The organism is Microbispora sp. CL1-1 (assembly GCF_012034195.1).
In the GTDB taxonomy this organism is placed as follows: Bacteria; Actinomycetota; Actinomycetes; order Streptosporangiales; family Streptosporangiaceae; genus Microbispora.
In genome coordinates this window covers 55,632-111,668 of the sequence record NZ_JAATEK010000018.1, presented here as the reverse complement: position 1 = coordinate 111,668, position 56,037 = coordinate 55,632, and the positions used below count along the sequence as shown (strand labels likewise).

Genomic DNA, 56,037 nt, shown 5'->3' with positions numbered 1-56,037 from the left:
ATGAGCAGCTCGTCGAGCTCGCTCGCCAGCGCGGCGGCCTCGGTCTCGGCCGCCTTCACCTGCGCGGCCAGTTCCTTCGCACGGTCGAGCAGCGCCTGGCGCTCGTCCCCGGACGCGCGGGACACCGACTTGCCGATGCTCTTCTGCTCGGCGCGCAGCGACTCGAAGGTGTTGAGCGCGGATCGGCGGCGCTCGTCGAGCGACAGCAGGGTCTCCACGACCGAATCGTCCTCGCCGCGGACGCGCTGCGACGCCCGGAGCCGGTCAGGGTCCTCACGAAGGGTACGCAGGTCAATCACGGCTCACAGGCTACCGGAGCCGGTGCGGCTCCCGCCCGTCAAGCGAGCCCGGCGCGGATCTTTGCGAGCCATTCCGCGGCCTCGGCGAAGTCGGCGTCGGCCGTACCCGCCTTGACCTGCGTCACAACCCGGTCGGCCCGCGGATAGCTGCCGAGGAAACGCAGATCGTCGCAGAGCCGGTGGAGACCGGAGACGGCCTCCCCGACCCGGGCGTCGGCGATGTGACCCTCGAAGTCGAAGTGGAAGAAGTAGCGGCCGATGCCGTCGCCGGTGGGGCGCGACTCGATGCGGGTCAGGTTGACCCCGCGCACCGCGAACTCGCTCAGCATCTCCAGCAGCGCGCCCGGGTGGTCGTCGCGCAGGAAGGCCACGAGCGAGGTGCGGTCGGCGCCGGTCGGCGCGGGCAGATGGCCGGGGCGGTTCACCTTGATGAACCGGGTGACGGTGTCGGAGCGGTCGCCGATGTTCGAGGCGATCGCGTCGAGCCCGTAGTACTCCCCGGCGATGGCCGGGCTGATCGCCGCGTCGTACGGAGACCCGGGAGAGGCGACCTCCTGCGCGGCGGCGGCCGTCGACGAGGCCGCGATCACCACGGCGCCGGGCATCTCGCGCTCGATGAACCCACGGCACTGGGTGTGCGCCGCCGGGTGGGTGAGGACCCGCTTGATCTGGGCCAGCTCCGTGCCGGGCCGTACCAGAAGGGAGAACTCGACCGGAAGCAGCCACTCGCCGGTGATGTGGAGCGGCCTCCCCCCGGCCAGCTCGTCGAGGGTCTGCGTGATCGCCCCCTCCACCGAGTTTTCCAGCGGGACCACCGCGCCGTCCGCCTCGCCGTCGCGGGCGGCGTCGAGCGCGGCTCCCACGTTGGCGCAGGGCAGGCGCTCGGCATCCGGCTCCAGGAGTCGCAGGGCCGCCTCACAGAAGGTGCCCTGAGGCCCCAGGTACGCGAGCTTCGACATGTCCTCAAGGGTATCCACAGGTAGGCGTGGCGGAGATGCGAAGACACCCCTGCGGTTACAGGCTTTCGCCCATGAACCCGCCGTACCGCCTGCTCAGGGGGCGTACGGCCCCTCGTCCGGCCCCACCTCCGGCCCGGCCGCTCAGCGCGGGAGGCGTTACAGTCCGGCTGCTCAGCGCGGGAGGCACCGGGTCCCCTGGGCAAGCGCGGGGGTCCCCGGCCACTCAGCGCGGGAGGGTTACGGCCCGGCGCTCAGCGCGGGAGGCGTTACAGTCCGGCTGCTCAGCGCGGGAGGCGTTGCGGCTCGGCCTCCGGCCCGATGCCGAGCCGGGCGGCCCGCACGGCGTGCTCCTCCTCCGGCGACAGCGGCTGCAGCCCCTTCCCCCCGCGTACGGCACGGGCGTACGTGCGGGTCTCGGTGCGTCCGTTAATGGACGTCAGCACGACGCCGTCGCCGAAGCCGTTGATGAGCGCGAGCGAGAACGACAGCCTGCCGGTCATCTCGTCGAGCGCGTCATAGCGATAGAGCGCCACGTCGCGGATGGCCCTGCTGTCCACCGGGCCGTCGGCGGCCCGCCGGTCGAGGGCGTCCAGGCACACCCCCACGGAACGGCGGGCGGTGCGCAGCGCGATCAGGCCGACGGCCACGCCGGTCACTCCCGCCAGCACAGCCACTATCTCCACAACGGTAACCAGCACGGCACCGAGCGTAATGTTTTGGTCAACTCGCCGCAGCGGGAACGGCGACAGCGGCCCGCCGCCGGGGCAGCCACGAGCCGAGGAGCCAGACCAGGCCGATCGCGCCGAGCCCGAAGGCGTTCTGCACGATCTTGCCCACGACCGGGCTGAGCACGGGGATCTCCAGCGCCTTGAGCGTCACCCCCCACCACGGGATGGGCAGCACGTAGTAGAGCCACACGCCCGCCGCGACCAGCAGCCTGACCCGGTCGCGCCCCGACCCGGCGAGGGCCGCGAGCACGACCACGACCCAGGCGATGTGGTGGATCCAGGCCACCGGCGAGAGCAGCACCGCCATCAGCCCGGTGAGCGCCACCGCCGTCATCATGTCGCCGTCCAGGTGTGCCCGGCGGGCGCGGCGGAAGCCGTACCAGCCGATCACGGCGACGGCGGCGAGCCAGATCACGGTGGTCAGCCGGCCGGGCAGGTAGAGCCGCAGCAGCATGCCGCGCAGCGACTGGTTGGTGGTGGCGGCGTTCGCGCCCAGACGCTCGGAGTCGAGCAGCGCCCCGAACCAGAAGTCCCGGGCGTCGTCGAACATCACCAGGAACGGCAGCAGCGTGAGCAGGGCCGCCGTGAACACCGCCATGCACAGGGCCCGGCGCTGCGCTGTGCTTCCGTGGCGCTGCCTTGTGTCCCCCTGCCGGGCGGGGAAGGCGGTGATCGCCAGATAGACGAGGAACACCCCGGGGGTGAGCTTCACCGCCGTGGCGAGGCCGATCAGCATGCCGCGCGGCCACCACGGTCTGCGCGCCACGCAGTCGAGCAGGCACAACGCCATGAGGAACAGGTCCACCTGACCGAACCTGAACTGGTCCCTGATCGGCATGAGATAGGTGCACGCGGCGGACAGCACCGCGAACACCAGCGGCGCGGCCAGGGGCCCGCGCAGGCGGCCCAAGAAAGAGCCGCCCAGGAAAGAGCCGCTCAGAAAAGAGCCGCCCAGGAAAGAGTCACGCAGGAAGGAGCCGCTCACGCCGCCCGGGGCGGCGTCGCGTACGCCGTCCAGGAAGGCGCGGAAGGCGTGCCGGACCGTCACGGCGAGCACGGTGACGAGAGCGATCGTCCACACCCACTGCGCGACCGGCCACGACATCATGGCGAGCGGCACCGCCAGCATCGCGGCCACCGGCGGATAGGTGAACGGCAGCAGTTGGGGAGCCGGCGTGATCACGTCATAGACGGGCAGGCCCTGCAGCAGTGCCCAGCCACCCGTACGGTAGACGTCCAGGTCCACCAGACGCTGGTCCTCGGGATTGGTCAGCCAGTAGGCGATGAGCGGCGACGCCGCGGCGGCCAGTGCCACCAGGGCGAGCGCCCACGCCCACGCGGGCCGCCGGGCCCCGGCTATCCGGCCAGTCGTCATGACCAGGCAGGCTACCGTGGACCGTGTCCGCACCGTTATCGATCATGAGGGAGCGCGGAACAGTGCGTGGCAGGCCCGCGAGGCTCCTCGCGTCGATCCTGGTGCTCGTCGTGGCGGCCCTCGTCCTGCCCGTCGCCCCCGCGTCGGCCGTACGGCAGGCCGTCCCGGTGACGGGCCGGGTGGTGGTGATCGGGGTGCCCGGCCTGCGCTGGGACGATCTCGACGCGCGGCGGACCCCCGCGCTGTGGGGGCTGGCCGCCCGCGGCTCCAGCGCGTCGCTGTCCACGAGGGCGGTCCCTCCCGAGGGGCTGCCGGTCACCTGCCCGGCCGCCGGCTGGCTGACGGTCTCCGCGGGCCAGCGGGCGGGGACTCCCGGCCCCGGCTGCGCGCCCCTTCCCGAGCCCGTCACCACCGCCGACGGCGGCGCGACGATCCCGGGCTGGTCCGAGCTGGTCGCCGTGCAGCAGGCCGGGCCCTTCAAGGCCAGGCTCGGGCTGCTCGCCGACACCGTGACCACCGCCGGGGGAAAGATCGCGGCCATCGGCCCGGGGGCCGCCCTGGCCGCCGCCGACCGTTCCGGCAGGGTCGCGACGTACGCCGCCTCCCCGGCCGCGCTGCCCGACCTCACACCGTACGCCCTCGTGGTCGCCGAGGCGGGGGAGATCACCAAGGCCTGGGCCGACGACTCGCGTGGCCAGGCCCGGCGGGAGGCCGTGAGCGCGGCCGACAGGACCGTCGCCGAGGTGCTCGCCAAGGTGCCCGCCGGTTCGACCGTGCTCGTGGCGGGGCTGTCCGATTCCGGGTCGATCGCCCACCTGCACGTCGCCATCGCCTCCGGCGGGCCGTACGGGCACGGGTCGCTGACCGCCGCCTCGACCCGCCAGCAGGCGCTCGTCACGATCACCGACGTCACGACGACGGTCACCCACCTGCTCGGCCTCCCCACGCCCGAGGGCGCGGTCGGCCGGGCGTGGTCCGGGGACGGCGGCGCGCCCTCGGTGACCGAGCTCGCCGACGCCGACCTGGCGAGCCAGGTGCTCAGGGAGGTCAGGGAGCCGTTCTTCATCACGCTGGTCGCCGCGCAACTGCTCTTCTACGGCCTGGCCGCGCTCGTGATCAGGCGTTATCGGCGCATGCCGACGACCACGCGGGTCGTCGCGACGGTCAGCGGCGCACTTCCGGTGTCGATCTTCCTGGCGCAGCTCGTGCCGTGGTGGGGCTTCGCCCACCCGATGCCCGCCCTGCTCGGCACGATCCTCGGCTTCGCCGTCCTGGTGGCCGGGCTCGCGTACGCCGGGCCGTGGCGCCGCCACGTGCTGGGGCCGCCCGCCGTGGTCGCCGGGGTCAGCTCGCTCGCGCTGCTCGCCGACGTGGTGACGGGCTCGCGGCTGCAGGTGAACGCGGTGGCCGGCTACGAACCCGTGACCGGCGGCAGGTTCTACGGCTTCGGCAACATGGCCTTCGCCGTCTATTCGACCGGCACGATCCTGCTCCTGGCCGCCGTCGCCTGCGCCCTGCGCCGCCGGCCGAGGCTCGCCGTGGCCGTCTGCGTGGCGTACGGCCTGCTCGCGATCGCCGGGGACGGCTGGCCGACGTGGGGCGCGGACTTCGGCGGGGTGCCGTCGTTCGTCCTGGGCGTGGCGGTGTGCATGCTGATGGTCACGGGCAGGCGGGTGTCGGTCGTCCGGCTCGGGCTGATCGCCGTCGCGGGCGTCGTGCTCATCGCGCTGATCGCGGTGGCCGACTATCTGCGCCCCGCCGACCGGCGCACCCACCTCGGGGCGTTCGTCCAGCAGATCATCGGTGGCGAGGGCGGCTCGGTGGTCGGACGCAAGCTCGGGGCGATGCTCCACACGCTGGGCAACCTCCCGCTGACGCTGCTGTCGCTGGTCGCGGTGGCGTTCCTGTTCCTCGTGCTGGCCCTGCCGTCCCGGTGGGGCGCGCCCGCGCTCAGCCTGGCCTACGAGCGGGCGCCGCAGTTGCGGGCCGGGCTGTTCGGCGCGCTGACCGCGGCGTTCGCCGGGTTCCTGATCAACGACTCGGGGATCGCGATCCCGGCGATGGCCCTGACGGTCGCGGTGCCGCTGGCGCTCGCGGCGTCCGTGCACGCGCTGCAGACCGCGCCGCCCACCACAGCAGCGCGATCGTCAGCGCCAGCAGGAGCGACGGCGCCACCCAGCCCCTGACCACGTCGACGAGCCACCGCAGGTCGCTCGGCTGGTCCGCCTGGCGCGCGGGCAGGTAGGCCAGCGAGAGCACGGCGAGCCGGGCGACCAGGAACGCCTCCAGGCCCGGCCAGGCGACCAGGGCCAGCAGTGCGAAGCCCAGCCCGTCATACCAGGGCAGCGCGTACGGCGTGGCGAACAGCCAGGCCACGGCGACGGCCAGGGCCACCACCGGTCCCTCACGGCCGGCGGCGGGACGGCCGCGCAGCAGGAGGACGACCAGCACGGCCAGCAGGAGCAGCGAACCGGCCTGGATCCACGCCCGATAGGCCCCCGGCCCGAACAGCCCCTGGAGCGCCCTCTGGGCCAGCTTCCACGGCGTGGCGAGCGAGACCGACTTGCTGGCGTTCAGCAACTGGTCGAGCGAGTGCGGCCCGGCCAGCAGATAGGCCACGAGCACGGTCAGCGCCGCCAGCCCGGCGACCAGGGCGAGCCGCCGGGGGCTCCGGCGCAGCTCCCACGCCGTGCCCAGCGCCACCACGCCCACGGTGGCCTTGACCGCGACGCCGAGGCCGAGCAGCACGCCCCGGCGGGCGACCAGGCCCGCCACGACGAACGCGATCGCCACGGTGTCGAGGTGCATCCCGGCCACCAGCTCGTAGACGAGCAGCGGGTTGGCCGTCCACAGCAGGGCCGCGCGGCGCTGCCGTACGGGGTCGCCCGCGGTGGCCCGGTGGAGCAGCAGACCGGTGGCGACGAAGGCGGCGGCGTTGACCAGGGCCATCACGAAGACCGTCAGCCGGACCGAGTCGCCCCCGACATGGCTCGCGAGCGCTTGCACGGCCGTGGCGACCGGGCCGTACAGGCTGGGGGTGTTCCGCCACTCCTCCACCCTGCCGATGACCGGATCGGCGGGCAGGTCGGCGGGCACGGTCGCGTACGGGTCGTAACCGAGGGCCGCCATCCGGCCGTACGCCGCGTAGTTGAGGTGGTCGGCCGACCCGGAGGGCGGCAGGAAAGCGAGGACCGCGGCGGCGACGCACCCGGCGACGAGCAGCGTGCGCGCCCGAGGCGATCCGCCGGGGTACGCGAGGCCGAGGGCCAGGCCGGCCGTGCCGAGGACGAGCGCGGCGGCGGCCAGCGCGACGACGAGATGACCGCCGGGGGCGAGATCGAGCGAGTAGGGGGGCTGCCACGACGGTCCGGGCAGCCTGGGGACCATCGCCGACGGCCCGAGGACGCCGATCGTGATCGTGAGGACGATCGACAGGCCGCCGGCGGCCGGGGCCAGCCGGGCGGCGATCCCTGCGCGCCCCCGCGAATCCACCCGAGAATTCCACCACACCGCCCCGGCGACGCGTACGGGCTCGCCTCGGCCGCCGGGCGCGGGACACCCACCCCGAGCTCGGCCGATAGCGGGCCTGGTGGCGGGGCCCAGCAGCAGAGGCTCGGCGGAGTCAGGGCCCGGCAGCAGAGCCCGGCGCGCCGCGCGACGGCAACCGCCCGGCAAAGGCACTCAGCGGCGGCGCCCAGCGGCATGGCCCACCAGCAGGGGCCGACAGCCGCGCTCAGTGGCGGGGCTCTGCGGCGAGCTCGGTGGCAGGGCTCAGCGGCGGGGCGGGCGGAGGGCGGAGCGCGCCTGGTCCACGGCGGGCTCGCGGGCGGCGAGGGCCAGGCCGACGTCGCGAAGCTGCTTGGCCCTGTGCAGTTGGGAGCGCCAGTCGGTGCCGGTCGCGCGGTGCGACATCTCGACCTCGGCCTCGACCACCCGGAAGCCCTTCCTGAGCAGGTCGACGGTCATGCCGGTCTCGACGCCGAAGCCGTGCGCGAGCGGCCGGGCCGCCTCGAAGGCCGCCCGGGTGAGACACCGCTGCCCGTTGAGCGGCTGGGTGGCCTCCCAGCCGGTGAGCCTCTTGATCCCGTCACGGGCCACCCGTACGACGATGCCGTGCCCGCCGAGCTTGACCCTGGTCGCGAACTTCGCGATGGTCATGTCGGCCTCACCGGCCCGCACCGGCTCGATCAGGGGGAGGGCGGCCGCGGCCGTCTCGCCCAGGTCGGCGTCGAGGAACAACAGGTGCCGGGGCTGGTCCTCGTCCAGGAGGCGTACGGCCTCGGCGCCGCTCTCCATCGCCGCCGCCTTGCCCCGGTTGCGGCTGTGCCGTACGACCCGGGCGCCCGCCGCCCTGGCCACCCGGCCGGTCTCGTCGGACGAGCCGTCGTCGACCACGACCACGAGATCCACGCCGGGCAGCTTCAGGGCGGCGGTCACGGTGACGCCGATCCGGTCGGCCTCGTCCTTCGCCGGGATCACCACCGCGGTGTCCGGCTCGGGCACTGCCATCTCCCCCATGCGCCTAGCCCTGATGCTCGGCCGTGAGCAGATCGGCGGGCACCGTGTCGTGCACGGTGAACACCGAGTCCAGGCCGGTGACCTGGAGAATCTTGCGTACCGCCGGTCTCGGCGCCGCCACCTCCAGCGTGCCGCCCCGCTCGCGCAGCCGTTTGAGCGCCGACAGCAGCACGTTCATGCCCGTGGAGTCGCAGAACTCGACTCCGGACATGTCGATGACCACCCGGTCGGGCCCGGTCTCCAGCAGGCGGGTGAACTCCGCCTGCAGCCGGGGCGCGGTATATAGGTCGATTTCGCCGAAGACGGCCATGACGGCCTGACCGGCGTGGGATTGCGTCGCGACTTTGAGCTCCACGAGGCGCACACTAGCGTCGTACCGGCCTCGGGTCACGCTCCATCGGGTTCATCGAAGAGTCGTCCGCCCTTTGTCCCCGATTCCGGCCCCATGTAAACGCCGAGTGCGCGAAGCTTGACGCTATGCGACACCGGCGTCGCCGGATGGAGGGCCCGGAACCTCCGCGTCTTGGTCGTCACTTCGCAAAGGAGGGCGGGCGCCGAGCACAGCGGGCCCGAGAGCAGATGAACAGTGAGATTCCCGAGGATCCACAGCGGCGCGTGCTGCGCGAGCATCTGGAGACCATCCAGGTGCGCACGGAGAAGGCCTCGTCGTGGCGCGACGCGGCCGAGCCGCTGCGCGGCCTGGTCAACCGCGAGGGGTACGTCCCGGTCAGCGCCCGGCTGGCCGCGGAGGACCTCGACTTCCTCGCCGAAGCGCGCGAGGAGCTGCTGAGCTTCTCCGAGCTCGGCCTCCGGCTGCTCGATCTGCACCAGCCCAGAGACGCGGGCGGCATCTCCAGCGACCCGGCCAATCCGATCCTGCGATGCCGGAGCTGCATGTGGCGCTGGCCATGCCCCACATTCCGGGCCATGGCGGAGGCGTTCACCCCGCGCCAGCGGGAGGCCGCGCCCGACATCCCCTCCTGGCGCGGCCAGCTGGAGCACCAGACCGAGGTGTGACCTGGACGGCGCGGCGCCGGACCTCGCCGTGCCGCGCCCGCGTGAACCGAGCCGCGGCGCGCCGTACCGCGCGCTTCCGAGCTGTGCTGCGCGGCTCCGAGCGGTGCCGCGCCGTCCCGAGCTGCGCTTTCGCGCGCGGAACCGGCGACGCCAAGAGTCACCGAAGTGGTCATTAAGTATTCGCCATGGAGGCGTTCCTACCGTCCTCTGCGTAAGGGCCGGCGCCCCGAGACGGGCGCCGGCCGACACAGGAGAGGACCGCGGTGCCCGGGTGTCGAAGGGCTCGCCGGGTCCCGGATGGGAAGATCGTCATGAAGCTGGTCTACAAGATCCTGGCCTCGCTCGTCGCAGCCGAGGTCGCAGTGCAGGCGATGATGGTCGTGCTCGGCGACGCCGGGCTGTTCAAGTACGTCGAGCAGGGCGGGGTCATCGACAAGGCGAGCGCGGAGAGCGGCGGCATCGAGTTCCCCGAGTTCTTCGCCTTCATGGTCCACGGCATGAACGGGATGATGGTCATCCCCGCGATCGCGCTGTTCCTGCTGGTCGGCTCGTTCTTCACGAAGGTCCCCGGAGCGGTCAGGGGAGCCGCCCTCGTGGTCGTGCTCGTCGCGGTCCAGATCACCCTGGGCCTCCTCGGTCACCAGATCCCCGCCCTGGGCGCCCTGCACGGTCTGAACGCGCTGCTGCTGTTCAGCGCGGCCGTCCACGCCGCACTCCGCGGACGCCGGGCGGCGGCGGACGCGACCACCCGGCCCCACGCCCGTGTCGAGACCGTCGTCTGACGGACATCGCACATGGAAGGCAACCGTCGTCGCGGCGCCCGCCTCCGGCTCGCCCTGGCGGGCGCCGCGGCCATCTCCCTGCTCGGCCCACTGGCCTGGATGTGGCAGGACAGCCTGATGCCCGGCGCGTACTCCGTCATGGACATGGGGTACGCGGACTACGGCGGCGCGCTCACGCACATGGCCGCGGACGCCTCCGCAGAGCACGCCGCGCACGCAGAACAGCACACGCACGCGGAGCACACCGCGCACGCAGAACAGCACACGCACGGAGAGCACACCGCGCACGGGGAACATGACGACCAGAGCGCCCATGGGAAGGACGGCGGCCACCCGGAGCACTCGGCGTCGGCGCGCACCCTGACGTCGCTGACGGCCGACCCGGACCGCCCCGCCGACGTCGCCATCACCCTGGTCGCGCGCAAGCAGCGGTTCCGGCTCGCCACCGGCCGCTCCGTGGACGGCTACACGCTGAACGGCACCTCGCCCGGCCCGGTCATCCACGCGACCCTCAGGCAGTTGGTGCAGGTCCGTCTGGTCAACGAGTCGGTGCCGGACGGCATCACGCTGCACTGGCACGGCGTCGACGTGCCCAACGCGGCGGACGGGGTCGCCGGCGTCACCCAGGACGCGGTCGGCGTGGGCCGGTCCTTCACCTACCGGTTCGTCGCCGACCAGGCCGGCACGTTCTGGTATCACTCCCACCAGGTGTCCCACGAGCAGGTGCGCCGCGGCCTGCTCGGCGCCCTCGTGGTGACCCCTGCGGCACGCCCGGCGGCGGGCACGGCCGACGTCGTGGCGTTGCTGCACCTCTACGACGGGGCCCGCACGATCAACGGACAGGAAGGGGACGTCCACGCCGAGGCACGTCCCGGCGAACGGGTGCGCGTACGGGTGATCAACACGGAGAACGGCCAGACGCCCGTATGGGTCGGCGGCGCCCCGTTCCGGCTCGTCGCCGTCGACGGGACGGACCTGCACGAGCCCGCTCCCGTACGGGACACCGCCGTGATGGTCACGGCGGGCGGCCGGGCCGACATCGAGGTGACCATGCCCGAGGACGGCTCGCCGGTGCGGGTGCACATCGGCGGCCCGGCGGGCGTCGTGCTCGGTTCGCGGTCGTACGACCTGCCCGCCGTCCCCCGGCCCGCGACCTCGCTCGACCTGCTCTCGTACGGCACGCGGGCGCCGCTCGGGTTCGACCCGGACCGGCCCGACCGGCGGTTCGGCTACGAGATCGGGCGCCGCCCGGGCTTCCTGGACGGACGCCCCGGCATCTGGTGGACGATCAACGGCCACATGTTCCCCGATGTGCCGATGTTCGTCGTCGCGGAGGGCGACGTGGTACGCGTACGCATCGTCAACGACAGCGGTGAGCCCCACCCTATGCACCTGCACGGCCACCACGCCGTGGTGCTCGCCCGCGACGGCGTGCGCGCGACGGGCAGCCCGTGGTGGGTGGACTCGCTCGAAGTCGGCTCCGGCGAGTCGTACGACATCGCCTTCGTCGCCGACAACCCGGGCATCTGGATGGACCACTGCCACAACCTGCCGCACGCCACGGAGGGTCTCGTCGCCCACCTCATGTACGAGGGGATCACCACGCCCTTCACCATGGGCGGGACTGCCGGAAACGAGCCGGAGTGACTCCCGGCCGGTGCGGGGGCCCGGCCGATGCGAGCACCCCGCTCAAGCGGGCTCCTGCCGACGCGGGGCACGGCTGAAGCGAATCTGCTCGCAACCGAGCCCGGTTCGCGACTCAGGCGGAGAGGCGCCAGGCCGGCCGGTGTCGAACCGACGCCGGGGGCGGGGCGGGGCGTCCAGGCTCAAGCGCCGACGTGCGCCAGGCCGCCAGGGCATAGGCGTCGGCGTGCGCCAGGCCGCCAGGGCATAGGCGTCGGCGTGCGCCAGGCCGTCAGGCCGTCAGGCCGTCAGGCCGTCAGGCCAGGGGCAGTGTGATCGTGAAGACGCAGCCGGGCCCCTCGTTGACCACGCCGATCTCGCCGTTGTGGGCGTCCACGATGCCGCGCGCGATGGCGAGGCCGAGCCCGGCGCCGCCGTCGGGACCGGGCGTCCGAGCCGCCTCGCCCCGGAACGCCACGTCGAAGACCCTGGGGAGGTCCGCCTCCGGGATGCCGCCGCAACCGTCCAGCACGGACAGGCGGGCGGTCGTCCCCTCCGCGACCGCCCGCACGTCGACCGTCCCCCCGGCGGGCGTGTGGCGGATGGCGTTCACCACGAGGTTGCGTACGGCCCGGCCGAGCTGCCCGGCGTCCGCGTACACCGGGAGGCGCGGGTCCGCCTCGCCGGTCAGGTGTACGCCCTGCGCGCGGGCCAGCGGTTCGACGGCGGCGAGGGTGTCCGCGACGAGGTCGCCGAGCCCCGTGCGGGTGAGCCTGGGTTGCAGCGTGCCCGCGTGGATGCGCGACAGCTCGAACAGGTCCTCCACCATGCCGGCGAGCCGGTCGACCTCCACCCTGATCTGGACGTGGTAGCGCTTGACGGTCTCGGGGTCGTCGGCCACCCCGTCCTCCAGGGCCTCCACCATCGCTCGCATGCCCGCGAGGGGAGTGCGCAGGTCGTGGCTCACCCACGCGACCAGCTCGCGCCGCGCGCTCTCCAGCGCCCGCTCGCGTTCGTGCCCCAGCCGCAGCCGCTCGTACGCCTGCTCAAGCGCGGTGCTGATCTTCTGCAGCTCGGCGGGGAGCGGCGCGGGCGGCGGGGTGAACAGGCCGGAGGGCGGCACGCTCTCCAGCGCGTCGACGAGGCTCCTGCTGGCGCGCACCACTGTGCGGGCGTTCACCAGCGCGACGCCGAGGCCCACCAGGCCGCCGATGGCGACGACGCTGAGCACGATGTCCTTCGGCCCCCCGTCGATGATCATGGCGAGGGTGATGGCGACCACCCCGGCCAGCGTCGCGGCGACCGTCACGGCCGCGACGACCGCGAGCATCACGCCGATGGAGTGGCGGCGCAGCACCCGCAGCAGCGCCAGGCCGAGGGCCGCGATGACGAGGCCGAGCCCGGCGGCGACCGCGACGATCTGGACGATCACGGCAGGGGCTCGTATCGATAGCCGACGCCCCAGACAGTGACGATCCTGCGCGGATCGGTGGGATCGTCCTCGATCTTCTCCCGGAGCCTGCGCACGTGCACCGTCACCGTGGAGGAGTCGCCGAACGACCAGCCCCAGACCTGGTCGAGCAGGGCCGTACGGCTGAACGCCTGACGGGGGTTGCGCAGCAGATAGACGAGCAGGTCGAACTCCCGGGCGGTCAGCGTGATCTCCTTTCCGCCCAGGCGCACCTCGTGGGCGCCGACGTCCACCACGAGGTCGCCGTCGCGCAGCACGCCGGTGCCCGTCGGCACCAGGGCTCCGCGGGCCCGCCGCAGCACGGACTGCACTCGAAGGGCCAGCTCGCGCGGGCTGAACGGCTTGGCCACGTAGTCGTCGGCGCCGGTCTCCAGGCCGACCACCCGGTCCATCTCCTCGCCGAGCGCGGTCAGCATGATCACCGGGACGGGCCACCGCTCGCGCAGCTTGCGGCAGACCTGCAGGCCGTCGAGCTTGGGCAGCATCAGGTCGAGCACCATCAGGTCGGGCGGGTCTGCCAGGGCCCGCCGCAGCGCCTCGGCTCCGTCGCCCACGCACTCGACCTCGTGCCCGTCCCGCTCCAAATAACGGGCCACTACCTCGGCGACGGTGGGGTCGTCGTCCACCACGAGGACACGGGCGGGATTCTGAGGGCTCTTCGGGGCAGGCACGTCATAAACGGTACGTCCGCCGGGCCACCGTGGCCGAGCCACGTCACCGTCTCGTAAGAACCGGCCGCCCGTCACGCCGCAACCCGGCCGACGCCTCGTACGGACCTGCCGCCCGTCTCCCGAGAGCCGGCTGCGCGAGCGCTCGCGCGGTTCGCCGCCGGACCCCGCCGAAAGCCCGGTCGAACGCGATGATTCACGTGAAACCTTACGGATCATGGGGATGCGAACCGATTCTGGATCAAGCTCGCGGTTGTCGGTGGCACCGCGTACCTTGAAGCCATGGCCCGTACCATACTGACCGTACTGGGGATCCTCCTGGCCCTGTGGCTGGTGTTCGGATTCGTGATCCCCGCGCTGTTCGCGACGCTGAAGTTCCTGCTCATCATCGGGATCATCGCCCTCGTCGCCGTCGTCGTGGTCACCGTCGTCGGGAAGCTGTCCCGCTGACGTGAACGCTCTCCAGGCCGTCATCGAATCACTCGTCTGGCTGCTGGCCGGGTCGGTCGCCGGGTCTTCGGGCCCCGGCGCGCTGACCGCGGCCGGCCTGGCCGGCGTGGCCGTTCTGGTGTTCGCCTGGATGCTCTCCCGGCTGACCGGCGTCCCCGTTCTGTCTCAGGGGCCGGGCAGGCCGTCGTACAACGGTGAGACGGCGATGGTCAGGCTGCGCGATCCCGGCACGCCTGGCCGTCCTCGTCCCCGCGCACCATCAGGAAGCCCAGCGCTCGCCTGACCGGTCTTCTCCGGTCACGAGCGCTTTCGTCATGCCCTCATTCATCGGCAGAAGGCCCCAGACGAAAGGCTTCCCATGTTCGACTTCGTGCTCGACCCCGCCTACCGGCTCATCGAGGCGCTCAGCCACGTCACCGGCGGCGGGCTCGCGATCGTTCTCGTCACCCTCGCCGTACGGCTCTCGCTGCTGCCGCTGAGCATCCGCGTCGCCCGTGCCCAGCGGATCAGGATGCGGCTCGCTCCCCAGGTGGACAAGCTCCGCAAGCGGTGGAAGAACGACCCGCAGCGGCTCCTGCGTGAGGTGAACGCCATATACGCCAAGGAGGGCGTCGGCCAGTTCACCGGTTATCTTCCGGGGTTCGCGCAGTCGCCGTTCTTCATGGTGACCTATCGGCTGTTCACGGCCGCCGTGATCGCGGGACATCCGAACCTGCTGCTGGCGCAGAGCGTGCTCGGCGTGCCGCTGGGGGAGCACCTCGCGGCCGCGGTCGCCGGGGCGGGCCTGGTCAGCCCACCGGTCGCGGTGTTCGCCGGGCTGCTCGCGCTGCTCGTGGTCGTGGCCGTGATCGCCGCCCGCAGGGTCGAGCCCACGGCTCCGATGCGACGCCTTCAGCTCCTCGCGCCGTTCTGGACCGTGGCCGTGGCGGCCTTCCTCCCGCTCGCGGCAGGCGTCTACCTGCTCGTGAGCAGCGCCTGGACGACGGCCGAGCGGGCCGTGCTCTATCCGCGCACGGCATAAAGCCGGGGAACACGGGGTCACGCCGGGGAGCTGGAATGCTCACGGCGTGACCCGTGACGACGCATACATGCCCGGGACGGCCGGGGACGCCGGCGGGGACGGCCTGCGGACGGGATCGCGGCATAACGACGGGAGCCCAGCACAATGCCGGGAGGCACACCGCGTCGGCAGGTGCGCAGTGCAGCGGCCACGGCAGGCAGTAGTGGGCGAGAGGCGCGGCGTAGCCGACCGGGGCCCGTCGTGGCGACGGGGGCAAGCCGTAGCGGGGGGCGGCGACGGGGGCAAGTCGGTAACCGGGGGTGACGGAGGGCGTGGTGGGCGGGGGTGTTTCAGACGACTTCGCGCAGTACGGGGGTTTCGGACATCTCGTGATGTCCGTTTCGGGCGGGCCATGAGGCGGGGACGACGGCCCAGACGGTGGTCGCCTCCTCGTCGTGCCTGACCCCCCAGCGCTCGGCCAGGTATTCGACGATGCCGAGTCCACGGCCGCCGAGGGACGACAGGGTCGGGCGGCCCGCACGGGGTTCCGTACACGCGCCTCCGTCGCTCACGGCCACCTCGACCTGGGTGTCCGAGCAGAGCCACGCCACTTTGAGCTGCCCGGACGGGAGAGGGTGGGCATGGCGCAGCGCGTTGCTCAGCAGTTCGCTCATGATCAGAACGACGTCGTCGACGGCCGAGGCGAGCAACCCCGCGTTCGAAAGATCGGCGCTGAGGCGCTGACGTGCGACGGCGACGCTCGACGGTGCGTACGGCAGCATCACGACGCTCGACGCACTCACCTCCCCGTTCCCCCCGTTTCTGCTGCACAAGCCAGTACGACCGAAATGCCCCGCTAACTCGGCCGGGAAACCGTGCCCCGGATCACAGCTTGTGCACATTGGACAATAGTTCAGTGCTTAAGTGGTGACGCCACGCTCCGATCTGTCTTATCAGGATGAAGATCCTGCGGAGTTCAACACCAGGCGCATCCGGGTTCCCCCACCCGATCGGGGCAGCGCGGCGACGTCTCCCCCCTGGGCGCGGGCGAGGTTGCGCACGATGTAGAGCCCGAGCCCGACCCCGCCGAACCTGCGCCGGTTGCCGCTGTCGGCCTGGACGAACCGCTCGAAGATCCGCTCCCGGTCGCCCTCCGCGATGCCCACTCCCTCGTCGTCCACCACCAGCACGACCCGGTCGTCCTCCGGCCACGCCTCGACCCGGATCAGGCCGCCGTCGGGGGAGTACTTGAACGCGTTCTCCAGCAACTGGGCGAGGAGGATGTCGGTGGCCAGAGCGTCCCCGTACACCAGGGGGAGATCGGGCGGGATGTCCACCTCCAGCCGGTGGCGGTCGGACAGGACCGGCAGTCCGAGCGTCGCCGCGCGCACCCGGGCGGCCAGATCGAAGGGCTCGACCCTGACCTTCAGCTCCTCCGCGCCGGCCCGCGCGCCGAGCAGCAGGTGGTCCATGAGCTGGCCGAGCGAGCGGGCCCGCTCGGCGATCGTGTGGACCGCCGACCGCCGTTCCTCGTCGGACAGGTGGTCCCACCGGGAGTCGAGCGTGCTGGCGAAGCCGTGCACGATCGTGATCGGCGTACGCAGCTCGTGGCTGGTGGTGGCGAGGAACAGGTCCTTGGCCTCCTCCAGCTCCTTGGCCCGGGTCACGTCACGGAAGTCGACGACGGTCTCGCCCGTCTCCCGGATCTCCGCGCACAGCACGTCGAGCCAGCGGCCGGACGGGAGCTGGAAGGTGAGCTTCTCCCCCGGCGCCGGCAGCGGGAAGGGCGGCGGCCCTCCGATGACCTGGTCCGCCGAGTGGCCGGTCAGCTCGGCCGCCGCGGGGTTCCACCGTACGACCGCGCCCGCGCCGTCCAGCACCGCGATGCCGTCGGCGCTGGCGTCGAAGACGGCCCGCTCGTGGGCGCGCTGCCGCACCGCCTCCTGGTACGCCATGGCGTTGGCGACCGCGATCCCGGCGTGCCCGGCGAGGAGTTCGAGAAGTTCGAGCTCCAGATGGCTCGCCTTGCGCCGGGCGAACAACGCGTAGAGCGCTCCATAAGGACGCCCGCCCACGGCGGCGATGCCGACGGCGATCGTGTGCAGGCCGGGCAGCCGCGCCCAGATCAGGTCCTGGAAGCCCTCGGGTCCGGTCTCCAGCAGCACGGTCTTGCCGGTGCGCAGCAGCTTGGCGACCAGGCTGGTGTGCAGCCCCGCGGTGGCCCCGCGCAGCGTCTCCGGCAACTGGTGGACGCCGACCAGGCGCAGCCGCTCCCCTTCGATGGACACGAAACCACCGGCGTCGGCGCCGGTCAGCTCGGTCAGGCTCGCGGCGATGCGGTCGAGCACGACGGGCAGGTCGAGCTCGGCGTTGATGTCGCCGACCACGTCGGTCAGCCGTCGCACCAGGCGGGCGCGGCGCACCATCCTGCCGTGCGCGGCGTCGTCGTCCTCGGCGGCGTGGTAGACGCTCACGTAGCCGAGCAGGGCGCCGGCCGGCGAGCTCAAGGCGCTCGTGTCCACCCGCAGATCGAGCAGCCGTCCGTCGCGGTGGAGGCGCTTGGTGGTCAGCGACACGCGACCGCCCGCGCGTACGCGTTCGAGCACGGCGTTGTGCTCGGCCATCAGCTCGTCGGGCACGATCGGGGCACGCCTGCCCAGCAGATCGGACGCGGGCCAGCCGAACAGCCGCTCGGCCGCCGCGTTCCAGCTCAGCACGGCCAGGTCGCGGTCGAGCGCGACGATCGCGTCGGGGGAGCCGGCCAGGACCGCACGCGCGAGGCCCTCCTCGGCGTCTCCGAGGATCACGTCGCCGAAAGCCGTATCGCCGAGAGCCGCGCCGCCCGACGCCACATCGCGCGACGCCGCGCCGCCCGACATCGCATCGCCCAACGCCACGCCGCCCAACGCCACGTCGCGCGACGCCGGGTCGCCGAGGGCCGCCTCTCCCGGCGTCGCGTCTTCCAGGATCGCGACGTCCGCAGCCACGGTGTCCGGGTCCGCGGCGCCCGCGTTCACCGGGTCCGGGACCGCGGGGGCGAGATCCGCCGCCCGGCCGTCCACGCTGCTGTCACCCACGTCCCCATCGTGCCTTCTTTCACCTTTTGATCTTGGCCTTTTCCGTCACCTCGCGACCGCTCCGATACGCTGCCAGCACGCAGAGAAGAGAAAGTGGGGCGCCCATGTCCACCGAGGACCTCGAGGCCCTGCTCCGCGTGACCTCGCCGGGCTACGTCGGCGTGGCCCCGCCCGAGGTCGCCTTCGGCACCATGGACGCGCCGGTGGGCCGTCTGGTCCTCGCGGTGACCGCCCGTGGCGTGCTGGCCTGCACCTACGAGGACGAGCACGAGGTCTTCGCCCGGGTCTCCCGCGCCGTCGGCTCGTTCATCGGGCCCGACCCGCGCCGCATCGATCCCCTGCGCAGAGAGCTGGACGCCTACTTCACGGGCAGGCTGCGCACCTTCTCCCTGTCCGTGGACCTGCGCCTGGTCACCGGCTTCAGCCGTACGGTGATCCAGCTCATGCCGGCCGTGCCGTACGGCAGCGTCACCACCTACCAGGAGATCGCCGAGCGGATCGGGCGGCCGCAGGCGCCCCGCGCGGTGGCCAACGCCCTGGCGGGCAACCCCGTCTGCGTGCTCCTGCCGTGCCACCGGGCGGTGGAGGGCCCCGGCTCGCTCGGCGGGTACGCCGGCGGCCCGGCGGCCAAGGAACACCTGCTCCGCCTGGAGGGCGCTCTCTAGGCCGAGCCGGGGACGGCCCGGGGTCAGGTGCGCCCGGCGGTCCAGACGGTGCGCTCGGTGCGTACGACGAGGTCATCGCGGTGCAGGACGCTGTGCGCGCTGGTGACGTCCAGGAGTTCGCCGAGGGCGGCGAGGTTCTCGGGGACGAGCGCGGGCACGGCGGCGACGCGGATGCGTCGCAGGCTGAGGTGGGCGTGGCGGCCGATGGCCCCGCTGCTATCACCCGCGATGCCTGCGACGCCTGCGGTGATGGCCACCGTCCACGGACCACGGCCTCGCAAACCTCTCCACGACGACGGGTGTGCGAAATTTTTCCGACGCGCCGTTGGTATGTTACCAACGGCGCGTCGGCAAATCGGGGCGCTCGTCGTCCTTGAATCCCTGCTTCTTAGGAGTGTCATGTTCCTGGCCTGGCGCGAGCTGGTCTTCGCCCGCGCACGCTTCGGCCTGATGGGCGGAGTCGTCGCCCTCATCGCGATCCTCGTCGTGCTGCTGTCAGGCCTGTCCTCCGGGCTCGTCAATGACGGCGTCTCCGGGCTCAAACGGTTGCCCGTCACCGCGTTCGCCTTCGCCGAGGGCACCAAGACCGACTCCGCCTTCTCCCGCAGCACCGTCAACGTGAACCTGGCCGAGCTGTGGAAGAGCCGCGACGACGTCGGCGACGCCGCGCCGTTCGGCACCATGCTGGTCAACGCCAAGGCCACGACCTCCGCCGGCGCGCAGGTGCCGGTCGACCTGGCCCTGTTCGGCGTCGATCCCGGCTCCTTCCTCGCACCCGCCGTCTCCGACGGCGCCGGACTCGGCGACCCCGACGGGATCGTGGTCAGCGAGACCGTCCTGGACGAGGGCGTGGCCATCGGCGACACCGTCGTCATCGACCGCCTGGGCACCCGGCTCAAGGTCGTCGGCACCACGGGCGACCAGCGCACCTTCGGGCACGTCGACGTGGCGTACCTGCCGCTGCGCACCTGGCAGCAGGTGCACGCCGGCGCCGGGCCGGGGGACGAGGTGCGCGACGGGGCGTACGAGGAGGCGACGGCCATCGCCCTGCGCGCCCGGGACGGAGACCGGATCGACCTGCCCGGCGGCGACGCCGCGGCGGGCACCACGAGCATGACGCTCGACGCGTCCTTCAGCGCTTCCCCCGGCTACTCCGCCGAGACCTCCACGCTCACGCTGATCCAGGTCTTCCTGTACGCCATCTCCGCGCTCGTCGTCGGGACGTTCTTCACTGTCTGGACGATCCAGCGCAAGCACGAACTCGCCGTCATACGCGCCATGGGCGCCTCGACCGGCTACCTCATGCGGGACACGCTGATCCAGGCGACCGTCATCCTGACCGTGTCCACCGCCGTGGGCTTCCTGCTGGGGGTGGGCGGCGGCAGCCTGCTCACCACGACCCCCATGCCGTTCCTGCTGGAGGTGGGGCCGCTCGTCCTCGCCGCCCTGCTCCTCATCGGCCTCGGCCTCGCCGGCGCCGTGGCGGCCGTGGGCCGCATCGTCCGCGTCGACCCGCTCGCCGCCCTGGGAGGGCAAAGATGACCACCAGTTCCACGTCCCCACGCCCGGACTCGCTCCGGTCCGGCACCCAGGAACGCGGCGGCCTGCTGATGGAGGGCGTCACCCTGACCCTCGGCGACGGCGACGCCACAGTCACCGCGCTCGACGACGTACACCTTGAGGTGGCGGCCGGCGAGTTCGTCGCCATCGTCGGGCCGTCCGGCTCCGGCAAGTCGAGCCTGCTCGCCGTCGCCGGCGCGCTCACCACACCGGACACCGGCCGGGTCCTGCTCGACGGCGTCGACATCACCCGGGCGAGCGCCCGCGAGAAGGCGCGGCACCGCCGCGAACGGATCGGGTTCGTCTTCCAGTCCGGCAACCTCATCCCGGCCCTCACCACGCTCGACCAGCTCCGCTTCGCGCTCGACGTGGCGGGCGTACGCCCGGCTGACGGTCACGACCCGCGAGAGCTGCTCGGCCGGGTGGGCATGAGGCACCGCGCCAAGCACCGCCCCCACCAGTTGTCCGGCGGCGAACGGCAGCGCGTGGGCATCGCCCGGGCACTCGTCACCCGTCCGGCCGTGCTGCTGGTGGACGAGCCGACGGCCGCGCTCGACCGCGCCCGCAGCGACGACATCGTCACGCTGCTCGCGCACGAGACGCACGAGTCCGGGGTCGCGACGATCATGGTCACCCACGATCACGATGTGCTCGGCCACTGCGATCGCGTCCTGTCGATGGTGGATGGGAGACTGTCGGAATAGGGCCGACCATGGCGGAGGGGAGCAGGTGCCACGCATTCGGGCGTCCACCGTCGCCGAGCATCGGGCCGCCCAGCACCGCGCGCTGCTCGACGCCGCCAGGGAGATCCTCGCGGAGACGGGCCGGCCGCCGACGCTGACCCGGGTCGCGGAGCGCGCCGGGCTGGCCCGGCCCAGTCTCTACCAGTACTTCCGGTCCTCCGAGGACCTGCTCAACGCGCTGGTGGAGGACGTCTTCCCCCGCTGGTCGGCCGAAGTCGCGGCGGCGATGGACGCCGCCGCGACCCCCGCCGACCGTGTGCTCGCCTACGTGCTGGCCAACTTCGAGCTGATCGGCGAGGGTGAGCACGCGCTGGCCACCGTCCTCGCGGAGGTCGCGCCGGGCGACACGGTCGCCGAGCAGAGCCGTGCCATGCACCGGCAGCTCCTGGAGCCGCTCGTGGAGGCGCTGCGCGATCTCGGCGTCTCCGCGGTGCCCGAGACCGCGGAGATGATCAATGCCATCGTGTTCGCCGGGTCCCGGTTGATCGAGTCCGGTACGGATGCGCAGATTGTCGGGGAGTCCGCACGGGCCCTGCTGGAGCCGTTCGTACGCACTGCGGACAGGAGCGGCCACCCGTCCTGAACCACCGGACCACGCCCTCGGACGACTCTCGCGGACGCCGATGAGGCTGTGCGCTCAGCGGCGAGACCGCAGGCGGCGGCCCGGGAGAGACAGCACGACGGTCGCCAGCCCGGCGACGAGGAACGCGGCGAGCGCGGCGTTCATCCAGGGCTGGTGGACGAACCCGATGGCGTCGCGGACCCTGGTCCAGATCCCGTCCCACCAGGCGACGGTCGGGGTGGAGGTCACGATCCAGTACGCCGCGAACCCGAGCACCCACGGCACGACCATGAGCCAGCGCGAGGGGGCGTCCTCGGCCGTGTTCCACCGGCCCCTGCCGCCGAGCAGGAAGTAGTCCACCACGAGCACGGAGAACATCGGCACGAACACCGCGCCGATCACGCTCAGGAACGCGCCGTAGGAGTTCACGTCGGCGAACAGCGCGATCAGCGTGGTGAGCACCCCGATCACGACCGAGATCACCCGGCGGTCCCAGCGCGGCGCGAGGTTCTGGATCGACACCGTCGTCGAGTAGACGTTCGCGAACGACTGGTCGGCCTCGCGCAGCACCAGGATGCCGAAGAACACGACTCCGAGAGGAGCGGCCACGAACGGGTCCCACACCTTGTCGCCGTCGTTGCCGACCAGGGCGAGCGCGGCGATGCCGAGGGCCAGGCAGGCCACCTGGGCGATCGTGTATCCGGCGACCACGCCGGTGAACGCCGCGCCGCTCGACCGCGAGTGCCTGGCGTAGTCGGCGGCCATCGGCACCCACGACACCGACAGCGCGATGACGTAGTCGACGGCGGGGGCGAAGGCGTCCCAGGAGCCACCCCCCACGGACGGCCCCTGCCGGAACAGGGCGATCGACAGCCAGATCATCGCGATCACCACGCCGGCGGTGACGTAGCGCCGCAGCAGCCGCAGCGCGCCGAGCGGCCGGATCGTCAGCGCGATCGTCAGCACGCCCGCCGCCACCGCCCACACCGCGTACGGCACCGCCGTGCCGAACAGCGCCTGCGCGCCGTTGGCGATGACCCACAGCTCGAAGGCGCCCCAGCCGAGCATCTGGATGATGTTCAGCACGGTCGGGATGTACGACAGCCGGGCCCCGAACAGACCCCGCAGCAGCACCATGGCGGGCCGCCCGGTGTGTACGCCGGGGATCGCGGCCAGGCCGACCATCGCCGTGCCGAGCAGGCTGCCGACGACGGCGGCGAGCACCGCCGCGGTGAACGTGAGCGGCTTGCCGCCCAGCGGGTCGAGCAGGAACAACGCCCCCGAGAAGCCGAGAAGGCTGACCCCGAGGTTGGCCCAGAACGCGCCCTGGTCGAGCAGCCCCAGGGTCCTCGGAGCCTCCTCGTCCAGAGTGAGGGGAACCTCCGCGTGCGCGTCGTCGACGACGGCAGAAGTCATCACACGCTCCCTACGCCGGCATTATCCGGACAGGTTCATGCGGTCGGCGGCACGAGTTCGATCCGCCCTCTCAGCCCGGTTTCGCCCGAGCTCCCGCGAGTTATTGATGATGTCTTGGGGATTATGACACTTATTTGACCGTTTTCCTACGCCACCCCCGCCCGTACGCGGTCGACGCCCGCGTCCGTGCACAAGCCACGCCCGCGCTCCCCACGCGACCGCCGCCGCCGTACGCGAGCGATACGCCCCGTGTCCACGCGACCGCAGCGCACCGTGTCCAAGCGACCGCCGCGCACCGTGTCCAAGCGACCGCCGCCCCGTCCGTACGCGATCGCCGCCCAGTCCCCAGACGACCGCCGTTTCCGTCGCTACGCGACGTAGGGCGTCTCTCCCGTCTCGCTCACCATGGGACGCCCGACCGCGGCCCAGGACCGCATGCCGCCGTCCACGTTCACGGCGTCGCGGCCGATGTGGTTGAGCCACATCGCGGCGTGCGCCGACCGGCCGCCGACTCGGCAGACCACGTACACCGGCCGGTCGTGCGGCACCTCATCCACCCGCGCCTGCAGCTCGCCGAGCGGGATGTGGACGGCGCCGGGCGCGTGGCCCGCCACCCACTCGTCTTTTTCGCGGACGTCCAGCAGGTACGCGTCCTCGGGCAGTGCCTCGGGGGCGATTTCCGGCAAAGTCATGCGCCCATTCTGACGGCACACCACCGATGCCCGGGCCCGTGCGGCGAGCTGTGACCCACGGTGATCCGCGGGCGCTACTTGAGCAGGCGCGACAACCGGCGGTCGGCCAGCGGCTTGCCGCCGGTCTGGCAGGTCGGGCAATACTGCAGCGACGAGTCGGCGAACGACACCTCCCTGATCGTGTCGCCGCACACCTCGCACGCCTCGCCCGTGCGGCCGTGCACGCGCAGGCCCGACTTCTTCTCCGACTTGAGGTCCTTGGCCGCCAGCCCCCTGGCCCGCCCGACGGCGTCGCGCAACGTGCTCACGATCGCGTCGTGCAGGTCGGCGACCTGGCCGTCGGTCAGCGTTCCGGCGATCTTGAAGGGGGACATCTTCGCGACGTGCAGCACCTCGTCGGAGTAGGCGTTGCCGATGCCCGCGATCACCTTCTGGTCGCGCAGCAGGCCCTTGATCTGCGTACGGCTGCCGCTCACGATCGTCTTGAGCAGGTCGGGCGTGAAGTCCTCCGACAGCGGGTCGGGTCCGAGGCCGGCGATGCCGGGAACGTCCTGGGGATCGCGCACCACGTAGACGGCCAGGCGTTTCTGTGTGCCCGCCTCGGTCAGCTCGAACCCGGGGGCGCGGCCGTCCTCGCCTGGTGACAGCCGCACCCGGACGGCGAGCGGGCCCTTGCCCGGCCGCACCGGTTTGGCGCCGGTGAGGTCGTCACGCCAGCGCAGCCAGCCGCCGCGGGCCAGATGGGTGACGAAGTGCAGGCCGTCGCAGTCGACGTCGAGGAACTTGCCGTGCCGCGCCACGCCGGTGACGAGCAGCCCGGCGAGCGCGGTGACAGGGGGATCGACGGTCTTGAGCGCCTGGAAGGCGGTCACGTCGACCCCGATGACGGCACGGCCGACGGAGTGCTCGCGGAGGAACTCGGCGAGCGCCTCGACCTCGGGCAGCTCCGGCATGCCCTCACACTAACCCCGCCCCTCAGGGCACGTCCCAGAACGCGAGCTCGTGCTCCATCCCGCGGACGAACAGCTCCCGGGCGCGCGCCGGGTCAGGCGCCGCCTCGTCGATCATCGTCCCGATGCGCGCGGCCAGGGCCGCGAACCCGGGATCGGCGTAGGTGTCCACCCAGGCGCGGTAGCGCGGCTCGGCCGGCGGGTCGGCGGCCAGGATCTTGCCGAGCGTCGAGTAGCCCCACATGCAGGGATAGAGGGCCGCCAGCCCCTCGCCGTAGTTCGCCGCCGACTCCAGCAGGAACGACGTGTACGCCGCGCAGGCCGGCCCCTTCACCGCGCCGTCGAGGTCGGCGCCGAACCCGGCCGCCAGCGACCGGTGCAGGTCGAGCTCGTCGTGCCAGGTCGCGTACGCCAGGTCGACCAGGTCGCCGAGGTGGGCGTCCGGAGCCTGCCAGGCCAGCCGCGAGAACACCCGGACGTAGTCGAGCAGGAACAGGTAGTCCTGCTCCAGCCATGACCGGAAAACCGTCTCGGGCAGGTCGCCCGCCGCGATGCCGCGTACGGTCGGGTGCGCGAGCTGGGCGTCCAGCATCGGCCGCCCGATGGCGTGCAGGTCAGCAGAGATTCCCATAAGGGCTCATTGTGACCTTAATCCGGAGCTAGGCTCGACTCCGTGACACTGACGATCGCCGAGGAAGTGGTGTTGCTGGCCTACCGGGAGGACACCGGGAAGCCGATCATCGGCTCGGTGGAGCTCGACTGCGCCCTGGCCGGGGCCCTGCTCGCGGAGCTGGCCGTACGCCGCCGGGTGGACCTCGACGGCACGAAGGTCGTGCCCGTCGATCCCACCCCGATGGGCGATGACGAGCTGGACGCCGCGCTCACCCGCATCGCCGAGGAGCGCCGTCCGCACAAGGCCGACTGGTGGGTGGGCAAGCTCCGCGCCGACAGGCTGCGCAAGCGGCTGCTGACCCGCCTGGCCGCCCGGGGCGTGCTGAGCGAGCAGGCGGGCAGGATCTTGGGGATCTTCCCCACCACGCGCTATCCCGAGCTCGACCCGAGCCACGAGCAGGGCGTACGAGATCGCGTCGAGAGCGTGCTGGCCGGCGCCGAGCCGGACGAGCGGACGGCGGTCCTGATCGCGGTCGTCCACGCGGCCAAGCTCGACCGCAAGGCCTTCCCCGGCGCGCCGAAGGGCCGGGTCAAGGAGATCGCCGAGGGCCAGTGGACCGCCGAGGCCGTCCGCAAGACGATCGCCTCGATCCACGCCGCCGTGATCGCGGCCACGACCGCCGCGACGGCCGCCGCCACCGCCTCCGGGAGCTGACCCCCTCGGCCTCCTGACCTCCTGATGCCGGCCCCTGCCGCTCTCGCCGCTCGCGCGAGCGGGGTCCGCTACCGGATTCGCCCGCAGTGCTCCGGCCTTCGGGCCGGGGGTGAAGCGGACCCTCCCGTGTAGCGGGGCAGGGAAAGCTGGAGCGCTCCCGGGCGATCCAGCGTCTGCCCGGCTCAGACCGGGCGGTTCTGCCGCTCGATGTACTGCCGCAGGACACTGACCGGCGTGCCGCCTGCCGATCCGGCGAAGTAGGAACCCGACCACAGCTTGTTCGCCCGATAGTAGTGACGGGCCAGTTCGGGGAACTCCTGTCGCAGCCGCCGAAAGGACACCCCCTTTTTCAGTGAATTGACCAGGCGGGACAGCGCGGCCTTCGGCGGGAAGTTCACCAGCAGGTGGACGTGGGTGGGCTCGCCGTTAGACCCGGCCGGCTCGCACTCGGCGTCCGCGCACACCATCTCCCTGGCGCAACGTCCTCGCCGCCGGACGGGCGGAGAGGCTAAACGCCTGCGGAGGGACCGTAAGACCCGCCGCCCAGCGGAGGGCAGGACCCGGTGAAACAGGAAGCCACAGAGGTGCCGCATGACGCGGCACGGGCTGAATCCCCGGCCTTCAGGCCGGGGAGCGCGTCAATTGGTGATGACGTCCTTGGGCACCTGCTTGTCGGCGGCGAGCGCCTCGAACAGGCGCAGCGCCTTCTGGGTGTCCCACTTGACCACCGCCTGGCCGCCGATCGTCGGCAGCGAGCCGATCGGCACGGCGGTGGCGAGCGGCCCCTCGCGCATGGCCAGGCCGACCGACAGCAGGTCGAACAGGCCGGTGCCGGGGTCGACGGCCACCGAGTCGGCCGCGCTCAGCGCCAGCGGGATCGAGGTGAACGGGTTGATCAGCGTGCCCGGGCTCGCGGCCTTCTGGACGACGGCCGAGAAGAACTGACGCTGCCGCTGGGTGCGCTCGAAGTCCGGGATGGCGCCGGTGGCCCGGGTGCGGACATAGCCGAGCGCGGTGCCGCCGTCCATGTCCTGGCAGCCCTTCTTCAGGTTGATCCCGGCCTTGGGGTCCTTGATGTCCTGCTTCACGCAGATGTTGACCCCGCCGACCGCGTCCACGATGCCGACGAAACCGCCGAAGCCGATCTCCATGTAGTGGTCGATCCGGATGCCGGTCACCCGCTCGACCGTCTTGGTCAGCAGCTTCGGCCCGCCGAAGGCGTACGCCGCGTTCAGCTTGGTGCTGCCGTGCCCCTCGATCGGGACGTACGAGTCGCGGGGCAGGCTGACCAGGGTCGGCCGGCCGCTCTCGGGGATGTGCAGCAGCATCATCGTGTCGGTGCGCTTGCCGACCGCCTTTCCGGTGGCCAGTTTCTTGCGCTGCGCGGCCGTCAGGCCCGCCCGGCTGTCGGATCCGACCAGCAGCCAGTCCTGGCCCGGCGTCTCTGCGGGCCGTCCGTCGTAGTCGGTCAGCGACTCGACCGGCTTCAGCCGGGAGCCGATCCAGAAATATCCGGCGACGGCGGCGACGAGCAGGAGCACGACCACGATGACGATGACCCGCAGGACGATCCTGCCGGTCCGGCGCGGCCCGCGTCCGCCGCCGCGTACGGAACCGTCGCGGCCCGTCGGACCGCCGCCACCGCCGTGCGGCGAGCCCACCTGGTCCGCGGCCTCGTGCCTGCTCCCGCCGAGCGGACGGACCGGACTGCTGCCGGAGCGCGGCTTGCCGTACACCTTGGACCGCACGCGGGGGACCGTGTCCTCCCTGCCGGAGCCGGAGCCCGCCGATGCGGCCGGCTGAGGACGGCCGGGAGAGGGCTGCGCTGCCGGCTGGGCCGCCGGCTGGGCCGCGGGTGGTCCGGCCGGACGCCGGTACGCACGGGTCGCCTCGTTCTCGTCGGCCACGTGAACCCCCAGCCCTCAACATGCTTGCGACTGCTTTGTCGGCATCGGCGGAAGTCTTTGCCGATGCGCCCCCATCTTCACGGTACCCAGACGGCTTCTAAGCAGTCGGTAAAGGCTGCCGGGAAACACAGGAGAGATTCCAGCCGTTACGGTGGTATACCACTACACGAAAGGATCGTCGTGTCCGTTCCGGACCCCTGGAGTACCTGCCCGTGCACAGGCACGGGATCTCATGATCGCATGGCGAGCGCCCGATGAGCGCCGCTTTGGGCCTCCTGGCCGTTCTCCTTCTGACCCTGGCCACCGGATTCTTCGTGGCGCAGGAGTTCGCATTCGTCGCCGCGGACCGCGGCACTCTCCGTGAGCAGGCGTCGGCCGGTGACGCCGCGGCGCGCCGGGCGCTCGACATCACCGGACGCCTGTCGTTCATGCTCTCCGGCGCACAGCTCGGGATCACCGTCACCACCCTGCTGGTGGGCTTCATCGCCCAGCCGGCGATCGCCGACCTGCTACGCGGCCCCCTGGAGGCCGCCGGGCTGCCCGGCTCGGCCGTTCCGGGTGTGGCGGTGGCCCTCGGGGTCGCGATCGCCACGGTCGTGCAGATGATCCTCGGCGAGCTGGCCCCCAAGAACCTCGGCATCGCGCGGCCCAACGACGTCGCGAAGTTCCTCTCCCGCCCGACGCACGTCTATCTCGTGGTCGCCGGGCCGCTGATCCGCCTGTTCGACGCCGCCGCCACCCGGCTCGTGCGCCTGTTCGGCATCGAGCCCGTCGAGGAGCTCGAACACGGCGCGACCCCCGAGGAGCTGTCGCGCATCGTGACCGAGTCGGCCGCGGCCGGCGAACTGCCGCCCCGGCTCGCCGACATGCTGGAGCGGGCGCTGGAGTTCGGCGACCGCACCGCCGAGGACGTCATGGTCCCCCGTCCGCGTGTGGTCTCGCTGCGCGCCGAGTGGCCGATCGGCGAGTTCCTCGACGCCCTGCGCACCCACGGCCACTCCCGCTATCCGGTGCTGGGCACCGACGCCGACGACGTCGTCGGGGTGGCCGGGCTGCCCGAATATCTGAAGGCGGGCTGTCCCTCCGACGGGCTCGTCGGCGGCATCACCCACGCGCCGCTGCTCGTCCCCGCGACGCTGCCGCTGCCCGAGCTGCTGCGGCGGATGACCTCCTCGGGTGAGACGTTCACCTGCGTGATCGACGAGTACGGCGGCCTGGCCGGCGTCGTGACGCTGGAGGACCTGGCCGAGGAGCTCGTCGGCGAGCTGGTGGACGAGAACGACCCCGAACCCCTCGGCGTCGTACGGCAGGGCGAGGGCGTCTGGGACGTGCCGGGCACCCTCCGCCTCGACGAGGTCGAGCGCGCCACCCACATCCGGCTGCCCGAGAGCGAGGACTACGAGACCGTGGCCGGGCTCGTCCTCGCGCTCCTCGGCCGGATGGCCGAGCCGGGCGACCGGGTCGTCTCCCCGCTCGTCCCCGAGCCCCATCTCTTCGACGACGAGGGCGACGAGGCCGAGCGGGCCGTGCTCACGGTCCTGAGCGTGCGCCGCCGCGTCCCCGAGTGGGTGCGGGTGTCGACGGAGACGTCGGCGGACGCGCAGGCCCAGGAGTCCGCGGACGCGGATGCGGACGCCGGTGAGCCGCCCGGCCGGGAGAAGACCCGCGCTGCGGCCCGCGGCTCGGGCGGCGTCGACTACGCCACCGAGCTGTTCTCCGCGCTGTTCCAGGGCAGGCCCGCATGAGCGCTCTCACCGGTGTTCTGCTCGGCGTCGTCCTGCTCGCCGTCAACGGGTTCTTCGTCGCGGCCGAGTTCGCCCTGGTCTCCGCCCGCCGCCACCGGCTGGAGGAGATCGCCGTCAGCGGCGGCCGGATGGCCAAAATCACGGCCCGCGCCGCGGTCAGGGGCGGGCGCGAGCTGTCGCTCATGCTCGCCGGGGCTCAGCTCGGCATCACGCTGGCCTCCCTGGGCCTCGGCATGGTCGCCGAGCCCGCCATCGAGCACCTCCTGGAGCCCGTCCTCACGCTGCTGCCCGAGTCGCTGCGCACCCCCGTGGCGTACGTCGTGGCGCTCGCCCTGGTGACGTTCCTCCACATGGTCGTCGGCGAGATGGCGCCCAAGTCGCTGGCGCTCACGCACCCCGAGCGCGCCGCGATGGGGCTGGCGCTGCCGTTCCGCGGCTTCGCCTGGGTCGTCCGCCCGATCCTGGCCCTGCTGAACGCGATGACCAACGGCATCCTGCGGCTGGCCGGCGTGCGGCCCCGCGACGAGCTGGCCACCACCCGCACCCCCCGCCAGCTCGCCATGCTGGTCGCGGAGTCGGGCCGGATGGGCATGCTCGACCGCGACGAGCACGACCTGCTCATCCGCGCGCTGCGGGTCCACTCCCAGCCGGTCGAGCGGCTGATGGTGCCCGTCGGCGAGGCGCTCTCAGTGCCCGAGAACGCCGATGACGTGCTCGTCCGCTGTACGGCCGCGCGCGGGGGCGGCCTGCGCATGCTGGTCGTCACCCCCGACGACGTGGTCGGCGTGCTCCACGTGCGCGACGCTGTCCTCCAGCCGGGGCGCAGGGCCGGCGAGCTGGCGATCCCCGTCCCCCGCATGGCGAAGGACACCACGATCTCCGACGCCGTGACCCTGCTGCAGGAGGCCCGCGCGCAGCTCGGGCTCGTCACCGACGCCGAGGGCACGCCCGTCGGTGTGATCGATCTCACCACTCTGGTCGGCGAGCTGCTCGCCGCCTGATTCGTGATTCGGCGCGGCGCGCCCACTCGTGTGAGCGGGCGCGCCGGGCCGGGACGGCACGCCCGTCGCGTGCTCGTCGGTGTCGGGCCGCTCGCGCACCAGGCGCAGCCCGGCCAGGTCGTCGGTTCGGCACGGCGCGGCCCGCTTCGTTGCGGCACGACCCGCTCTTGTGCGGCTCGGTCCCGCTTGTGGCGGCACGGGCGCTTTTGTGGCGGCACGGCCCTGCCCCCGCGCCCGCGACGTCGCCCGGCATCTCCCACCGCGAGACGTCCGCGCCCACGAACTGGGACAGAAGGTAAAGGTCGCTCCCTGCAAGCGCGGGGAAAGTGGTTTGAAAGCCGGTCTCCTGAGAATGTGCAGTGCGCGACGGAGGGGCCCCGATCTTCGGGGCCCTCGCCGCGACATCGCCAGGAGGGCCCGCGCCGTACGGGCCGGGACGGGAGGCCGGACGTGGACGCTTCGCTCGCGATCAGGCGAGGTGGCCCGTCCGCCCCGGGATCGCGGGGGGTGATCCCCTCCGGCGGTGCAAAGAAAAAGCCCCGCCGGGCGGAAGATTCTCCTCCTGCCGAGCGAGGTTGCTCACGTGTCCGAAGGTCCCAGGGAGCCGCCCGTCGGAGTGACATTCAGAAGAAGCCCCGCTGGGCTGCTGACACCCGAGGTGGCCCGTCTGGCCGGGGGTTCCAGGGGGTTGTCCCCCTGGGCGGCACAAAGAGAAAGCCTCGCGGGAAGGAAGCTTCGCTTCCGACCAGACGAGGCTGCTTTCTCGTGGGCAAGGGGGGAGTTGAACCCCCACGTCCTCTCGGACACACGGACCTGAACCGTGCGCGTCTGCCATTCCGCCACTTGCCCTTGCGGTTGGCCCCCATCTCTGGGTGCCTGGAAAGGTTAGCACGTATCCGCCCGTGCTTACGAACCCGGATACGATCCTTCTAAACGACGATGCGAAGGAGCTCAGTGCAGCACCGGAGCGATCGCGACCGTAGTGGCATTGGAAGGGAGGGATCCGGTGGGAGTCCTTCAGCGCTTCGAGCGCCGGCTCGAAGGGTTGGTTGAAGGGGCCTTCGCGCGGGCGTTCAAGTCTGATCTCCAGCCGGTCGAGGTTGCCAGCGCCGTGCAGAGGGAGATGGACGAGCGCGCCGCGATCGTCGCTCAGGGTCGCACGCTCGTGCCGAACGACTTCGTGGTGGAGCTGTCGACGACCGACAGCGAACGGCTGGAGGTGTACGCCGACAGCATCAGCCACGAGCTCGCCACTCTCGCCCGTGAGTACGCCAAGGAACAGGGCTACTCGTTCGTCGGGCCGGTGCGGGTGCGTTTCGAGACCGCAGACGACCTCGCCGTCGGGCTCTTCCGCATCCGTTCGGGTGTGATCAGGGGCGCGACGGTGGAGCAGGACGAGATCCGTCAGCCCCCGAGCGACCTGCCCGCCAGCCGTCCCAGCGCGTTCCAGGGCCGCCCCCGGCTGCTCGTCTCCACCCAGGACGACCCCCAGGGCCAGCGGTCGTACGAACTGACCACACCGGTCACTTTGCTGGGCCGCGGGACCGATTGTGATCTTCGGCTGGTGGATCCGGGCGTATCACGGCATCATGCCGAGCTAAGAGTGGAAGGACCACAGGTCGTGCTCGTGGACCTGGGGTCGACCAACGGCACCTTCGTCAACGGCCAGCCGGTCCGCAGGATCGAGATGCAGGACGGGACGAGGGTGACGCTCGGCCGCACGACACTGGTGTTCAGGCGCGATTAGAGGTAGACAAACGGTCCATGTCCGAGCTAACGCTGCTGCTGATCCGGCTCGCCTTCCTGGCGGTGCTGTGGTTCTTCGTGATCGCCGCGGTCGGCGTCATCCGGACAGACCTGTTCGGTCCGCGTACGGCTCCCGCGCCCGCACGCAAACCGGTCAAGCAACCCCGATCGGTTTCCAAGCCCAAAAAGGGCGAACCCCGCCAGCTGATCGTCACCGGTGGCCCCCTGCAAGGGACCATCATCAACCTCACGGAGACGCCAATCACCATCGGCCGGGCGAACGACGCCACGCTGGTTCTCAGCGACGACTACGCTTCGAGCCGGCACGCCCGGCTCTTTCCTCAGGACGGCCAGTGGATCGTGGAGGATCTCGGCTCCACGAACGGCACGTACCTCGAACGCTCGAAAGTGACCCGCCCGACCCCGGTGCCCCTCGGAGTTCCGATCCGCATCGGCAAGACCGTCATCGAATTGCGCAAATGACCATCGCACTCCGCTACGCCGCTCGCTCGGACGTCGGGCTCCTCCGTGAAGGCAACGAGGACTCGGCGTACGCCAGCGGCCGCCTGCTGGCCGTCGCAGACGGCATGGGCGGGCATGCTCACGGCGAGGTGGCCAGTTCGGTCGCCATCGCCGCACTGTCGTCCCTCGACCGGGACGCCTTCGGCAGTGATCTGCTCAGCGCCATCGAGGCGGCGGTCCGGGACGCCAACCACCAGTTGCACGCGATGGTGGCCCGGGACCCCAGCCTCAAGGGCATGGGCACCACGCTCACCGCGATGCTCTGGAGCGGCTCGCGCTTCGCCCTGGTCCATGTGGGCGACTCCCGGGCGTACCTGCTCAGGAACGGCGAGCTGTACCAGATCACGCACGACCACACGCTGGTGCAGTCGCTGGTGGACGATGGGCGGATCACCCAGGAGGAGGCCGCCAACCATCCCCAGCGTTCGATACTGCTGCGCGCGCTGGACGGCAGCGGCGAGGTCGATCCCGACCTGCAGGACCGGGAGGCCCAGGTGGGCGACCGTTACCTGCTGTGCTCGGACGGTCTCTCCACCGTGGTCAGCGCCGAGACCCTGCACCACACCCTGAGCACGATCGACGATCCCGAGGATGTCGTCCGGCAGCTCATCGACCTCGCCAACCGGGGCGGCGGGCCGGACAACATCACCTGTGTGGTCGCCGACGTGATCGAGGTGGACGACGTGCAGCCGCCCGCGGGAACGGCGGCGGTCGTCGGCGCGGCCGGCTCCGGCCGGATCCGCTCGGCGCCGCCCGACACCCCCGCGGGCCGGGCCACGACCGTGACCGCGCCCCAACCCGTGATCATCGACGACGACCTGGACGACGAACCCGCGCGTGAGGCCCAGGCCTCCGCGCGGCGTTCGCGCAAGGGCCGATCGGGCCCGAAGGTGGCCGTCGGGGTGCTGGTCGTCGCCGCCGCGCTCGGGGCCGGGGGCTATTTCGGCTACCAGTGGACCCAGAGCCAGTTCTACATAGGCGCCAAGGGGGACGAGCTCGTCGTGTTCCAGGGCGTCGACGCGGAGGTCGGGCCGGTGTCCTTCAAGAAGGTCGCCTACACCGACCACGTACGCGTCTCGTCGCTGCCTGCGGTGCAACAGGACCAGGTCCGCAGCGGCATCCCGGTCGACGACCTGCAGGCAGGGATATCCAAGATCAAGAGCTTCGGCGACTCGGCGGCCCCCAAGGCGGACGCCGAGTCGACGCCGACCCCCACGAGGTCCAGTAAGTGACTGCTGTCGAAGCCACGCCCGTACCGATGACCGCGAAGAGGCGCGGCGCCCAGCTGGGCATGCTCGCCTTCGCCGTGCTGATCGTGATGGGCGCGTACGCCAGCGTCGGGCTCGGGATCAACGGCAAGGTCCCGTCCGGCATGCTCGGCTACGGCCTCGGCCTCGGCGGTCTGATGCTCGCGGCCTACCTGGTGCTGGCCAAGTGGGCACCCTGGGCCGATCCCCTTCTGCTTCCCCTCGTGACGCTGGTGAACGGCATCGGTCTGGTGATGATCTACCGGATCGAGCTGGCCGGGGAGCATCTCGCCTCGGCGGCGAACCAGCTCATGTGGACGGCGCTCGGCGTGGTGATGTTCTCCGCGACACTGATCGCGTTGAGGGACCACCGCGTCTTGCAGCGCTTCACCTACACCGCCGGCTTCGCCGGCATCGCGCTGCTGGTGCTGCCGATGCTGCCCTTCATCGGCAGGGAGATCAACGGCGCGCGCATCTGGGTCGGCATCGGCCCCTTCAGCATCCAGCCCGCCGAGTTCGCCAAGCTGGCCCTGGTCGTCTTCTTCGCGGGATATCTGGTCGCCAAGCGCGACGTGCTGGCTCTGGCGGGCCGCCGCCTGCTGTTCATCGACCTGCCCCGCGCCCGCGACCTCGGTCCCGTCCTCATCACCTGGGGAATCAGCCTCGGCGTCCTGGTGATGCAGAAGGACCTCGGCAGCTCGCTGCTGCTGTTCGGCGCGTTCGTCGCGATGCTCTACGTCGCGACCCAGCGCACCTCGTGGGTGCTCATCGGCATCCTGCTGTTCGTCGGCGGCGCCTTCCTCGCCGGGCAGATCTTCAGTCACGTCGAGGCCCGCTTCAACATCTGGCTGCACGCCGAGGACCCCGCGCTGTACGACGCGGGCGGCGGCAGTTTCCAGCTCATGCAGGGCATGTTCGCCATGGGCTCGGGCGGCATCCTCGGCACCGGCCTCGGGCAGGGGTACCCGTACAAGGTCCCGCTGTCGTTCTCCGACTTCATCTTCACGGCGACGGGCGAGGAACTCGGTCTCACCGGCCTGATGGCCATCCTCATGGTTTACGCGCTCATCGTCGAGCGGGGGCTGCGCACCGCGCTGGCCGCCCGCGACCCGTTCACCAAGCTGCTCGCGGGCGGCCTGTCGTTCATCCTCGCCTGGCAGATCTTCATCATCGTCGGCGGCGTGACCCGGCTGATCCCGCTGACCGGTCTCGTGACGCCGTTCATGTCCGCCGGAGGCTCGGCGCTGCTGGCCAACTGGATGCTCATCGCCCTGCTCGTACGGATGTCCGACGCGGCCCGCCGGCCGCCGCCGCAGGCGATCCAGGACGAGGGACTGACCCAGGTGATGCAGCGATGAACAGCCCGCTCAAGCGTGTCGCCGTGGCCTGCCTGCTCATGTTCGGCCTGCTCATGGCCAACGTGACCTACTTGGGCTCGGTGAAGGCCGAGGGCCTGCGCAACGACTCGCGCAACGTGCGCATGTTGTTCAACCGCTACAACATCGACCGGGGCTGGATCACGGCCGACAACGGCAAGACGACGCTGGCCAAGACGGTGGACACCGGCGACAAGCAGTTCCGGTTCGAGCGGGAGTATCCGCTCGGCAAGCCGTTCACGCACGTGGTCGGCTGGTTCGCGCCGGAGAGCGCCTCGGGCATCGAGGCCGCCATGAACCGCTACCTCGACGGCAGCCACCCCGACCTGGTGGTCCGCCGGGCCATCGACCTGGTCAGCGGCAAGCCGGCCAAGGGCGCGAGCGTCGACCTCACCCTGAACACCAAGGCCCAGGAGGTCGCGTACAAGGACCTGGCCGGCACCGGCAAGCGCGGCGCGGTCGTCGCGCTCGAACCGAAGACCGGCAAGATCCTGGCGATGGTGTCGGTGCCGTCGTACGACCCGAACCCGCTGGCCAAGGCGAACAAGGACACCGTCAACAAGGCCTACAACAAGCTGAACAAGGACGACAACAAGCCGCTGCTCAACCGGGCCATCAACCTGACGTTCGCCCCGGGGTCCACGTTCAAGACGGTCACCTCGGCGGCCTACCTCAGCGAGGACACCTCGCGCGACGAGAACACGCAGGTCGACGCGCCCGACGCGCTGCCGCTGCCGGGCACGAACATCTCGCTGCCCAACTATCACGGCGAGTCGTGCGGCGGCCGGGCGACGCTGGTGCAGGCGCTCACCATCTCCTGCAACACGCCGTTCGCGATCATGGGCATGGACGTCGGCTACGACAAGCTCAAGGAGCAGGCCGAGAAGTTCGGGGTCGGCCAGCCGCTGAAGATCCCCATGGAGGTCGCGCCCAGCGACATCGGCCCCGACGAGGGCAAGGCGGCTCTCGCCAAGACCGCGATCGGCCAGCAGAGCAACCAGATGACCCCGCTGCAGATGGCGATGGTCGCGGCCGGCATCGCCAACCAGGGCACGGTCATGAAGCCGTACCTGGTCAACAAGATCATGGGGCCGGACGGCGCGGAGATCGACGGGACCGACCCCGAGGAGCTGGACGAGGCCGTCACGCCCGAGGTGGCCGGCGAGCTGACCAAGATGATGATCAGCGTCGTGGAGCACGGCACCGGCGGCGCGGCCAGGATCCCCGGCATCACCGTGGCGGGCAAGACCGGCACGGCGGAGACCCTGCCGGGCAAGCCGTCGCACGCGTGGTTCATCTCCTTCGCCCCGGTGGGTGACGACCCGAAGGTCGCCGTGGCGGTCTTCGTGGAGTCGGGCAGCGCAGGCAACGACGCGACCGGCGGCGCGGTGGCCGCGCCGATCGCGCACGACGTCATGCAGGCGGTGCTCGGGCGGTGACCGACACATGACCGACACCGTGCTCGGTGGCCGATATCGGCTGATCTCCCCCATCGCCGCGGGCGGCATGGGCGAGGTCTGGCGGGCCGAGGACGAGCTGCTCGGCCGGGAGGTGGCGATCAAGCTGCTCGGCCGCCACGTCGCGGGCGACGCCACCTTCCGCGACCGGTTCCGCTCCGAGGCCAGGATCACCGCCGGCCTGACCGATCCGGGCATCGCCCAGGTCTTCGACTACGGCGAGAGCGACGGCCTGGCCTACCTCGTGATGGAGCTGGTGCGGGGCGAGCCGCTGTCGGCCATCCTCGCCCGCAACGGCGCGCTCGGCCCCGACGTCACGCTCGACGTCGTCGAGCAGACCGCCCGGGGCCTGTACGCGGCCCACCGGGCCGGTGTGATCCACCGCGACGTCAAGCCGGGCAACCTGCTCGTCACCGGGACCGGCCAGGTCAAGATCACCGACTTCGGCATCGCCCGTGCGCTGGAGGCCGCGCCGCTGACCGCGACCGGCACCATCCTCGGCACCGCCCAGTATGTGAGCCCGGAGCAGGCGTCCGGCACCACGCTCACCCCGGCGAGCGACATCTATTCGCTCGGGGTGGTGGCCTACGAGTGCCTCGCGGGCCGGCCGCCGTTCACGGCGGAGACCGCGGTGGCGCTCGCGCTGCGGCACCTCAACGACACGCCTCCGCCGCTGCCAGGAACGGTGCCCGCTCCGGTGGCGGCTCTCGTGACGGCCATGCTCGCCAAGGACCCCGCCACGCGGCCGGAGACGGGGCCGGTGCTCCTCGACAGGGTGCGGACGCTGCGCGACGCCCTCGCGGGCACGGGCCCCTCGACGGCGGCCCTCGGCTCGCTGACCGACCCCCAGGGCTTCCCGGCGGCGGGCGGCGCGGGCCGTACGACGCCTCCGGCCACGCCCGGCCTGACGGCGCCCCTGGGCGAGCCCGAGGGCGCCGGCACACCGCGTCCTGGAGCCACGGGCTCGCGTCCGGGCTCCGCCGCTCCGCGTTCCGGCTCCACCGCGCCGCTGGGCCCGGTCACGCCCGTGACGCGGAGGGCGCCCGCGGGCGCCCCCGCCGCCCGTACGCGACGCCCCGGCGGCCCCGAGGGAACCATGGGACCCACGGGACCCGTGGGCGGACGGCGCCGCCGGACGACCCTGCTTCTCGTGACGGCGGGCTGCGCCGCCGCGGTCGGCATCGGCGTTCTGGCCTTCACCGCGGCCCACACCGGCGAACCGCCGCAGGACCCCGGTCAGACGGTCGCGCCGCCCGCCTCACCGGCCCCCTCGCCGTCGCCGAAGCCGTCGTCGGCACGTTCGTACAGGTCAGAGATTCCACGGTCGCAAACGCCGACCACTCCGGCGGCGTCGGACGAGCCGAGCGCCGTTCCGTCGGCTACCGTAAGCACGTCGGCATCAACCCAGACGCCCACACCGGCTTCGTCCCCGACCTCGACCTCGACCCCTACTCCGACGTCCACCCCGGCCACGGAACCCAGTGAGACTCCGCCCCCTACGGAGGCCCCACCCGACACGAACCCTCCGGATGAGGGGGAGTGATGAGCACAGGGGTCGATGATGGAGACCGGTGGCACCCCACGATGAACGGCAAGGGACAGTGCAGGAAATGACTCAGCCACGACTTCTCGGCGGACGCTACGAGCTGGATGGCGTCGTGGGGCGTGGCGGCATGGCCGAGGTGTATCGCGCCCGGGACATCCGGCTGGACCGTGTCGTCGCCATCAAGACGCTCCGCTCCGATCTCGCCAGGGACCACACGTTCCAGGCGCGCTTCCGGCGTGAGGCGCAGTCGGCCGCCTCGCTCAACCACCCGTCGATCATCGCCGTGTACGACACCGGCGAGGACATGATGGACGGCACGCCGGTGCCGTACATCGTGATGGAGTTCGTGGACGGGCGGACGCTGCGCGACCTGCTGCGCGCGGACCGGCGGCTGCTGCCCGAGCGGGCCATGGAGCTGGTGGACGGCATCCTGCGGGCGCTCGACTACAGCCACCGGGGCGGCATCGTCCACCGGGACATCAAGCCGGCCAACATCATGTTGACGGTCAACGGCGAGGTCAAGGTCATGGACTTCGGCATCGCCCGGGCGATGGCCGACTCCGCCGCCACGATGACCCAGACCGCGCAGGTGATCGGCACCGCGCAGTACCTGTCCCCCGAGCAGGCCCGCGGCGAGCGCGTGGACGCCCGCAGCGACATCTACTCGACCGGCTGTGTGCTGTACGAGCTGCTCACCGGCCAGCCGCCCTTCACCGGGGACTCCCCCGTGGCGATCGCCTACCAGCACGTGCGGGAGGACCCCATCCCGCCGTCGCGGATCGACCCCGAGATCCCGCAGTGGGCCGACGCGATCGTGCTCAAGGCGATGGCCAAGGACCCGGTCCAGCGCTACCAGAGCGCCGCGGAGATGCGCGGCGACATCCAGCGGGCGCTGTCGGGCATGCCGGTCGACCCGCAGACGATGGCGATGGCCACCCAGCAGTACAACGGGTATGGCGGGGCCGACCGCACGCGGACGATGACCACGGCCGGCGGCGCGCCCATGACGCAGAGCACCCGCGCCATCCCCGACTACGAGTACGCCCGCGAGGAGCGCGGCGGCGGCCGATACGACGGACGGCGGCGCAGCGGCGGCGGCAACACCGCGCTGAAGACCGCCCTGTGGATCCTCATCCCGCTGGTGGTGATCGGCGCCATGATCGGCGTCGGCTACGCCTTCCTCGGGTCCGGCGGCTCCTCCGCCGCCGACCAGGTCCAGGTGCCGTCGGTGACGAACCAGACGAAGGCGGCGGCCAAGCAGGCGTTGGAGGCGGCCGGGTTCAAGGTCGCGTTCGGGCCGGAGGAGTTCAACGGCGACGTGCCCAAGGGCGCCGTCGTGAGCACCGACCCCGCCGGAGGTGAGCAGGCCGACCGCGGGGCCACGGTCACCGTCATCGTGTCCAAGGGCGAGGAGAAGGTCACCGTCCCGGACGACCTGATCGGCAAGTCGCCCGAGGAGGCCAGGGCCGAGCTGGAGGCGCTGGAGCTGAAGGTCAGCATCGTGCCGAAGGCCTCCGCCAAGGAGCAGGGCAAGGTCTTCGACAGCAACCCCAAGCCGGGCGAGAAGGTCGCGAAGGGCGCCCTGGTGCGGCTGTACGTGCCTCTGGAGATGACCGAGGTCCCGAGCGTCGTCGGCTACACGCTCGAGGACGCGACGCAGATGCTGAAGAGCGCCGGCTTCAAGGTCAAGACGTCGCCGCAACCGAGCGACGTGGTGGCCAAGGGCAACGTGATCGACCAGTCGCCGCAGGCGGGGGCCAAGGCTAACCCCAACACCACGATCACGCTGACGGTCTCCACCGGCCCGTCGCAGGAGCAGCCGCCGACCAACGACCAGCCCAACAGCGACCCGCCGTCGGACGACACCGGCGACGGCGGCGACACCGGGGACGGCGGCGGCGACCCCAACGACCCCAACAACGGGGACGGCGGCGGCGTCCAGATCGGCCCGCCCGGCGACGGCGGCGACAACCCGTTCGGCAACTAGCACGAGACGAGCGGACGGCGGTCACTGCGAGGCGGTGGCCGCCGTCGGCGTTTCGGCCAATGTGGCCCGGAAAGCGGCCCGGTGAGCGGCTGCCCGGCGTCGCTCAGCGGCCGGGGTCTTCCGCAGGACCATCGTTTCGGCGAGCGGCCCGGATCAGGCGCCGGCTCGGCGACCGGGGACCTTTCGCACGGGGATCAACGGCCCTGCGAGCGGCCTGGATGGGGCGTCGGCGTGGACGGGACCGCGGCCTCCCGGCGAGCGCGACCTCCCGGCGTCTCCGGTCACCTGGCCGACCTCTGCCGACGCCTGCCGACCCCTGCAGACCCTTGCCGGCCGTGGGAGAGGTGCCGGACACGAGGAAGGGCTTCCGCCACTCGGGGGCAATGGCGGAAGCCCTCACTCTTCTAGTCGTAACGAGAGCGGAAAGCGTTACACAATCTGCGCGAGCCAATTTTCGAGCAACCGATGACCATGCTCGGACACCACCGACTCGGGGTGGAACTGCACGCCCTCGATGGGGGCGTCGCGGTGGCGCAGGCCCATGATGACGCCGTCCGGGGTGGTGGCCGTCACCTCCAGCGTGTCCGGCACGGTGCCGGGGACCACGGCGAGCGAGTGGTAGCGCGTCATCGTGACCGGCGACGGCAGCTCCCGGAACACGCCCCGCCCGTCGTGGGAGATCAGGCTGGTGCGGCCGTGCATGAGCTCGGGCGCGCGGTCCACCGAGGCGCCGTACGCCACGGCGATGGCCTGATGACCGAGGCAGACCCCGAGCAGCGGCAGGCCGCGCCCGGCGCAGTGCCGTACGAGGGGCACGGACACCCCGGCGGCCTCCGGCGTGCCGGGTCCCGGCGACACGAGCACGGCGTCGAAGGCGTCGGCGTCGCCCACGGTGACGTGGTCGCGCGGCCGTACGTCGCAGTCCGCGCCCAGGCCGCGCAGGTACTGCACGATCGTGTGCACGAAGCTGTCGTGATTGTCGACCACGAGCACCCGGATCGGGCTCATAGCTGTCTCCCGCTTCGCCGGGGTGGCTGGGTGTGCCAAGCGGAAATCGGACTTTCAGCGTACGGCAATCCCGCATGGGGGATCGCCCGGCGGGGCCCGCGCCGACTATCCTTGCTCGGGACTTCACCGCCACAGCGATTACGCTATTGACACCAGCCCGCACGACCGCGCGGGTACCCACCAGGAGAAGCTCCCGTGCCCAAGTCGAAGACCCGCAAGAAGGCCGTATACACGCCGCCGCAGAAGGCGCAGACGGTGAAGGTCAGCCCCCGCTGGCTCGCCCCCGTCATGGTGGCCTGCTGGATCATCGGTATCGCCTGGATCGCGATCTACTACATCGCGCCGAGCGTTCCCGGTATCTCCGCTCTGGCGAACTGGAACCTGCTGATCGGTTTCGGACTCATCATCGTCGGCGTCGTACTGTCGACGAAGTGGCGTTAGGCCGCTTTCTTAAAATTCTTTCCACAGCCTTTATCCACAGCCTGTGGGCAGCAGAATGAGCGGCCCTCTGACGGGTTTGCGCCGGGCTCGGGCCGGGCGGTGAATTGCCCGGCCCGGCGCGGGAATCGTCAGCTCCGGCCGAGCATCTCGGCGGTGAGGATGTTCCCGCCGAGGCCCCAGCCGCCGTCAGGCACCTCTTCGAGCAGGACCAGGGTGGTCGCCCGGTGTTCTCGGACCGGAATGCGGCGGCGAGGTACGGCGGAGGACTGCGGCCGGGGTCAGACGATGCCGCCGTTCGCGCGCACGACCTGCCCGTTGACCCAGTGCCCCGCGGGGCTCGCCAGGAAGGCGACGACCTCCGCGATGTCCTCGGGGGTGCCGAGCCGTTCGAGCGGGGGCTGCTTGGCCATCCGCTCGATCGTGGCTTCGTCCTTGCCCTCGAAGAACAGCTCGGTGGCGGTCGGGCCGGGCGCCACCGCGTTGACCGTGATCTGCCGCCCTCGCAGCTCACGGGCGAGCACTAATGTCATCGCCTCGACAGCGCCCTTGCTGGCGACGTACGCCCCGTAGGCAGGCAGTTGCAGGCCGACGACGGACGTGGACATCGTGATGATCGTGCCGCCGTCGCGCACGCGGCGCGCCGCCTCCCGCGCGATGACGAAGGTGCCGCGGATGTTGGTGCGGTGCAGGGCGTCCAGATCGTCGAGATCGAGGTCGGCGATCGGGGACAGGGTCAGACGCCCCGCCGAGTTGACGACGACGTCGATCCCGCCGAACTCCTTCTCCGCCGCGTCGAACATCGCCGCGACCGCGTTCTCGTCCGCGACGTCGGCCTGGGCGGCGATCGCCCGGCCGCCGGCCGACGTGACGGCGTCGACCACCTCGGCCGCGGCCGAGGCCGCTCCCTGGTATCCCACGACGACGGCGAAGTCGCGCGCCGCCAGCGTCGTCGCGATCGCCCGGCCGATGCCGCGGGAGCCGCCGGTGACGACGGCCACGCGCTGAGCACTCATTGGAGACCCCCCCTTGGCTTCCAATATCATTGATAGGAGGTAGCCATATCGGCGTTACGAAGGCGACGTTAGCACGACCGCAATATCGGCGCTAGTAAAATTTCGTATCATCGATTACATGACAGGCGCGGACACCCTACATGCGGCGATGATCGAGGCCGCCGAGAAGCAACTGGCGACGTCCCCGGACAGCGACATCGCCACGCGGGCGGTCTGCGAGGCGGTCGGCGTGACCCAGCCCGTGCTCTACCGGCTGTTCGGCGACAAGCGAGGGCTCCTCGACGCCGTCGCCGACCACGGATACGAGCGCTACGCCGCGATCAAGGCCGCGCAGGAGCAGACGGCCGACCCGGTCGACGACCTCCGGGCCGGCTGGGACGGTCACATGGCGTTCGCACGGGAGAACCCCGCCCTCTATCGGCTCATGTTCACGCCCCGGCCATGGTCCCGGTCCACGGCTCGCGACCGGGTGTTCGAGCTGCTGGAGGCGACGCTCGTGCGGTGCGCGGCGATCGGCGCGCTGCGGGTGGATCCACCGGTCGCCGCCCGGCTGATCATGTCCGCGTGCGTCGGGACCGCCCTCGACCACCTCGCGAATCCGGAGCTCTTCGACGACCCCGCGCTGTCTCACCGCATGCGCGACGCCGTGTTCGCGCATGTGCTCACCGAGACGACCACGCGGGAGGACGCCGATCCCCTCCGCGAGGCCGCGCTGCGCCTGCGCGCGCAGCTCGACCTCGCCGGCACCGACGCCCTTGAGCCGGCCGAAACCGCCCTGCTGCGGCGCTGGCTCGACCGCATCACGCGGCCCGGCGCGGGAAGCGTCAGGTGAACGCGCCCTGCAGCAGCCCGTACGGCGGGAGCGTGGTGACGGTCAGGACCAGCGCCACCAGCACCGCGGCGGCGACCCCGGCCTGCACGAGGGTGCGGTTGCGCTGTGGCGCGTAGGCGAAGCCGGCGGCGATGATCGTGCCGGTCACGAGCCCGCCGAGATGGCCCTGCCAGCTGACGCCCGGCACGACGAACGTGATGACCACGTTGATGCCGATCAGCCACAGGACGCCGCGGGCGTCGTAGCCGAGCCTGCGGGCGACGACGAACAACGCGCCGAACAGGCCGTAGATGGCGCCGGAGGCGCCGACGGCCGACGTGCCGAACAGATAGATGGCGACCGAGCCGCCCAGCGCCGACAGCAGGTAGAGCGCCGCGAACCGGCCCGAGCCGAGCCTGCGCTCCAGCTCCGGGCCCAGCGCGTAGAGCGCCCACATGTTGAACAGGATGTGCCAGAACGACGGCGGCGGGGAGTGCAGGAAGGCGCTGGTGATCAGCCGCCACCACTCGCCCATGTGGACCCCGAGCGACCACATCGCGAACCGCTGGATGACCTCGTCCGGGCGCACGACCTCGGCCGCGTACGCGAGCACGTTGAGGATCAGCAGGGTCCACGTGACGCGGGGCGCGGCCACGGCGGCGCCGCCGAACGTCGCCTGGGCCTGCCGCACCTCGCGGTTGCCCTCGCGGACGCACTCGGGGCACTGGTGACCGACCGCCGCGTCGTGCATGCAGTCGGGGCAGATCGGGCGCTCGCAGCGCTGACAGCGGACGTAGGTCTCGCGGTCGGGGTGCCGATAGCAGGTGGGCACGGCTTGCGCCCCCGGCTGCGGGGGCGGCGGAGGCAGGGAGGTCATGGGGTCCTTCCTTGGCGGGTCCCTTGGTGGGGGCGCATCCACCAGCCAGCCTATAAGCCGGAGACGCCCCGGCCGCGTGTTCGCGGGGGCCGGGGCGTCTCCAGAGCGCCGGACGGAGCGGCGTCAGGACCGCTCGATGGTGACCTCTTCGAGGACCACGTCGTTCACGGGCCTGTCGTTGCGGCCGGTGGGGGTCTTGGCGATCGCGTCGACCACCTCGGTGCCCTCGATCACCTCACCGAAGATCGTGTGGCCCTGGTTGAGGTGCGGCTGCGGGCTCACCGTGATGAAGAACTGGGAGCCGTTGGTGCCCTTGCCGAACCGCTTGCCCGCGTTCGCCATGGCGAGCAGGTAGGGCCGGTTGAACTGGTTCTCCGGGTGGATCTCGTCGTCGAAGCTGTAGCCGGGGCCGCCGACGCCCTGCCCGAGCGGGTCGCCGCCCTGGATCATGAAGCCGTTGATGACACGGTGGAAGATCGTGCCGTCGTAGAGCTTGGTGTTGGTCTGCTTCTCACCGGTCTCCGGGTGGGTCCACTCCCGGGTGCCCTCGGCGAGCTCGACGAAGTTGCGCACGGTCTTCGGCGCCTTGTTGGGGAAAAGCTGGACGCGGATCGTGCCGTGGTTCGTGCGCAGATTCGCGATGAGGTTGTCAGCCACGAGGGCCGCCCCCTTTGGTTGCTCGTGTTAGTTGTCCGGTGAACAGGGTATCGAGCATGCCTTCAAGCACCGTTCGTGATTGAGCCACAACCATCCGGGAAGGGGTCGTTCCGGGGCCCCGTCGATTGGGGAGGTTGATCGTGTCCCTGACAATGAACAGAAGGCGTCGCGCCGAGGTGGTCATCCCACAGACGTGGCTGACCAGGATGAAAGACCAGGCGATGAAGGCCAGTGGGCGGATGAGTCCGGTGGCGGAGAGCGCACGCGATCTCGCGTCGCACCGGCTCGAGGACGCCAGGGTCTGGGCGGCGCCGAAGCTCGACCAGGCGGCGCAGTCGGTCGAGGAGCAGATCGCTCCGATCGTGAGCGCGTTCCTGGCCGAGTTGGCCCGCAGGATCGACGTGACCAGCACCAGGAAGCCCCGCCGGCGCTGGCCCGTCGTCGCGCTGCTCGGCGGCGTCGCCATCGGCGCGGTCGGTGTGGCGATGTATCGGAACAACGCCCAGCGCTGGACCGAGACCATGCGGGAGAGCATGCGGCACACCGGCTCCGACGCCAGCAAGTGGGTCGGAGACAAGGCCGAGGACGCCGGTGAGAAGGCCGACAAGGCCGCCGACGAGATCTCGGGAAAAATGCCTTAGCACGTCCCTCACAGCCACCCGGCACGGCCGGCGTTCCCCCAACGCCGGCCGTGCTGTGTCTCCCGCGTCGCTCATCGGGGCGCTGTGATCCGCCGGGGTCGCGCCGAGGGCGCGTGATGAACGCCTCCCTCGTCGCGCCTGGTCGGCGTGTTCGTTCGCCTCGCTTTGCTCGGCTGCCCGGGACGCCCTCAGGCCGGGTCTTCCCTCGTCGCGTGTCTAGGGGGCCGGGGCCTCCAGGCGGTGCAGTACGGCGGGGAGGCGGTCCTCGTAGACCACGGTGAGCCGCCGGGTCGCCCGGGTGATGGCGACATAGAGGTCCTGGCCGCCCTGCGGCGACTGACGCAGGATGCCCTCGGGGTCCACGACCACCACGGCGTCGAACTCCAGGCCCTTCGAGCCGCGTACGGTGAGGACGGCCACGGGGCTGTCCAGGGGATCGACCGCCTCGGGGAACAGCGCGGCGACCTCCGCGTGCCGGGCGTCCGGCGCGACGACGCCGACCCGCCCCTCCCCGATCTCGCGCAGCTCCGACTCCACCAGCAGCCGCAGGTCGGTGCCGTCCGCGGGCACGGCGCGGGGGCGGGCGCCGCCGGACCTGACCGACTCGGGCGGCTCCTCCCCGGGCGCGACGGCCCGCAGCACGTCGGCGGCGACCTCCATGATCTCGGCCGGTGTCCGGTAGTTGACCAGCAGGCGCTCCTCCCGCCAGCGTCCCTTCACGTACGGGTCGAGCATCTCGCCCCACGACCGCGCGCCCGCCGCCGAGCCGGTCTGGGCGATGTCGCCGACGACCGTCAGGGAGCGGGCCGGGACCCGCCGCATCACCGTCCGCCAGGCCATCGCCGACAGCTCCTGCGCCTCGTCCACGATCACGTGCCCGTACGCCCAGGTGCGGTCGCGGCCGGCCCGGTCGGCCGTCGTCACGTACGGCCCGTCGTCGCGGTTGCGGCCGGCCAGCAGGGCCGCGTCGAGCACCGGATCGACGTCGGTGATCGTCAGGACCTCCCGCGCGTACAGTTCCTCCTCGCGGCGCTCGTCCTCCGCGCGGCGACGCCGGGCCCCCGCCCCGTAGTCGTACGCGCCGAGCAGCTCGGCGGCCTCGTCGAGCAGGGGGACGTCGCCGACCGTCCACGGCGCCTCGCGGGGCCGCAGCAGGAGCGCCAGCTCCTCCTCCGTGAGGTGGGGCACGGCCGCCGCGCGCAGCCGTTCCTCGTCCGACAGGAGCTCGCGGACGAGCCGCTCGGGAGTGATCTCCGTCCACAGGGCGTCGAGCGCGTCGCGCACCGACCGGTGCTCCCACAGGGTGGTGGCGGCATACTCCAGGTCGCCGTCCTCAAGCGGCCGGTCGAGCCGCTCCGCCTCGTCCCACGCGAGCGCCCGCAGCATCTCGTCCACGAACGTCCAGCGGGCGATGTTGTGCTGCCGCCGCAGGCCGCGGGCGCGGTCGCGGGCCCGCAGGCACGTGGCGTGGTCGACCCGCAGCGTCATCTCCTCGACCACGACCTCCACGCCGCCGCGCACCGACGTGCGGACGGGGATCTTCACCTCCAGGTCGCCCTCGGGCACCCGCTCGCGGTCGCGGACCGCCCCCTCGATCACCTCGGCCATGCGCGGGTCGCCCTTGACGACCGCGACGGCCGGCTCGTCCTCGGCGGTGGCCCGCACCCCGGGGTGGAGCCCGCCCATGCTCGTCAGCACCACCTGCGTCTCGCCCAGCGCGGGCAGCACCTGGCTGATGTAGCGGGAGAACGTCGCGTTGGGGCCGATGACGAGCACGCCGCGCCGTTCCAGCGTGTCGCGGTAGGTGTAGAGCAGGTACGCCGCCCGGTGCAGCGCGGCGACGGTCTTGCCCGTGCCCGGCCCGCCCTGCACGACGAGCGCCCCCGCCAGGCCCGAGCGGATCACCCGGTCCTGCTCGCGCTGGATGGTGGCGACGACCTCGCCCATGCGTCCGGTGCGGCCACGGCGCAGCGCCGCGAGCAGCGCGGCCTCGCCGACGAGCGTACGGCGGTCTCCGTCGGCCATCCGGTCGAGGTCGAAGACCTCGTCGTCGATGCCCACGACCTCGCGATATCGGGTGTGCAGGTGGCGGCGGCGTACGAGCGGGCCCGGGTCGCCGGGGGTGGCGACGTAGAAGGGGCGGGCGGCGGGGGCCCGCCAGTCGACGAGCACGGACGTGTGATCGTCGTCGCGCAGCCCGATGCGGCCGACGTAGAGGGTCTCGCCCTCGGCGTCGTCGACGCGCCCGAAGCACAGGCCGCGTTCGACGGCCGACAGTTGCGCGAGGCGGCGGGCATGTTCGGCCGCCGCCGCCTCCCGTTCCACGACGGCCTGCCGGGTGCCCGTGCCGCCCCGGGCCAGGACTTCCCGCATGCCGCGCTCGGCCCGTTCCCGGGCGACGTCGAGGCGGCCGTACAGCATGGAGACGTAGGACTGTTCGATCCGCAGGGCCTCGGCGCGAGCGGACTTGGATTGACGGTCACCCATTCCTGTGATAAACTCCTAGTGAGAGCGTCTGACTTTCAGATGATCGGGAATCTCTCACTATACGGCACTCGCGCTTCTGTGGCGTGTTCATGCCTGCGTCCGCTCCGGTAGGAGTGGACTTTTTGTTTTTCACGGGACTTTTGTGGCTGAAGTGAGTGAAGTCGCGTCTTTCCTGGGTAACCGGGAAGCGGCGCGATCGGCGGGACGCATTGCCACATTCCATCCGAATCCGCATCGCGCCATGGTCAACCGTCGCGCGGCGCGGGACGTCTTTGGAAACAAGGAGGCCCGGATGGACGTCCTCGAGAGCCTCGTGGACGACGAGCTCCGCCTGGAGCTCGTCCTCATCGAGGCACTGCATCACGAGGCGGAACGGCTGGCCGCCCCGGCCGTCCGCTGAGATCAGCGCCCGCCGCCTCACAGGGAGGCGGCGGGCGCCCTCTCACGCGCCAGGCCGACGGAGCGTCAGGCCCAGGGGCGGAAGACGGCGCGGACGCAGCCGTCCTTCTTGTGCTTGAACAGCTCGTAGCCCTTGGGCCCCTCGTCGAGCGTCATGACGTGCGTCGCGAGGTAGGAGGTCTTCAGGTCCCCCTTCGCGATGCGGTCGAGAAGCTTCGGGATGAACCGCTGGCCGTGCTGCTGCGCGCCGCGCAGCGTGAGGCCCTTGTTCATCAGCGCGCCGAGCGGGAACTTGTCCACGAAGCCGGCGAAGACCCCCAGCACGAACACCGAGCCGCCCGTGCGGCAGGCGTGGATCGCCTCCCGCACCGCGATCGGGCGGTCCTGCTCCAGGCGGAGCTGCTGCTTGATCCCGTCGTAGACGCGCTGGATCCCGGTGCTGTCGGCTTCCATGCCGACGGCCTCGACGCACACGTCCGGGCCCCGGCCGCCGGTGCGTTCGCGCAGCTCGGCCGTGACGTCGGTGCTCGTGTAGTCGATCACCTCGCAGCCGACGTGGCGGGCGGTCATGGCCAGCCGTTCCGGATAGCGGTCGATCGCGATGACCCGCTCGGCGCCGAGGAGCATGGCGGCCCGGGCGGCCATCTGACCGACACCGCCGCACCCCCACACCGCGACCACGTCTCCCGGCTTCACGCCGCCGAGCTCCGCGCCCATCCAGCCCGTCGGGGCCGCGTCGGAGGCGAACAGGGCGTCGAGGTCCGAGACGCCCTCGGGGATGGTGAACGCGTTGTAGTCCACGAAGGGCACCCGGATGTACTCGGCGTGGCTGCCCCGGAAGCCGCCCATCGCATGGGAGTAGCCGTAGATGCCGGCGGTCGTGCCGCCCCACATGAGGTCCGTGATGCCCGGCGAGGGGTTGCTGTTCTCGCACAGCGACCACTCGTCGTGACGACAGGCCCAGCAGCGGCCGCATCCGATGATCGAGCAGACCACCACCCGGTCGCCCGGCCGGTGCCGGCTCACCTCGGGGCCGACATCGACGATCTCGCCGATGAACTCGTGCCCGATGACGTCGCCGGCCCGCATGGCCGGGATGTAGCCGCCGAGCAGGTGAAGGTCGGAGCCGCAGGTGGTGCTCGCCGTGACCTTCACGATCGCGTCCTGGGCGTTGAGGATCGCGGGGTCGGGCACCTGCTCGACCGACAGCTCGTTCACGCCCTGCCAGCACAGCGCCTTCACAGCCGCCCTCCTTCCGCCGCGCGTCCCAGCGCCATGTCGAGGACCTTGCCCGGCAGGGTCGGCCGGGTCGTCTCCATCTCCTCGTCCGAACGCAGCACGTCGCCGGTCTCCAGCAGCGACTTCGTCTCGCGCAACGCCGTACGGATCTCGGTGCGGGGGTCCTCCCCGCCACGCAGCCGGGCGAGGGTGCCGGGCCGCTGTGCCCTGGGCCGGGCGTAGAGTTCGGTCCCCCGGTCGCCGGGTGCCCGGTTCATCCGCACCTCGGCGTCCATCCGGCCCAGCGGCTCGGGCAGATGCCCGCCCGGGGCGACCTCGTCCGGCGGACGGTTGATCGTGATGCCCAGCCAGCGGCTGGACTCCAGCGGGTCCTTCGCCGCGCCCGGCACCCGGCCACGCGAGGCCGCCCATCGCGCCATCCCCAGGCCGGCGGCCGCGAGCGCCGCCGCTCCGGCAACGAGACGTTTCATGGCTTCGCCCCTTCCACGGCCGACTTCCTCGGGTGCTACCCCCGCTCATGGGCTCTATCCCGCCCACGGCGGGCATGTGATGAGGAGTTGGACGCCAGGTGACGATCCACGACAAAGCGGCTATTCGGCGTCGCGGGCCGGCGCGGCGGCGAGGGCGTCCACGACGGTGGGGAAGACCGGGATGTGGGACGCCAGCCCGGTGATCCACAACGCGCGGGCCGCGCCGCGCTCGACCGCGACGAGGCCCAGCCAGCCTCCCTCGTCCAGCGCCCGCTTCCAGCGGGTGACCAGCAGCCCTGTCGCCCTGGAGTCGAGGAAGCCCAGTTCGAGCAGGTTCACCACCAGGTATGGCCCGAACTGGGCGAACGCCTTGTCGAAGAACTCGGTGGCCTGTTCGTGCGTGGTGAAGTCGAGCGTCCCCCGCACCGTCAGCACCCCGATGCTTCCGCTGCTCTCGGCGGCGAACGTGGTCTCGGCTGTCGAGAGGTCAGGAAGATCGGACATCAGAACACTTCCAAGGAGTTCGGCAGAATGCGCGCGACCAGGATGCAGGTGTCGTCGCCGGTGTTGCTCGGGGCCAGGGCCTCCATGACCGCCGCCACACGAGCCTGCGGTGGCACCCTTGACACGGTCTCGGCGACCGCCGCGCTGAGGATGTCGAGGCCTTCGAACAGGTCGCGGCCCGGACGTTCGATGAGGCCGTCGGTGAACATGAGGAGCAGGTCCTCGGGCTCAAGCCGCATCTCGGCGCAGCTGTAGCTCACGTCCTCGAAGACGCCGAGCAGCACGCCGGGGTGCAGCAGCCGGTGCACCCCGTTTCCTCTGACGAGCAGCATGGGCGGGTGGCCCGCGTGGGTCCACGTCAGTGTGCGGTCCTTCGTGCGGTAGTGGGCCACGACGGACGTCGCCAGCACGTCGGGCCGCATCCGCCTGAGCAGCCGGTTCAGCGCCACGAGGATCTGCGCCGGATCGTGGTCGGCGAAGGCCAGCCCCGTGATCGCGTGCCGCAGCTTGGCCATGGCGGAGGCGGCGGCCAGGCCGTGCCCGGCGACGTCGCCCACGGCCAGCAGTGCCTCGCCGTGATCGAGATGGATCGCCTGATACCAGTCGCCGCCCAGCGGCGCCGTCTCGGCGGGAAAGTAGCGCACGCCGATCTGCAGGCCGGGCACGGCGTCCTGCATCGGCAGGATGATGCTCTGCAGCCGCGCGGTGACCTGCGACTCCTCCTCCAGCCGCTGGGTGACCTCGGCGAGCTCGTCGGCCGTACGGCGCCAGTCGGTCACGTCCTGCACGACGCCGTGGATCTCGACGGGCTGTCCGCTCACATCCCTGGTGACCTCGGCCGTGGCCCTGATGTGCCGATATTCGCCGTCGACGTCGATGCGGATCTCGAACTCGTGCGGCCCGCCGCTGCCGCTCAGCGTCGTCAGCGCGTGCTCCACGATCGGGACGTCGTCGGGGTGGGCGATCTCGCGGTAGTGCTCCAGCGCGAACGGCCCGTCGGCCGGGTCACGGCCGTGGATGACGTAGAGCTGGTCGGACCATTCGGCCTCGCCGGTGATCAGGCTCCAGTGCCCCCAGCCGAGGTGTCCCAGGCGCTCGGTGTGGAGCAGCCGGGCCGACAGGCGCTCCTCCCTGTCTCGGCGGACCCAGGAGACGAGAAGGCCGCCGTGCAGCCGGGCCAGGCGCACACCGTAGGCGGACAGATGAGGCACGCCGTCCTCGTCCTCGCGGTGCACGTAGGGATCGATGTCCTCGGGCTCCCCGGTCTCCATGACGCGGAGGTAGGCGTCCCACAGCGGGGAGCCTGCGACGCTCGGATACGCCTCGAGCACGCGCAGGCCGACGAGCTCCTTGCCGGTCCTGTCGTGGATGTCCCTGGCGTCGGGACTGGCCGCGCACACCTCGAAGTCGAGGGTCGCCCCGGCCTCCTGATCGCCGATGGGGACCAGCCACACGCCCTGGAGCGCGATCGCGTCGAGCACGCCCTGCACCAGGCCGATCATGGTTGCGAGGGCCGTTTCGTCTCCCTCGAGGCCGCTCACAGGGCCGAGCCGCGTCACGCGATCACCTCCGCCCATGGGCCACCTTTCGCGAGGTATCCGCAAGAGCGGACGGTCGGGAGGATCGCTCTTGCGCTGCCGACGAGGCTACCCTCCGCCCTTCAGGATAGGCACCGGATGCCCCGCGTTCTCCCTCGCGAGGCGCTGCCCGTCCCTGGGCACATCCACCTTCGACTTCAAGGATCTTTACGGGCTTTTTACCCTTCTCGGGTTCGTGGTCGAGCACAGCCCGGCCTGGCTGCTCCCGCTGGTCACCGCGAACGTCATCGACGCGCTCGTCCGGCACGCGCCCGTCGCCGACCTGCTGACACTGCGCTCCGCGCTGTGCCGCAGGATGCAGCACCTGTCGATCGGCTCCAGGCCGCCCAGCTCGTCTGAGCCGTTCCCTGTAGTCGTCAAGAATCCCCATAGCCGTCCAGAAAGGATCACCGTCCGCGCGGCATGAGCAGCATGATCCCCGGAGGGCCGCTCACAATGCGCTCGTCGGCCGTGGTCCAGCACGACGCGGGCGGGCGCACGACGCGGGCGGGCACGACGCGGGCGGGCACGACGCGGGCGGGCACGACGCGGGCGGGCACGGCGCGGGCGGGCACGGCGCGGGCGGGCACGGCGCGGGCGGGCGCACGGCGCGGGCGGCGAGCGGGCATAGGAGCGGGCGGCGAGTGGGCAGGGAGGGCGAGCGATGACCAGGGCAACGCTGAAAGCCACGCCTGCCCTCGTGGTCGCACGGGCCCGCACAGCCGCACGGGCCCTCGTAGAGGCGATGGGTGTACTCGTGGTCCCCACGGCGCTCGTCGTCACCCGGGCCTTCGTGGTCGCAGCGGGTGTACTCGTGGTCGCCGCGGCGCTCGTCGTCACCCGGGCCTCCGTGGTCGCGGTGCGGGTATTCGTGATCGCGATGGCGCTCGTGGTCGCGATGACCGCCACGCCCGCACTCGCGCAGGCGGAGGAGCCGCCGCCGTGTCCGCTGGTGATCGGCCACGGCGGCTACCCGAAGAGCACCGGCGCCAAGGCCAAGGACCTGATCCGCCAGCCCAACGTGCTGCGGGCGGTCGACGACCAGGCCTCGTGGGGCGCCGACGGCGTAGAGGCCGACGTACAGCTCACCCGGCGCGGCACGAAGGCCGTCATGTGGCACAACAGGACGACCAACGGGCTGACCGGCCCCCTGCAGGAGATCCGCGAGATCGGGTGGGCCGAGGGACCCGGCAACCTGCGCGACCGCCGGATCGCCCGCGGGCCGTACGCGGGTGAGCGGGTGCCGACCCTGCGGGAGTGGCTCGATCACGTCCGCGCCCGAGGGCTGCTCGCGCTGCTGGAGATCAAGAAGTCCGTCGCGCCCGTGCTCGCCGACCCGGTGCACGGCGCCGCCGCCTGGCGGGAGATCATCGATCCCATCGTCGAACGGCAGGACGCGCAGCCGATCCTCGTCTACTCACGTGACAAGTGGATCAAGGCGGAGCTCGCCGAACGGCTGCCGGACCACCTGCGTGGTTCGGCGGCGAAGTGGACCGACGGCGTCAAGTGGGACGAGCCGCCGCCTCCCTGGCAGCTCAACGAACCGCGATGGCAGGCCGTGCTCGACGAGGCTGCCAACAGCGTGATGACCAGCCACACCGCGGACTACCGCGCCTGGCTCGACGGCAGGTGCCACCGCTATACCAAAGACGTCTGACCGGGAACGGCGACGCCGGGCGCGCTCACTACGGCCGGGCGGGGACGCGCTGCGGGCGGGGACGGTCACGCACGCTGGCCGTCCAGCGAGGCCCCAGGCCCAGCCGATGCGCCGCGCTCGTCGTCCAGCGACCCGGGATCGCCACACCCGTACGGCGAGATCCCGGGGCTGACCGATGCGCCGCGCCCGGGCGTAAATGAGGTGACGGGCGCGGGCGGGGACGGCACGATGAAGTGTCGGCCTTTCTGGGTCGCTTTCTTTTGTCGCCTTCCTTTCCACGCTCCACGTCATTCCACGTCCTCCGGAGTTGTCCCCATGCCTGGCCTCAACCGTGATCTCGGCCTGCTCAGGGATCGGCGGTTCGCCCTGCTGCTGGTCGCCCGGACGATCTCCGTACTCGGCACGGCCTTCGCGCCGGTCGCCCTCGCCTTCGGCGTGCTCGGCCTGCCGGGCGCGACCGCCAAGACACTGTCCGCCGTGCTCACCGCCGAGGCGCTGCCGATGGTGCTGTTCATGCTCGTCGGCGGGGTGATCGCGGACCGGCTGCCGCGCAACCGGGTCATGATGGCGGGGGAGTCGCTCAACGCGGCGGCGTACTTCTGCCTGGGCGCGATGATGCTCACGGGCTGGACGCCGCTCCCCGCCCTCGTGACCGCGAGCGCGGTGAGCGGGGTCGCCTCCGCGGTCCTGTTCCCCGCCCTCACCGGGATCATCCCGGACGTGGTGCCGGCCGACCGGTTGCAGACCGCGAACGCGCTGCTTGGCCTGGGACAGAACATCTCCCGCGTCGCCGGCCTCGTGCTGAGCGGCGCGGCCGTGGTCCTGCTGGGAGGCGGGTGGGCGCTGGCGGCCAGCGGGGCGATGTTCGCCGTGGCCGCCGTGCTGATCGCGCTGCTGCGCCTCACGCCCGCCGAGCGCGCGGCCGGCGGCGGGCACTCGGTGCTGGCCGACCTGCGGGACGGCTGGCGCGAGTTCGTCTCGCGGCAGTGGCTGTGGGTGGTCGTCGCCCAGTTCTCGATTCTGGTCATGGCGCTGCAGGCCGCCCACGGCGTGCTCGGGCCGCTGGTCGCCAAGCAGTCGCTGGGCGGGGCGCCCGCCTGGTCGGCCGTCCTCGCGGGCGAGGCCGTCGGCACGATCGTCGGGGTGGTCGTCACGCTGCGCCTGCGACCCCGGCGGCCCATCCTGCTCGGCACGCTCTTCACGCTGCCCACGGCTTTGCCGTACGTGCTGCTGGGCATCGACGCGCCGTTGTGGACGGTCGTGGGCGGGGCGTTCGTGATGGGGGTGTGCTTCGACATCTTCGGCGTGCTGTGGCAGACCACGATGCAGCGCGAGATCCCGCCCGAGTCGCTGTCGCGTGTGAGCTCCTACGACGCGCTCGGGTCCCTGATGTTCGGGCCGCTCGGCCTGCTGCTGGCCGGGCCGGTGGCCATCGCGGTGGGGCCTCGGCCGGCGCTGGTCGCCTGCGGGGCGATCATCATCCTGGTCACGCTGGCCGCGCTGCTCGCCCCGGGCGTACGCGGTCTGCGGGTCACCGGCGACGAGCCCGCGAGCGTGCCGGCCGCGTCGCACTGACGGCCGCTCGCCGGCCCGGACGCCGCGCGGCGGGCCGCAGGCGTACCGGCCGGGGCCGTCCATGCCGTGAACCCGGAACGCGGCGAGTGGCGAGACATGGCTGTCCGTTCCCCCACGAAGGGTCAGGCCGGCTCGATGCCATGGTGTCGTCGATGATTCCCCTTGCCACTCCACGCCTGGACTCGGATCTGATCGCCGAGTCCAGGGCGCGGCCCGAGGCGTTCGCGGCGCTGTTCGACCGCTACGCCTCGATGCTCTACCGCTA

The 56,037-nt window shown here is 71.7% G+C and carries 54 protein-coding genes, 1 tRNA gene, 1 pseudogene and 1 riboswitch (2 of these 57 running past the window's edge); of the genes and pseudogenes, 27 read left to right on the top strand and 29 right to left on the bottom strand.

The genetic code is table 11. The features are described 5' to 3' along the window. From serS to HCK04_RS21675, 7 genes are all read right to left on the bottom strand, one after another. On the bottom strand, window positions 1-299 hold the 5' portion of the coding sequence (gene serS / locus HCK04_RS21705; RefSeq protein ID WP_142649195.1) for a serine--tRNA ligase. The gene continues 967 nt to the left of window position 1, outside the view; only the first 299 of its 1,266 coding nucleotides appear in the window; its start codon is at window positions 297-299; its stop codon lies beyond the left edge, outside the window. A gap of 38 nt (window positions 300-337) precedes the next feature. Beyond that, the gene (pheA, locus tag HCK04_RS21700; RefSeq protein ID WP_142649194.1) at window positions 338-1,258 is read right to left on the bottom strand and encodes a prephenate dehydratase; all 921 of its coding nucleotides are present in this window, start codon (window positions 1,256-1,258) and stop codon (window positions 338-340) included. Window positions 1,259-1,539: 281 nt separating this feature from the next. Next, complete coding sequence (locus tag HCK04_RS21695; RefSeq protein ID WP_185949009.1) at window positions 1,540-1,956, bottom strand: DUF4446 family protein; 417 nt, start codon at window positions 1,954-1,956, stop codon at window positions 1,540-1,542. 22 nt (window positions 1,957-1,978) lie between these two features. Then, a complete protein-coding gene (locus HCK04_RS21690) occupies window positions 1,979-3,361 on the bottom strand; it encodes a glycosyltransferase 87 family protein (RefSeq protein ID WP_142649193.1) in 1,383 nt (460 codons plus the stop codon). Between the two features lie 2,031 nt (window positions 3,362-5,392). Continuing rightward, window positions 5,393-6,853: a polyprenol phosphomannose-dependent alpha 1,6 mannosyltransferase MptB gene (gene mptB, locus HCK04_RS21685; RefSeq protein ID WP_260617363.1), complete on the bottom strand. Its 1,461-nt coding sequence runs from the start codon at window positions 6,851-6,853 to the stop codon at window positions 5,393-5,395. Between the two features lie 279 nt (window positions 6,854-7,132). After that, window positions 7,133-7,879, bottom strand: a complete 747-nt coding sequence (locus tag HCK04_RS21680; RefSeq protein WP_142649192.1) for a glycosyltransferase — start codon at window positions 7,877-7,879, stop codon at window positions 7,133-7,135. Between the two features lie 4 nt (window positions 7,880-7,883). Beyond that, a complete protein-coding gene (locus HCK04_RS21675; protein WP_030511009.1) occupies window positions 7,884-8,234 on the bottom strand; it encodes an STAS domain-containing protein in 351 nt (116 codons plus the stop codon). 224 nt (window positions 8,235-8,458) lie between these two features. Here HCK04_RS21675 and HCK04_RS21670 point away from each other — a divergent pair, with 224 nt between their 5' ends. The 3 genes from HCK04_RS21670 to HCK04_RS21660 all read left to right on the top strand — a co-directional run bounded on the left by HCK04_RS21670 (window position 8,459) and on the right by HCK04_RS21660 (window position 11,325). After that, on the top strand, window positions 8,459-8,896 hold the full coding sequence (locus HCK04_RS21670) for a hypothetical protein (protein ID WP_240971657.1): 438 nt from the start codon (window positions 8,459-8,461) through the stop codon (window positions 8,894-8,896). Window positions 8,897-9,207: 311 nt separating this feature from the next. Then, window positions 9,208-9,678, top strand: a complete 471-nt coding sequence (locus HCK04_RS21665; protein ID WP_142649191.1) for a hypothetical protein — start codon at window positions 9,208-9,210, stop codon at window positions 9,676-9,678. Window positions 9,679-9,690: 12 nt separating this feature from the next. Further along, entirely contained in the window at window positions 9,691-11,325 is a 1,635-nt protein-coding gene (locus HCK04_RS21660; RefSeq protein WP_205830540.1) for a multicopper oxidase family protein, read from the top strand. A gap of 292 nt (window positions 11,326-11,617) precedes the next feature. Here the strand turns inward: HCK04_RS21660 and HCK04_RS21655 are convergent, their stop codons facing one another. Together HCK04_RS21655 and HCK04_RS21650 are read right to left on the bottom strand one after the other, a co-directional pair. After that, the gene (locus tag HCK04_RS21655; protein ID WP_260617362.1) at window positions 11,618-12,733 is read right to left on the bottom strand and encodes an ATP-binding protein; all 1,116 of its coding nucleotides are present in this window, start codon (window positions 12,731-12,733) and stop codon (window positions 11,618-11,620) included. Further along, a complete protein-coding gene (locus HCK04_RS21650) occupies window positions 12,730-13,443 on the bottom strand; it encodes a response regulator transcription factor (RefSeq protein WP_142649190.1) in 714 nt (237 codons plus the stop codon). The genes HCK04_RS21655 and HCK04_RS21650 overlap by 4 nt, the downstream gene beginning before the upstream one ends. Window positions 13,444-13,722: 279 nt before the next feature. On the opposite strand from HCK04_RS21650, the gene HCK04_RS21645 reads away from it, so the two are divergent. From HCK04_RS21645 to yidC, 3 genes are all read left to right on the top strand, one after another. After that, window positions 13,723-13,890 carry a hypothetical protein gene (locus HCK04_RS21645; RefSeq protein ID WP_168066144.1) on the top strand — a complete coding sequence of 56 codons (168 nt, stop codon included), beginning with the start codon at window positions 13,723-13,725 and terminating at the stop codon, window positions 13,888-13,890. Window position 13,891: 1 nt separating this feature from the next. After that, window positions 13,892-14,173: a DUF6412 domain-containing protein gene (locus tag HCK04_RS21640; protein WP_142649189.1), complete on the top strand. Its 282-nt coding sequence runs from the start codon at window positions 13,892-13,894 to the stop codon at window positions 14,171-14,173. A gap of 75 nt (window positions 14,174-14,248) precedes the next feature. Beyond that, on the top strand, window positions 14,249-14,911 hold the full coding sequence (gene yidC, locus HCK04_RS21635) for a membrane protein insertase YidC (RefSeq protein WP_142649188.1): 663 nt from the start codon (window positions 14,249-14,251) through the stop codon (window positions 14,909-14,911). Window positions 14,912-15,240: 329 nt separating this feature from the next. On the opposite strand, the gene HCK04_RS21630 is transcribed toward yidC, so the two are convergent. Together HCK04_RS21630 and HCK04_RS21625 are read right to left on the bottom strand one after the other, a co-directional pair. Next, entirely contained in the window at window positions 15,241-15,693 is a 453-nt protein-coding gene (locus HCK04_RS21630; RefSeq protein WP_312845758.1) for an ATP-binding protein, read from the bottom strand. A 150-nt stretch (window positions 15,694-15,843) separates the two neighbouring features. Next, window positions 15,844-17,967: a PAS domain S-box protein gene (locus HCK04_RS21625; RefSeq protein WP_260617361.1), complete on the bottom strand. Its 2,124-nt coding sequence runs from the start codon at window positions 17,965-17,967 to the stop codon at window positions 15,844-15,846. A 104-nt stretch (window positions 17,968-18,071) separates the two neighbouring features. On the opposite strand from HCK04_RS21625, the gene HCK04_RS21620 reads away from it, so the two are divergent. Continuing rightward, window positions 18,072-18,632 (top strand): methylated-DNA--[protein]-cysteine S-methyltransferase, encoded by a 561-nt coding sequence (locus tag HCK04_RS21620; protein ID WP_142649187.1) that lies wholly within the window; start codon window positions 18,072-18,074, stop codon window positions 18,630-18,632. Window positions 18,633-18,655: 23 nt separating this feature from the next. Here HCK04_RS21620 and HCK04_RS21615 read toward each other — a convergent pair whose 3' ends face one another. Then, on the bottom strand, window positions 18,656-18,889 hold the full coding sequence (locus HCK04_RS21615; protein WP_142649186.1) for a hypothetical protein: 234 nt from the start codon (window positions 18,887-18,889) through the stop codon (window positions 18,656-18,658). Between the two features lie 142 nt (window positions 18,890-19,031). Here HCK04_RS21615 and HCK04_RS21610 point away from each other — a divergent pair, with 142 nt between their 5' ends. From HCK04_RS21610 to HCK04_RS21600, 3 genes are read left to right on the top strand one after another with little or no spacing between them, the layout of a single operon-like run. Then, a complete protein-coding gene (locus HCK04_RS21610) occupies window positions 19,032-20,174 on the top strand; it encodes an ABC transporter permease (RefSeq protein ID WP_142649185.1) in 1,143 nt (380 codons plus the stop codon). Beyond that, the gene (locus HCK04_RS21605) at window positions 20,171-20,896 is read left to right on the top strand and encodes an ABC transporter ATP-binding protein (RefSeq protein ID WP_142649184.1); all 726 of its coding nucleotides are present in this window, start codon (window positions 20,171-20,173) and stop codon (window positions 20,894-20,896) included. The genes HCK04_RS21610 and HCK04_RS21605 overlap by 4 nt, the downstream gene beginning before the upstream one ends. 25 nt (window positions 20,897-20,921) lie before the next feature. Beyond that, window positions 20,922-21,518, top strand: a complete 597-nt coding sequence (locus tag HCK04_RS21600; protein WP_142649183.1) for a TetR/AcrR family transcriptional regulator — start codon at window positions 20,922-20,924, stop codon at window positions 21,516-21,518. A 54-nt stretch (window positions 21,519-21,572) separates the two neighbouring features. Here HCK04_RS21600 and HCK04_RS21595 read toward each other — a convergent pair whose 3' ends face one another. The 4 genes from HCK04_RS21595 to HCK04_RS21580 all read right to left on the bottom strand — a co-directional run bounded on the left by HCK04_RS21595 (window position 21,573) and on the right by HCK04_RS21580 (window position 25,186). After that, window positions 21,573-22,913, bottom strand: coding sequence for a cytosine permease (locus HCK04_RS21595; protein WP_142649182.1), 1,341 nt, complete (start codon window positions 22,911-22,913; stop codon window positions 21,573-21,575). After that, window positions 22,904-23,020: riboswitch (TPP riboswitch) on the bottom strand. Its footprint overlaps the gene before it by 10 nt. A 261-nt stretch (window positions 23,021-23,281) precedes the next feature. Then, window positions 23,282-23,605 carry a rhodanese-like domain-containing protein gene (locus HCK04_RS21590; RefSeq protein WP_142649181.1) on the bottom strand — a complete coding sequence of 108 codons (324 nt, stop codon included), beginning with the start codon at window positions 23,603-23,605 and terminating at the stop codon, window positions 23,282-23,284. Window positions 23,606-23,679: 74 nt separating this feature from the next. Next, window positions 23,680-24,558, bottom strand: a complete 879-nt coding sequence (locus HCK04_RS21585) for a DNA-formamidopyrimidine glycosylase family protein (RefSeq protein ID WP_142649180.1) — start codon at window positions 24,556-24,558, stop codon at window positions 23,680-23,682. 22 nt (window positions 24,559-24,580) lie between these two features. Further along, entirely contained in the window at window positions 24,581-25,186 is a 606-nt protein-coding gene (locus tag HCK04_RS21580; protein WP_142649179.1) for a TenA family protein, read from the bottom strand. Between the two features lie 42 nt (window positions 25,187-25,228). On the opposite strand from HCK04_RS21580, the gene HCK04_RS21575 reads away from it, so the two are divergent. Beyond that, on the top strand, window positions 25,229-25,882 hold the full coding sequence (locus HCK04_RS21575) for a GPP34 family phosphoprotein (RefSeq protein ID WP_142649178.1): 654 nt from the start codon (window positions 25,229-25,231) through the stop codon (window positions 25,880-25,882). Window positions 25,883-26,064: 182 nt separating this feature from the next. Here HCK04_RS21575 and tnpA read toward each other — a convergent pair. Both tnpA and HCK04_RS21565 read right to left on the bottom strand, forming a co-directional pair. After that, window positions 26,065-26,346, bottom strand: a pseudogene (gene tnpA, locus HCK04_RS41330) (IS200/IS605 family transposase); the annotation flags it as partial. A 174-nt stretch (window positions 26,347-26,520) separates the two neighbouring features. Beyond that, window positions 26,521-27,630: an LCP family protein gene (locus tag HCK04_RS21565; protein ID WP_260617360.1), complete on the bottom strand. Its 1,110-nt coding sequence runs from the start codon at window positions 27,628-27,630 to the stop codon at window positions 26,521-26,523. A gap of 413 nt (window positions 27,631-28,043) precedes the next feature. Here HCK04_RS21565 and HCK04_RS21560 point away from each other — a divergent pair, with 413 nt between their 5' ends. Both HCK04_RS21560 and HCK04_RS21555 read left to right on the top strand, forming a co-directional pair. Continuing rightward, complete coding sequence (locus tag HCK04_RS21560) at window positions 28,044-29,534, top strand: hemolysin family protein (RefSeq protein ID WP_142649177.1); 1,491 nt, start codon at window positions 28,044-28,046, stop codon at window positions 29,532-29,534. Next, window positions 29,531-30,535 (top strand): hemolysin family protein, encoded by a 1,005-nt coding sequence (locus HCK04_RS21555; RefSeq protein ID WP_142649176.1) that lies wholly within the window; start codon window positions 29,531-29,533, stop codon window positions 30,533-30,535. Before HCK04_RS21560 ends, HCK04_RS21555 begins: the two co-directional genes overlap by 4 nt. A 766-nt stretch (window positions 30,536-31,301) precedes the next feature. Here HCK04_RS21555 and HCK04_RS21550 read toward each other — a convergent pair. Then, a tRNA-Leu gene (locus HCK04_RS21550) sits at window positions 31,302-31,384 on the bottom strand. Window positions 31,385-31,541: 157 nt separating this feature from the next. Here HCK04_RS21550 and HCK04_RS21545 point away from each other — a divergent pair. The 7 genes from HCK04_RS21545 (at window position 31,542) to pknB (ending at window position 40,416) form a co-directional block, all read left to right on the top strand. Beyond that, entirely contained in the window at window positions 31,542-32,282 is a 741-nt protein-coding gene (locus tag HCK04_RS21545; RefSeq protein WP_079313435.1) for a DUF3662 and FHA domain-containing protein, read from the top strand. Between the two features lie 17 nt (window positions 32,283-32,299). Beyond that, the gene (locus HCK04_RS21540; protein WP_142619148.1) at window positions 32,300-32,764 is read left to right on the top strand and encodes an FHA domain-containing protein; all 465 of its coding nucleotides are present in this window, start codon (window positions 32,300-32,302) and stop codon (window positions 32,762-32,764) included. After that, entirely contained in the window at window positions 32,761-34,035 is a 1,275-nt protein-coding gene (locus HCK04_RS21535) for a Stp1/IreP family PP2C-type Ser/Thr phosphatase (protein ID WP_142649175.1), read from the top strand. Before HCK04_RS21540 ends, HCK04_RS21535 begins: the two co-directional genes overlap by 4 nt. 26 nt (window positions 34,036-34,061) lie before the next feature. After that, entirely contained in the window at window positions 34,062-35,408 is a 1,347-nt protein-coding gene (locus tag HCK04_RS21530) for an FtsW/RodA/SpoVE family cell cycle protein (protein ID WP_142649174.1), read from the top strand. Beyond that, complete coding sequence (locus tag HCK04_RS21525) at window positions 35,405-36,865, top strand: penicillin-binding transpeptidase domain-containing protein (protein WP_142649173.1); 1,461 nt, start codon at window positions 35,405-35,407, stop codon at window positions 36,863-36,865. The genes HCK04_RS21530 and HCK04_RS21525 overlap by 4 nt, the downstream gene beginning before the upstream one ends. A 7-nt stretch (window positions 36,866-36,872) precedes the next feature. After that, on the top strand, window positions 36,873-38,426 hold the full coding sequence (locus HCK04_RS21520; protein ID WP_142649172.1) for a serine/threonine-protein kinase: 1,554 nt from the start codon (window positions 36,873-36,875) through the stop codon (window positions 38,424-38,426). A gap of 67 nt (window positions 38,427-38,493) precedes the next feature. Continuing rightward, the gene (pknB, locus tag HCK04_RS21515; RefSeq protein ID WP_142649171.1) at window positions 38,494-40,416 is read left to right on the top strand and encodes a Stk1 family PASTA domain-containing Ser/Thr kinase; all 1,923 of its coding nucleotides are present in this window, start codon (window positions 38,494-38,496) and stop codon (window positions 40,414-40,416) included. A gap of 429 nt (window positions 40,417-40,845) precedes the next feature. Here the strand turns inward: pknB and HCK04_RS21510 are convergent, their stop codons facing one another. After that, on the bottom strand, window positions 40,846-41,424 hold the full coding sequence (locus HCK04_RS21510) for a gamma-glutamyl-gamma-aminobutyrate hydrolase family protein (protein ID WP_142649170.1): 579 nt from the start codon (window positions 41,422-41,424) through the stop codon (window positions 40,846-40,848). 195 nt (window positions 41,425-41,619) lie between these two features. On the opposite strand from HCK04_RS21510, the gene HCK04_RS21505 reads away from it, so the two are divergent. Beyond that, complete coding sequence (locus tag HCK04_RS21505) at window positions 41,620-41,865, top strand: cell division protein CrgA (RefSeq protein WP_142619141.1); 246 nt, start codon at window positions 41,620-41,622, stop codon at window positions 41,863-41,865. 278 nt (window positions 41,866-42,143) lie between these two features. Here HCK04_RS21505 and HCK04_RS21495 read toward each other — a convergent pair whose 3' ends face one another. Further along, window positions 42,144-42,878 (bottom strand): SDR family oxidoreductase, encoded by a 735-nt coding sequence (locus HCK04_RS21495; RefSeq protein ID WP_142649169.1) that lies wholly within the window; start codon window positions 42,876-42,878, stop codon window positions 42,144-42,146. A 118-nt stretch (window positions 42,879-42,996) separates the two neighbouring features. On the opposite strand from HCK04_RS21495, the gene HCK04_RS21490 reads away from it, so the two are divergent. Further along, window positions 42,997-43,710, top strand: a complete 714-nt coding sequence (locus HCK04_RS21490; RefSeq protein WP_142649168.1) for a TetR/AcrR family transcriptional regulator — start codon at window positions 42,997-42,999, stop codon at window positions 43,708-43,710. On the opposite strand, the gene HCK04_RS21485 is transcribed toward HCK04_RS21490, so the two are convergent. Both HCK04_RS21485 and HCK04_RS21480 read right to left on the bottom strand, forming a co-directional pair. Then, window positions 43,703-44,566 carry a rhomboid family intramembrane serine protease gene (locus tag HCK04_RS21485; protein ID WP_142649167.1) on the bottom strand — a complete coding sequence of 288 codons (864 nt, stop codon included), beginning with the start codon at window positions 44,564-44,566 and terminating at the stop codon, window positions 43,703-43,705. The genes HCK04_RS21490 and HCK04_RS21485 overlap by 8 nt on opposite strands. Before the next feature lie 123 nt (window positions 44,567-44,689). Continuing rightward, window positions 44,690-45,223 carry a peptidylprolyl isomerase gene (locus HCK04_RS21480; protein WP_142649166.1) on the bottom strand — a complete coding sequence of 178 codons (534 nt, stop codon included), beginning with the start codon at window positions 45,221-45,223 and terminating at the stop codon, window positions 44,690-44,692. A 152-nt stretch (window positions 45,224-45,375) separates the two neighbouring features. On the opposite strand from HCK04_RS21480, the gene HCK04_RS21475 reads away from it, so the two are divergent. Further along, a complete protein-coding gene (locus HCK04_RS21475) occupies window positions 45,376-45,864 on the top strand; it encodes a hypothetical protein (RefSeq protein WP_142649165.1) in 489 nt (162 codons plus the stop codon). A 216-nt stretch (window positions 45,865-46,080) separates the two neighbouring features. Here the strand turns inward: HCK04_RS21475 and HCK04_RS21470 are convergent, their stop codons facing one another. The 5 genes from HCK04_RS21470 to HCK04_RS21450 all read right to left on the bottom strand — a co-directional run bounded on the left by HCK04_RS21470 (window position 46,081) and on the right by HCK04_RS21450 (window position 52,465). Beyond that, window positions 46,081-48,351, bottom strand: a complete 2,271-nt coding sequence (locus tag HCK04_RS21470; RefSeq protein WP_142649164.1) for an ATP-binding domain-containing protein — start codon at window positions 48,349-48,351, stop codon at window positions 46,081-46,083. 465 nt (window positions 48,352-48,816) lie between these two features. Further along, a complete protein-coding gene (locus tag HCK04_RS21465; RefSeq protein WP_142649163.1) occupies window positions 48,817-49,992 on the bottom strand; it encodes a zinc-dependent alcohol dehydrogenase in 1,176 nt (391 codons plus the stop codon). Beyond that, on the bottom strand, window positions 49,989-50,459 hold the full coding sequence (locus HCK04_RS42610) for a hypothetical protein (RefSeq protein WP_142649162.1): 471 nt from the start codon (window positions 50,457-50,459) through the stop codon (window positions 49,989-49,991). The genes HCK04_RS21465 and HCK04_RS42610 overlap by 4 nt, the downstream gene beginning before the upstream one ends. Window positions 50,460-50,579: 120 nt before the next feature. After that, window positions 50,580-50,963: an STAS domain-containing protein gene (locus HCK04_RS21455; RefSeq protein ID WP_142649161.1), complete on the bottom strand. Its 384-nt coding sequence runs from the start codon at window positions 50,961-50,963 to the stop codon at window positions 50,580-50,582. Then, complete coding sequence (locus HCK04_RS21450) at window positions 50,963-52,465, bottom strand: SpoIIE family protein phosphatase (RefSeq protein ID WP_168066142.1); 1,503 nt, start codon at window positions 52,463-52,465, stop codon at window positions 50,963-50,965. The genes HCK04_RS21455 and HCK04_RS21450 overlap by 1 nt, the downstream gene beginning before the upstream one ends. A gap of 271 nt (window positions 52,466-52,736) precedes the next feature. Here HCK04_RS21450 and HCK04_RS21445 point away from each other — a divergent pair, with 271 nt between their 5' ends. After that, window positions 52,737-52,967: a hypothetical protein gene (locus HCK04_RS21445; protein WP_142649159.1), complete on the top strand. Its 231-nt coding sequence runs from the start codon at window positions 52,737-52,739 to the stop codon at window positions 52,965-52,967. Here HCK04_RS21445 and HCK04_RS21440 read toward each other — a convergent pair. Further along, entirely contained in the window at window positions 52,948-53,169 is a 222-nt protein-coding gene (locus tag HCK04_RS21440) for a hypothetical protein (protein ID WP_168066140.1), read from the bottom strand. The genes HCK04_RS21445 and HCK04_RS21440 overlap by 20 nt on opposite strands. Before the next feature lie 35 nt (window positions 53,170-53,204). Here HCK04_RS21440 and HCK04_RS21435 point away from each other — a divergent pair, with 35 nt between their 5' ends. The 3 genes from HCK04_RS21435 to HCK04_RS21425 all read left to right on the top strand — a co-directional run. Further along, entirely contained in the window at window positions 53,205-54,197 is a 993-nt protein-coding gene (locus HCK04_RS21435; RefSeq protein WP_240971656.1) for a glycerophosphodiester phosphodiesterase family protein, read from the top strand. Window positions 54,198-54,512: 315 nt separating this feature from the next. Beyond that, complete coding sequence (locus HCK04_RS21430; protein ID WP_142649158.1) at window positions 54,513-55,772, top strand: MFS transporter; 1,260 nt, start codon at window positions 54,513-54,515, stop codon at window positions 55,770-55,772. A 152-nt stretch (window positions 55,773-55,924) separates the two neighbouring features. Continuing rightward, on the top strand, window positions 55,925-56,037 hold the start of the coding sequence (locus HCK04_RS21425) for a sigma-70 family RNA polymerase sigma factor (protein WP_185949008.1). Its footprint extends 466 nt past the window's final position; 113 of the gene's 579 nt are visible here — the first part of the coding sequence; its start codon is at window positions 55,925-55,927; its stop codon lies off the right edge, out of view.

Coding starts and splice junctions, on each gene's coding strand:
- pheA (WP_142649194.1), bottom strand. CDS start 1,258: ATGTCGAAGCTCGCGTACCTGGGGCCTCAGGGCACCTTCTGTGAGGCG.
- HCK04_RS21690 (WP_142649193.1), bottom strand. CDS start 3,361: ATGACGACTGGCCGGATAGCCGGGGCCCGGCGGCCCGCGTGGGCGTGG.
- HCK04_RS21680 (WP_142649192.1), bottom strand. CDS start 7,879: ATGGGGGAGATGGCAGTGCCCGAGCCGGACACCGCGGTGGTGATCCCG.
- HCK04_RS21670 (WP_240971657.1), top strand. CDS start 8,459: ATGAACAGTGAGATTCCCGAGGATCCACAGCGGCGCGTGCTGCGCGAG.
- HCK04_RS21665 (WP_142649191.1), top strand. CDS start 9,208: ATGAAGCTGGTCTACAAGATCCTGGCCTCGCTCGTCGCAGCCGAGGTC.
- HCK04_RS21660 (WP_205830540.1), top strand. CDS start 9,691: ATGGAAGGCAACCGTCGTCGCGGCGCCCGCCTCCGGCTCGCCCTGGCG.
- HCK04_RS21645 (WP_168066144.1), top strand. CDS start 13,723: ATGGCCCGTACCATACTGACCGTACTGGGGATCCTCCTGGCCCTGTGG.
- yidC (WP_142649188.1), top strand. CDS start 14,249: ATGTTCGACTTCGTGCTCGACCCCGCCTACCGGCTCATCGAGGCGCTC.
- HCK04_RS21620 (WP_142649187.1), top strand. CDS start 18,072: ATGTCCACCGAGGACCTCGAGGCCCTGCTCCGCGTGACCTCGCCGGGC.
- HCK04_RS21610 (WP_142649185.1), top strand. CDS start 19,032: ATGTTCCTGGCCTGGCGCGAGCTGGTCTTCGCCCGCGCACGCTTCGGC.
- HCK04_RS21605 (WP_142649184.1), top strand. CDS start 20,171: ATGACCACCAGTTCCACGTCCCCACGCCCGGACTCGCTCCGGTCCGGC.
- HCK04_RS21595 (WP_142649182.1), bottom strand. CDS start 22,913: ATGACTTCTGCCGTCGTCGACGACGCGCACGCGGAGGTTCCCCTCACT.
- HCK04_RS21590 (WP_142649181.1), bottom strand. CDS start 23,605: ATGACTTTGCCGGAAATCGCCCCCGAGGCACTGCCCGAGGACGCGTAC.
- HCK04_RS21585 (WP_142649180.1), bottom strand. CDS start 24,558: ATGCCGGAGCTGCCCGAGGTCGAGGCGCTCGCCGAGTTCCTCCGCGAG.
- HCK04_RS21580 (WP_142649179.1), bottom strand. CDS start 25,186: ATGGGAATCTCTGCTGACCTGCACGCCATCGGGCGGCCGATGCTGGAC.
- HCK04_RS21560 (WP_142649177.1), top strand. CDS start 28,044: ATGAGCGCCGCTTTGGGCCTCCTGGCCGTTCTCCTTCTGACCCTGGCC.
- HCK04_RS21555 (WP_142649176.1), top strand. CDS start 29,531: ATGAGCGCTCTCACCGGTGTTCTGCTCGGCGTCGTCCTGCTCGCCGTC.
- HCK04_RS21540 (WP_142619148.1), top strand. CDS start 32,300: ATGTCCGAGCTAACGCTGCTGCTGATCCGGCTCGCCTTCCTGGCGGTG.
- HCK04_RS21535 (WP_142649175.1), top strand. CDS start 32,761: ATGACCATCGCACTCCGCTACGCCGCTCGCTCGGACGTCGGGCTCCTC.
- HCK04_RS21530 (WP_142649174.1), top strand. CDS start 34,062: ATGACCGCGAAGAGGCGCGGCGCCCAGCTGGGCATGCTCGCCTTCGCC.
- HCK04_RS21525 (WP_142649173.1), top strand. CDS start 35,405: ATGAACAGCCCGCTCAAGCGTGTCGCCGTGGCCTGCCTGCTCATGTTC.
- HCK04_RS21520 (WP_142649172.1), top strand. CDS start 36,873: ATGACCGACACCGTGCTCGGTGGCCGATATCGGCTGATCTCCCCCATC.
- pknB (WP_142649171.1), top strand. CDS start 38,494: ATGACTCAGCCACGACTTCTCGGCGGACGCTACGAGCTGGATGGCGTC.
- HCK04_RS21510 (WP_142649170.1), bottom strand. CDS start 41,424: ATGAGCCCGATCCGGGTGCTCGTGGTCGACAATCACGACAGCTTCGTG.
- HCK04_RS21495 (WP_142649169.1), bottom strand. CDS start 42,878: ATGAGTGCTCAGCGCGTGGCCGTCGTCACCGGCGGCTCCCGCGGCATC.
- HCK04_RS21490 (WP_142649168.1), top strand. CDS start 42,997: ATGACAGGCGCGGACACCCTACATGCGGCGATGATCGAGGCCGCCGAG.
- HCK04_RS21485 (WP_142649167.1), bottom strand. CDS start 44,566: ATGACCTCCCTGCCTCCGCCGCCCCCGCAGCCGGGGGCGCAAGCCGTG.
- HCK04_RS21475 (WP_142649165.1), top strand. CDS start 45,376: ATGAACAGAAGGCGTCGCGCCGAGGTGGTCATCCCACAGACGTGGCTG.
- HCK04_RS21470 (WP_142649164.1), bottom strand. CDS start 48,351: ATGGGTGACCGTCAATCCAAGTCCGCTCGCGCCGAGGCCCTGCGGATC.
- HCK04_RS42610 (WP_142649162.1), bottom strand. CDS start 50,459: ATGAAACGTCTCGTTGCCGGAGCGGCGGCGCTCGCGGCCGCCGGCCTG.
- HCK04_RS21455 (WP_142649161.1), bottom strand. CDS start 50,963: ATGTCCGATCTTCCTGACCTCTCGACAGCCGAGACCACGTTCGCCGCC.
- HCK04_RS21450 (WP_168066142.1), bottom strand. CDS start 52,465: ATGATCGGCCTGGTGCAGGGCGTGCTCGACGCGATCGCGCTCCAGGGC.
- HCK04_RS21440 (WP_168066140.1), bottom strand. CDS start 53,169: ATGCCCGCTCGCCGCCCGCGCCGTGCGCCCGCCCGCGCCGTGCCCGCC.
- HCK04_RS21435 (WP_240971656.1), top strand. CDS start 53,205: ATGACCAGGGCAACGCTGAAAGCCACGCCTGCCCTCGTGGTCGCACGG.
- HCK04_RS21430 (WP_142649158.1), top strand. CDS start 54,513: ATGCCTGGCCTCAACCGTGATCTCGGCCTGCTCAGGGATCGGCGGTTC.